The sequence below is a fragment of the Paenibacillus sp. FSL K6-0108 genome, from assembly GCF_045040695.1.
GTDB lineage: Bacteria > Bacillota > Bacilli > Paenibacillales > Paenibacillaceae > Paenibacillus > Paenibacillus pabuli_B.
In genome coordinates this window covers 1,268,770-1,326,440 of sequence record NZ_CP150288.1, presented here as the reverse complement: position 1 = coordinate 1,326,440, position 57,671 = coordinate 1,268,770, and the positions used below count along the sequence as shown (strand labels likewise).

Here is a 57,671-nt window from a genome sequence, read left to right as displayed (position 1 = left end):
GATTAACTGCAGCAACTGAAATTACTTCTAATCCGGAATCGTTAAGTTCCTTGACTCCCGATTCTTTTACATAACCGAGCAGAGGGAGTGGATCTTTCACGAAATCCTTCAATTGGTCTACATCCTTGTGCTCATTCAAACGTTTTCCCCACCAGCCCAATGTTTTGTCCTCATGTTTAACCAATAACTGAAACAGTTTATTCTGGGCAACCACATTGACCTGTTCCTGCACAATAAAATCAAAATGGTCACCCAGCCTCTCTTTCAAAGCCTCTATGGTGACGTCTTTTGTAGACTCTTTAATGCTGACAAGGACTTTGATTGGTCGTGTCTTAGATTGCGTTATGTTGGTAACCCCTATGGAGTAACCCGTTGCCATTCTGGCGATTCCGGTATTTTTGGCATTAAGATCATCAATACTCTTGGCCCATTCTATTAGCTGCTCTTCAGGTAAACTTGTACTCTTACACTCAATGACCATGGATACAGCCTCGATCGGAATAAGCTTCAAGCTGTGATACTGAAATATATAAGGCGTATATTGTTCATCAATTACAGCAATATCAACTTCATTCGATATCCCACCATCAGAATCAATAATCATAGCGCCATGTACGAAGGAAAATTTAAGTGGAATCATGCTGCGGAACAATTTCCTCCACATTTCCTCTCGATAGCTTCCCGTCAATCCAGGATGAGCAGTCGCCAACTCTATTTCCTTGACCATCATAGCGTTGAGATCATTATAATTGTCGGCAATAAGTTTAAGCGGATTGTTGTTCACATTATTGTCTCCTTGTCATTTCATCGATTGGGTCGAAACCAAAACAAATCCACATGACTAAATTCGGCAATAATTTACATAATCCTGCATCTTATTTTTTTACTAACACAAAAAAGCCTGCAATGTATCGCAGACTGTTCAGAACAAACTCCATTTTAAATAAATGGAAAAAGAAATGTCACACTCCATACGGCGTGCGACTATGGCCTGGAGAATACACAGCGTACCTCGAAGCATTTCAATCCACGCTTTCCGTATAGAGCTCAACCCAGTGTACAACATCCTTAAGATACATCCTAAGTTATTTCAATCCACACACTTCGTATTGAGTGCGACTTGTTACCTCACATGATAATACAATCATACAGCGATTTCAATCCACGCACTCCATACGGAGTGCGACTTGGCTGTACTGGACTTATAACATAGGAGGGATAATTTCAATCCACGCACTCTATACGGAGTGCGACTACATGCAATCACTTGAAGCTCGAATTCAAAAGATATTTCAATCCACGCACTCTATACGGAGTGCGACAAGCGGAGCGAAGACACACGACGGATTTTGCGAGATTTCAATCCACGCACTCTATACGGAGTGCGACGTGACCATATTGGAAAAAGCATCGGTCACTCCAATTTCAATCCACGCACTCTATACGGAGTGCGACGGTACGGAAGACTTCCCTTACGTATTTGATCCAGAATTTCAATCCACGCACTCTATACGGAGTGCGACTTCTAACTTGCCAATGACCGCGTTTAACGGAGAATTTCAATCCACGCACTCTATACGGAGTGCGACATGGGTGCGATGAATGAGACGGAGATTGTACGCGAGATTTCAATCCACGCACTCTATACGGAGTGCGACTAGATGCAATTTATAATAATGTGTATATTTCTGATATTTCAATCCACGCACTCTATACGGAGTGCGACTAGATGCAATTTATAATAATGTGTATATTTCTGATATTTCAATCCACGCACTCTATACGGAGTGCGACATTTTTATATGACCTCAATGCATTGGTGGAATTGATTTCAATCCACGCACTCTATACGGAGTGCGACTTTCAAGACGGACATGGAGGCGGTTATATGAGTAATTTCAATCCACGCACTCTATACGGAGTGCGACGGCTTTCTTTATTTGGATTCAATTTCTTCACCAGGATTTCAATCCACGCACTCTATACGGAGTGCGACGTCATGATCAAGGAATTCCTTGTCCCGTCCCTAAAATTTCAATCCACGCACTCTATACGGAGTGCGACAGCGAAAAAAGAACGTAATGATACTATTTTCAATAATATCATTACGTTCTTTCACTATTCCTTGCTAATCATACAACCATTTTAATATATAAAACTCAATATATTCAAGCATCTGTTGCCAAAAGGTCACAATATGGCGTTTTCGACAAATAGTGAGGTGCGAATCTCCCGGGGGTTTCATGGGAGCTTGGCATTCGCACCTGCCCATACTCCTGTTCAGTCCTCTACCTTTCCACCTCTACCCGCTGCAAAAACGTGCGTGTGCGCTCCAGCTTGGCATTGCCGAAGATCTGCTCCGGAGGACCAGCCTCGGCGATTTCTCCGTTATCCATGAAGAAGACGCGATCGGCGACATCGCGGGCAAAGCTCATCTCATGGGTGACGATCATCATCGTCATGTTCTCCTGGGCCAGCTGCTTGATGACACGCAGCACTTCTCCGGTCAGCTCGGGATCGAGTGCCGAGGTCGGCTCGTCGAACAGGAGAATGTCGGGCTGCATCATCAGCGCGCGAGCAATCGCTACGCGCTGTTTCTGTCCACCGGACAGGTTGGCGGGATACGCATCAGCCTTGTCGGACAGCCCTACTTTACCGAGCAATTCCAGACTGCGCTGCCGGATGATCGCCGAGCTTTCTTTTTTCAACGCCTTCGGTGCCAGTTCCAGATTCGCCTGTACCGTCAGATGCGGAAACAGGTTGAAATGCTGAAAGACCATGCCCATGCGATCCGTAATCTTCCGAATATTCGCGGCACCTGCATACGATCCGTTCTCAGCCAGCGCCTGGCCTTGAATGCGAATAGTGCCACCTGAAATATCCTCCAGATGAATGAGGCTGCGCAGCATTGTACTTTTACCCGAACCGGAAGGCCCGATTACGGCAATGACTTCACCAGGCTCCACGTGGAACGATACCTGCTTCAGCACATCAAGTGTACCGAATGATTTTCTTAACTGATTCACTTCTATAATATGTGTCATATGCAGACAGTCCTTTAATTGATGAGATTGGATAACTTCATAAACTTCTGTTCCGTGTGCGTTTACTCAAATGTATAACGTTTCTCCAGTGCCTTGAAGAACAAGGTAAGTACCATGGTCATTAGCAAATACATAATAGCTGCTATAACAAATGGCATCAATTTAAAATCCCGGTTTACTGCGGCCTGTGCGTAATGCAGCAGCTCAGGTACAGCAACAGCGTACAACAATGCTGTATCTTTAATAAGGCTTATGGATTCATTTGCAGTAGCAGGTAATGCTACCCGAAACATCTGCGGGATGATGACTTTCGTCATCGTCTGCCATTTGCTTAGACCCAGTACCTGTGCAGCTTCATGTTGTCCTTTATCAATCGAGAGCAATCCACCTCTGAAAATCTCAGCAAAATAGGCACCATAATTCAGAATAAAAGCCAGTGCTGCAGCCGTGAAGCGGTCAAATACAAGATATTCTCCTACGCCTGGAAGGAGCGGCAGACCGAAGCAGAAGAACAACAGCTGAAGCATCAGCGGCGTCCCCCGCATCACATATACGTACGTATGAGCAATCCATGCCAGTGGCTTGAATCGGCGGCTTTTCATCAATAAGGTTACTCCAAATCCAAGTGGTACAGATACTATAATTGCCAGCAAAAATAAAAAGATCGTAGTCTGTGCCCCTTCAAGCATGGGCTTCATGACGCCCAATAAATAATCCCAGCTCATCGCAATCGGCTCCTCTAATCTGTTAACCCCGCATTCCGCAGGAGACTTACTCCTTTTTGGAATCCGGGGTCATGTTGTTTACTACATATGTCAGGCAAGTGGCCTGATCCTATTTCAAAACTTCATCTTCACCAAACCATTTGGTGGAAATTTCGGCTGCTGTGCCATCGGCATTCAGCTCGTCCAGTGCTTTTTGAAGCTGGTTCAGCAGTTCTTCATTGCCTTTTTTCACACCAATGCCGTATTGTTCCGGAGCAAGGGATTCGTCCAGCAGTTTGAATGTTCCCTCTTCCTTGGACATGTAATATCTCGCGACCACTTCGTCGATGATGACAGCATCCAAACGTTTCGTCTTGAGATCAGTCAATGCCAGTACGTTGTCCGGGAATTCGGAAGCATTCACTTTATCCTTCAAAGGACTTGCCGCGAGTGCATCTGCCGCTGAGGACAGTGCCTGCAAGCCTACATTTTTGCCATCCAGTTCATCCAGCTTCGTAATCGGTGAGTCCGCGAGTGTGATTGCAACCTGACTGTTTTCCAGATACGGCTTCGTGAACAGCACTTTATCTTTCCGCTCATCCGTAATCGTGTACCCGTTCCAGATCAGATCGATGCGGCCGCTGTTGAGCTCCGATTCTTTGGAAGACCAGTCAATGGGCTGGAACGTAATTTCTTTTCCCATTTTCTCCGCTGCTGCTCTTGCGTAATCAATATCAAAACCAACAATTTCATTCTTGTCATCCCGGAAGCCCATTGGAGCAAATTTATCATCGATTCCCACAATAATGGCATTATCGTTCTTGCTTCCCGAGCTGGAACAACCTGCAACAACAATCATGCATATGCTGATCAATAATAGAAATATCGCTTGTTTTCTCATCTCTCTAACCCCTCCATGTCTATAACCAAAACCCAAACGCTTTAGTTCGTTACCACGTTATCAGAGTCTTATAATAACATAGCGTAGGAGAAGAGTCGAGCATGTTGCCAAGTTCATTCGTATCTATTCTGGTCAATTGTCAACAATTTGTGAAAAAGCTTCTTTCACTTGCGCGGGTTCCACCAGCTTCTTACGTACAGCTGAATCCCACTCCTCCGGTTCCTGAAGCGTCTTCATTTCCGTTCCGGCCCATTGCTGGGCAGCTTCACGGCTCAAAGTATATTGAACATCCTCAAATGAATAAAGAACATGCTCCAAATTATCAATCCATACAAAATTGGCAGCAGCGTTATATACAAGTATTTGTTCCAACTCTTCGGGCTTCATCTCGCTGGTATTCATCTTGTAGTTGATCTGAGCCGTAAATGTCTCTGGATACAACTGATACCCATACAATTGGTCGTTTAGAGGCAAGGCTTGATTCAAATGGCTGAGATTGGAGAAATCTCCCATGCTAATGCCGCAAAATCATGGGTCAACGGATCTTGCTGCTCTGCTTCATACTGTGTCTGCTTCGCCGCTATTCTTGGATTGACGACGCCCTCAACCACAACGACACCACAGATACCAAGAATGACTAATGCAATAATCCATTTATTCTTTCCTGTCATATGGCATCACCTACCTCATACTTGCCCATGATCCGATACGCCCTCCGGTTTTTAAGACGGGATATTTAGATATTTAACAGACTTCTCTTTTAATATGAAAGCAACGCTGAATTATGATATTCACTTCGAGCAAGATCTTGTTTACTCTATGGACTCTGAAACTATGAGAATTTCATAACTTCAGAAAATTTACAATATTCAACTCTCAGTAGGTTAGAATGATTTTATGAGCCTATTATAAAAATAAAGGAGTTTGCACGTTATCTAATCGAACTTAACCTCCATAATAAAATTCCCAACCTCGCTCTGTACTTTCTGATGAAATCCCAGTGCTATAGCGTTTCTCAAACATCGATGAATTAAGAATTTAAAAAAAGCACCATTCACGGTGCTTCTAACTGTACATCAGAATCCCCAAAACTACATTATTCTCCCATAGACAAGAGTCCTTAACATAAGAGAGTAGCCTGGAATTAATAAAACTCTTTTTCTACTTTCATCATTGTCACTGTTTCATTAATTATATTTTTAACGTCAACCCACAATTTAACGTTATTAAGATTAATATTAAATGTAGTCTGGGTTTTATAATAAGGGAATTGATTAAGAGTTTGAAGATTAATTAAAGCTGGATTAAATCCCGCGTATAAGATCTCTATAAAAATATTTTTGTATCTAGAACAGAATTCTTTTATATTGCGCTCGTCTGAATTTATTTCAAGCATTTTAATGTTAGAATCATGTTTGTTAGATTGTAGAAAAGAATATACAGTTCTTGACGCAGGATGAGTTAATTCGCAAAGCTCTTTATAACAATCGGTTATCTCTCTCTGAAGTGACTTATTTTTTAGCATCGGTTTGATACTGATATATTCCGTGTCATTTTTAGGTGAGAATTCTCCCCACTTCTTTGCTTCAGAAAAATGTAATAGATCCTTTTCAAGATCATCCGAAATAAGAATAGTCTCTGGTAATCTATTTTGAACAGCCAGTCTAATCATCTTGTAATTATCCGCTAAAGTTTTAGAAATGGCATGTAGGCTATGGTAGCTATCGCCTGCGGCTACAATTAGCCCTCTAAGGGAGGCAGCGAATGCTAAAAAATTTTTGTTTTCTACTGCTGAACTAACCCCCTGTAACCACTTGTAGTTTCTAATTATACTGATGCTGGAACACATATGTACACGTTGCAAAAGTTCTGTCCAATAAATATTATTTGTTAAATTATCCATATTTTTTATTTTTTCTTCTGTCACGAGTTCTTGATAAAAAGAATTATCAAGAAAAGAATATGATTTTTTTGCCTGATTAAAAGATTTGAATAAAGACTCGATACATTCTTGATATTGACTTACCTTACAATTGAGCAACAAATCCAGGTTTTTCATAGGGCCTCCTAAATTATAAAATGAGATCATTTATAGTAGCTATTAAACCACGATATAAAGCCCTTAAATTATTTACTGAGATATCATTTTGATGCTAAAATTTATGAATTTGGAATAGAGACGAAAAATGACCTAGGAATCCACTTATCAAAAAGAGGAATTATTGGAGAGAAGTAACTATCATTTTTACTCCAAGAAGTCAGTTACTTTTTCTGTTATTTTTATTGCATTGTCAACTATTTTCTCGCTATTCTCAGTCATTCCCCGTAGTGAATTCATAAAAGAAGACAAGTACTGTAAAAACCCTTTATTTTTTTCTTTGTCAATATTTTCTTTATTTTTATAAAGCCCACCTAATAACGAATCATAAACCGTCTCAAACTCATTAATTCCCCAACGCTTATAACGTTTAACTGCAACATCAATATCGTCCAACTTATGTAATATCACACGCACAACTTTTTTAGGTAAATGAGAATCTTCTAATTGTGTAATTAAATCCGCGATTTGTTTTTCTATTTCTTTTAATTGCTCTTCTGATATAGTTATAGTTTCTTCTTTTTCTTCAAGACTATCAGAACATATTTCGAGGGTGTTTATAGCCACACTAGTAATAAATTTTTGGAATTTCGTTATATCATTGTCTAACCCAACTGCAATAAAAGCGTATTGAATTTCATCCAATTGAACAAAATATCTATCTTTATTTTTAAAATTAGTTGCCACTTGTTTCTTTATCAAAGCAATCAACGACAGATATTCGTTTAAGGTACCATACAGATCGCTCTCTTCTATTTTTAAGATACTACAAAATACTGTTTTAACAGAAACGCCCATCTCCCCTGTAAAAATAACACCTTCACTTTTTTTATACGTTTTAACTGATTTCAAAAATGTTAGTAAAGCTAAAATAGGTGTATTAGTTTCCGTTCTTTCCATTGTTCAAACTCCCTCTATTAGTAATTTTTATATTATTATAAAGAGATTCTCCATAGTAGTATAGTATAAATAAACGGATTGGAACGAATTATTCTTTAGACATACGGGGACAGCGCCGAAAGTATGCTTGCAAGTAGGATCTATGTAATACTCGTATGACCAAATGCATGCTACTCCCTCCCTTTTATATTATATAATTCCAGGCAAATGCAATCCCATAGAATGCCTTTCTAACTCGAGCCACACCAAACTTATTATTCCTTGCCTGAAGTGATGAGTACCTTTCCTCAAATCTGAAAAGCTATGAACACTATCTAATAACTGGATTTAAGGAAAACGAATAGCCCACCGTATTGAATTTTCTATAGGAATGAGACAAATCAGTTCATATGGCTCTCTGTAAACTGCTTCATCCATGCATAGATAAAGTAATGGCCGCAATTGAAGCCGAACTACAATGGGGTTTACGAACATGCACAATAAATCAGGAATGACAGTGAACTTCTTATGTCTTACCGAGTGGATCTATAGGGACAATTATGTTAGAAATGACCAAAAGGCAAATTGAGTAATAATCAACGTTGGAATCCAATTTTGATTTTCAACAAAGAAAATATCAACAAGGAATGCTAAATTTTATTAAAATCGTTTCTCGAGAAGCTAATAAATTTAAATGTTTATTTAATGTTATTGACTTCCAAACCAAGGTTGATAAGCTGATTAATAAAATTGGATAAGATATTTCCCTATGAACAAGATCGTAAAGCCCCTTCATTGGGATCCGCTTACACTTTCACTTTGGCGATTATAGACCTCCCTATAAATGACTTAGAAAAAACTTAGACAAAGATTTTTTTAGAAATGTCTCCTGAAGTTCAAAAAGAAGAGATGATATTTTTTTGGATCTGTGGTGGGTGTGTATGCAAGTGTTTATTATAAGTAAAACAAAAGGACCATTTCTGAATTAAATATCAGATGGTCCTTATGAGTCTTTCCCTTACTAAATTTTATATTTCATTGTTGTACATCCTGCCTCTATCTATTGCTGTATTTTCTCGCGATCTTTCCCTTTATCCGATTCACCCGCATTTTTGTTGGCGGCATCGCGATCCTGCTGCATCTCCTCAACGGTTTTCACTTTGAGACGTGCAGCACCTTCATATTCCTTCGTAGGAATCAGGTTGCCCGCAGCGAGTCTTGCTTCTGCCGCGGCAATGGCATCGCCATATTGCGGCAACCACTGCGCTTGAGCGACCAACATTTCGTCGACCATTTGCCAGATCTCTTTTGGATTACATACTGCACCCACGAGTGGGTCCATCATGAACGCCTGACGCAATAGTTGGTCGTCACCATGTACAGCAGCTTCAACCGCAAGCCTCTGTACGGAAATGCTTACGTTACATACGGCAGCCGGACCGAGCGGAAGATCGCCTACATGCGGCATCGAAATGCCGTTACGGTCCACATATCCCGGTGCTTCGATGATGGCATCATCCGGCAGGTTCGATATTATACCATTATTGACGGTATTGAAGTGTCCGCGGTATACACGTCCCGTTTCCAATCCTTCTATAATGTAGGAACCATGTTCCCCGCCTCGTTTTTCGGCAACAAATTGCATCGGCTCATCCTTCATCCAGTTCGGGAAATCAGTTTCAAACCAATTTCTGCCCTCTGTACACACACGCAAATATCCGCCCGTCTCGCCGTTAATCCAGCTATCCAGATCAATCCAATCCTTGATCTCTTCCGGACGTTTGCGGTACCAAGGCACATATTCGCTAAGGTGACCATTCGATTCCGTACTGTAATAACCAAATCGGCGCAGCATATCGATCCGCACTTTCTCGGTACGGCTATACTCCGGATGTTTCTCGAAGGCTTCGAGCAAATCACCTGTAAGGTCTTTACCTTCATGGGATGCCTTGATGTACCAGGTCTGATGATTAATTCCGGCACATACGATATCCACTTCATTCATTTTCAGTCCAAACGCTTCCGCGATCTGGTGATGCCCATGCTGTACCCCGTGACAGAGTCCAATCGTGCGAACACCGCCGTACTTGTTGCAGGCCCATGTCAGCATGGCCATCGGGTTGGAATAATTGAGGAGCAGCACATCCGGTGCGCTTTGCTCACGAATATCTTTACAGATGTCAAGCATCTCGGCAATGCCGCGCTGTCCGTACATGATCCCACCTGCACACAACGTATCACCGACACATTGATCCACCCCATATTTGAGCGGAATATCCACATCGGTTGCAAAAGCTTCCAACCCACCCACACGGATTGTACACAGTACATACTTCGCGTCCTTGAGCGCTTCTCTGCGATCCGTTGTCGGCTGAATCTGAATATTCAGTCCATTCTCGCGGATATCCCGCTGACACAGCTCGGTAACCATGTCCAGATTGTGCTGATTAATATCGCAGAACGCAATTTCAATATTGTTAAACTCCGGTACCGCGAGCAAATCCCGCAGCAATCCCCGTGTAAATCCGATACTGCCTGCCCCGATAAATGCCACTTTAAACGACATGCATAGTTCCTCCCGTAGTCCGAGTTTATTCGCCCCGGTTAATGATCTCACTTCATGAAATCATTGTAGCAACGGGTTGTAAGGAAGCGTTATCAAAATCATGACCTCTTCACAACAAGGTTGTCAAAAATCCTCACTTTTAAATCTATTTCACCTTTTGGTTCCATCGCGCCGTACTTTCCAGATAAACTCCACGATTTATTCTTCAGCGGGATAATGACTGACATGTCGTTCCATCAAGGAACGGAATTCAACCGGAGTTCGGCCTGTATATTTCTTGAATAACATATGAAAATATTGCCTGCTGCCCACGCCTACGTAATCGGAAATTTCGGAGATTGGAATATTGGTCTGCTGCAGCAGCATCTTGGCCTTTTCCATTCGCAGCATCGTGAGATAATCGGTAGGTGTGCGCTCCGTGTTCTGGCGAAAAATACGGTGCAAATAGCCCGGATGCAGATTCACCGCTGCCGCGATATCCTTCATCTGAATATTGCGATCCATATTGTGATGCATGAATTCAATCGTCCGTTTCACGTAGAGCTCCGTCTGATCCAGCGCACTTCGGTTGATTTCCCCGCGAAGTCGTGCGACCCGAACCAGCAGTTGGATAAATAACGTGCGTACCAGCGTCCCTTGTTCAGGCGACTTCAAATCACGGGCTTCACGATGATGCGAGCGTTCCTCTGGTGGAATAATCCGCATGGGTGCAGAAGATCGTCCCTGCTCCATTAGTCCACGCTGATCCAGCTCCAGCACCAGGCTTTTCATAATGTGGTACACTTCTTCCGGATCAGGCAAAACCAGATAAGGCGTGTCTTGTGTTAGAAAAGCATGGACTTCATCCTCTTCCAGCGCGAGCTGGCGAATGGAAGGCTGGCCTGGCTCTGATCTGGCAACTCCAAATTCAACATTCAACATGCGGCACGGGACCCCATCCTCTACCAGCAGGCGGTGCGGAACCCCCGCGTCCAGCAGAATGAACTGCCCCTTTTTCAATACTGCCTGTTCTGAGCTGCCATCCGGCATCTGTACATCGACCCTGCACATTCCCGAAATAATGTACATGATCTCCGTGGAATCATGATCGTGATAAGACATCTGGTAGTTGTCCCATTGCTTGTAGTAGTACGCGTAGAAACGCGGTCCATAGTCCTCCATACGCAGCTTCTCTTGAAACAGACTGCCTGTCCCATGTTTTGCTTCCAATGCCTGCACCTCCTATACTGCAACGATCCTCACTTTTCTCCATTGTAACAACTCTCGGCAGAATATTTCATTATGAAAATGAAAAACCATTGCGATTATAAATTAGATAATTATATAATTAGTTATAAATCTAATTTCTTTATTTTTTATCTACTCTATATTTCAATTTATATTCAATTTATAAGCAGGAGGTATTGAGGCATGAGGACAACATTTTTCCTGGTGAGGCATGGGGTGAAAGAAAAACGTATCGGGGATGTTTCCATCACATCCGAAGGAGCAGCACAAGCTAAGTCAACAGCACTTCATTTGGCCAACGTACCTGTCACCAAAATCATTGCAAGCCCACTTCGAAGAGCGATCGACACTGCGGCGCATATTTCTCTCCAAACAAACGTTACAGTGATGGAAGACCTGCGTCTGCGAGAACGCGCCAACTGGGGGGACTTGCCTGAACAAACCTTTGAAGAATTCATCGAGATGTGGGACCGATGCACAAATGATCCAGACTACCTCCCACCTGTAGGCGACTCCTCTAAGCAGGCAGGCGAACGTTTGGCCTCTTCCCTAACGGAATTGACGAATGTAGAGCCACCAGATAGCCATATTGTTATCGTTACTCATGGCGGGTTAATTACGGATTTTCTGGTAAACACATTCCCAGCGAATGAACTTAACGTCTGGCATCCTGATTTTATAGCCATGCAAAGTCAGCTGATTCCCGAATGCTCCATCACCACATTGATTCATGAAAACGGCAAATACACCATTCAAGATTTTGCGTCCGTAGCACATTTGAAATAATGATGTCGTCTTTTTTTCAGTTAGCCATATCAAAAAAACTCCGGGTAACCTCCTCTCCCGTACGTCTAAACGTACTGAGGTTACTCCAGAGTTCCGCTGTAACACCCTTGCTAACATGATCGAGAACAAATGAATACTGTTGAAATAGGTATGATTTCGGTTAATCACCCTTTGGAACGAAGTCTTCCACCAGGCATTCACCGATATCACCATGCTGGTAGTGCGGTTTCAACCAATCTAAGAAGCGCTGCATTTAGGGCAAACTTCTTACTTCTACTTATCGCCTATTACTTCTCAATTTCCACCTTTGCCCGACTTGGGCGTATGGAACTTGGGCAGTGTAACCTTCGACCAGTCGATATCCGATGCCATGTAGAAGGATGGGTAGGACGGTTGATTGTATCCACTGTTCTGTCCGGCAATGCCGACACGATACATCGCGTCATGCATCAGCGTGTACAGTTTGCGATCCGTCTTCTCGGTGCTCAGGTAGATGCGAATTGCCGAGCTGTCCTCGGTTCTCACCAGCATTTCTTCCCGCCAGTCCCCGAAGATATCCGCTACGAGAGATGGCGTACCCTTGGTATAATTGTTGGTCAATGTTCCGGTGGCGGTCAGCAGCGTGCCCCGATTCCAATCCTTGATCGTAGGCGTGACATTGATGGCCCCGTCCACAATTTGAGTTGTCATATCGGCGGCCCAGCGAATGTTCATATTGGTGCCAGGGGCTTTATCGCTTATTTTCTCACCGCTGGCTGTCCACAATCCCACGGCCCATGTCTCCAACCCACGGCGGGCCGGGTCCACATCACCAACCATGCCGCGTCCGGTATCTTTGCCCGTGTATCCGCCATAGATCACTTCCCCGGTCTTCGCATCCCGCAGGGAATATCCGTATGGCGCCCAAGGACCACCCTCATGCACCATAAAGATCTCCAGTCCCGGACGATCCGGATCAATATCCGCTACATGAAGCGCATCCCCATGACCCAGACGCGCAATCGTTCCCGGTGCAGCACTCTCCGCAGGCATCAGGTCCTTGGAGCTGTACAGCACACTGCCATCATGATCAATGGTGGCAGAGCCGTACACAATCTCCTGTTTACCGTCTCCATCCACATCAGCGACACTGAAATAGTGCGCGCCTTGCGTTGTGATGGAACCATACACCGGGTCAGTACCATCCACCCCATGCGGACCGTCATTGAATGGGTTCTTCATCGGTGTCCAGCCACTGTCCACTTTCCATTCACGCTTAAGCTTTTTGCCATCCCAGTTGTAGGCGACCATGGTGGAACGTGTATAGTACCCACGAGCAAAGATTGCTGATGGTTGCTTCCCGTCCAGATATGCCACGCCTGCCAGGAAACGATCTACCCGGTTCGCCGGTTCAATACGAGCCATTGCGTAATCGCCCCACATCAGACCGTCATCCTGCCGTTCCGGCTCATACGGAATGGTCTCCAGCTCTTTGCCTGACTCTCCTTCGAACACCGTTACATACTCAGGCCCATCCACGATAAAACCTTCGAACTTCCGCAGCTCATTCTTGTCACTCCGGCTCGGTGCATACACATCGATAAAGTAATCGGCCAAGCTCTCAGCATCCTGCTGAGACAATGGATAACTATACTTTTTCTCGATTCCAAAAGCTTCCTCCAACGTAGCAGGCCAGTTGCCCTTCACGACCTCTTCATGTTTATGCCAATTCTTGAACATATCCACGACATGATCATAGTAGCCATCTGCACTCAAACGGTAATCATCTTCATTAGAGTAACCTGCCTTGCGATCCTGCTTCGGAAGGGTGATGTACTTCTCGGAAGTGATCTTTCCTTTTTTGTTATATTTGATAATCTTGGTGCCTGGAGCGGTCTTGAACATCATCTCGGCCTTGCCATCCCCGTCAAAATCATAAACGAGCATCTGTGTATAATGAGCACCCGAACGGATGTTGACCCCGAGATCGATCCGGTACAACAATTGTCCGTCCAGTGTGTAACAGTCCACGTACGTTTTACCGGTGTAGCCTTTTTGCGAGACATCTTTGGAGTTCGAAGGGTCCCATTTTACAAAAAACTCATACTGACCGTCCCCATCTACATCCCCAACACTCATGTCATTCGCAGAATATGTGTACGCTTCTCCCACTGGCGTCACACCATCGGCAGGTTTTTGCAAAGGAATATCAACATAGCCGTTCGCCCAAGGTTTAACAGACGCACTGCGTTTACTCTCCTTGCCCTTCTTGCTTACCGCTGCCACTTCATAACGGGAGGACGATTTGCCTGCGGTATCCACATAGTTGGTGCTGTCCGTGACCGTAGCAATCTTCTTGCCATCTCGATATACATTGAAGTCCGTACCTGTCAGACCTTTATCGCTATACCCTGTGGCCTCGTCACCAAGCAATCTCCAACTGAGAAAAACCCCCTCGGAAGTAGACGCCGCGACCAGACCACGATCCAGATACTCCAGCTGAATGTCTTTCAAAGGACCGCCTCCCTTATGTGACTGCAAGCTGGCCTCAGCCGCACTGTTCCCATTGGAAGCTGCTGCCCCGCTCGCACCCGCTGTTCCTGCAACGAGCAAAGCAACGCTAAGTGCCGAAGACAGCATTTTGGCTGCAAGTGGCAAACGTACCTTCCCGCGATTGGATTGCATACCTGAAACCGATCCTTTATGTATCGGCGTTGTTGTTTTGGATTTCATCGACCTTCACTCTCCTTGAGACAGAATGGGTGATGCTTATTGCTACGTTTGATCGTTACAACGTTCGTCCATCAATGTACAGAGCATATCCTTCGAATCAAACTGAATGCGCTTACAAAAATATAAAAGAAAATTCTACCGCCACAACTGAGTTCCCCTGACTCCGTCCCCCTTCCATCCTCTCTCCGTGAGAGCAGCTTCAACCTGCCCATCGGGTATTATTATAGACATCCTGCCTGCTGCGACATAGGCAAATATCCGTCCAAAACGATCAATATTCAGTGTTTATAAAGGCTCATTCCGAAATAAGTGCTTGCGGTTTTGCGAAGTAACCGTTCCGATTACGAATCGTTCTTCCGATCGTTGTTATCCCCGGATTTCCTTCCATTCACCTTTTCCAAGGGAAAAATCCGGTGATAAAGGTGAACGCTGCGCTTCTTCAGAATCGATTTCGTTCCCTTCACTACTTTCCGCATTTGATCAAGACCTGATTTTAAGATTGAGCCTTTATTATGGATAAAAAAACCGCCATTCTCTCCTCGGAGAATGGCGGATACTTTATGTTAATGGCCTGCAATCCATCAAATGATCCTACTTGTCTTGATCACCATCTACTTACGACCCATTTTAAGGCTCAATGCCCCAGACCAGGGTATCGCCTTTGTAAAGGGTCACCTTGTTCCAGTCCTGATAGGATGTTTTGGTTGGATCGTAGGAATAATCATTGGTTTCATCAAAGTTGCTCCAGTCCGTTTTGTACATGCGGAGCTGGATATCCCCGGATTGTCCACCTGCCTGGATCGCGCCTGCTCCAGCAGTGAAGCTCAGCTCTACATAGGAATCGGTGAACGTGCGCTGGATGTTATCACCACCAACCTGAGCCCAGTCAATGGCGGAGTCCATCGCTGCGGTACCTTCTTTGGAAAAGTAATACCGGATTTTCAGATCACTCAGGTTTACAGCCGTGTTACCTACGTTTTTGATATTGAAATACGGTTTGATTTGGTTATCTGCCGCGTTCGTATCTCCCGCACGATATTGCAGAACCAGATCACTGGTCGGAACAACTACACTTTGCGGCGTTGCGAAAGCTGCGGCAGAATGGGCACTTTCCCCAGCAGCGTTCACGGCACTAACCACATAATGATAGGTCGTTCCATTGGTCAGACCTGTATTGGTGTAGGATGTGCCATTCACACCCGCAGCAACCGTCGTGAATGGACCCGATGCACTCAACGCCCGTTTCACGTTATAACCTGTCGCTCCTGCTGAATCCGCCCAGGACAAACTGATTTGAGCATTGCCTGCCGTAGCTGTCAGCGCTGTTGGTGCGGCAGGAGCTGTCACACCTGCTACCGGCACAGCACTTTTTACAGCCGAATTTGCACTTTCACCTGCGGCATTTACGGCACTAACCACATAATAGTAGGTTGTTCCATTGATCAGACCTGTATTGGCATACGATGTGCCGGTCACGCCCGCAGCAACCGTCGTGAATGGACCTGATGCACTCAACGCCCGTTTCACGTTATAACTGGTCGCTCCTGTAGAGGCTGTCCAGCTCAGGGAAACCTGTGCGTTACCTGCTGTCGCAGACAGTGTCGCCGGAGCTGCTGGAGCTGTCGTTCCACCCCCTTCACCATTGCTGGCAGGAAGAACAGGGAATGCATTTTGTACCAGCATGACGAATTGGTCATGGAACCAGTGACCTGACACTGGTGCGTTAGGCAGTGCACCCGTCAATACACCATCACGAGTTGTAAACGTTGGATCACACATCCGGTCGAAGCCTTTTCCTTCGTTGTTCGGAATCTCCGAGCTGGAGCCATCAGACTCCCCTGGAGGTTTGACCCATACATATGCATCCAGATGGGCTGGTCCTGGTGCTGCTTTAGGTGCTTCTCCTATGCCAGCCCCACTGGCATTACACCAGTTCCCCCGATGCTCCCGGCGATCTACACGTCCGGAATTCACATAATCGTTGATGTTGCTGCCCGTAGCCGATGCTGGACGGTCTACCCCGCCCCAACCATTCCGGCTGGTATCAATCAGGAAACCTGTGCTGCTTGGCCAGCCGGCTTGTACGAAATCGGCATACAACGCAGCGGTGAAATCGGTTTCGTCAAAATAAGGATTCCACTCATAAAACTTGGCGGATTTAATCGGTTGTCCACCAATATTGAGATCCGGGTTGGACAGGTTCGGCTCTCCCAGCGGTGTCGTGTTCGCTGTATTCGTAATGAAACCATCCGCACTGTTCAGACCCGCGGCTGTCCCTTGCACAACACTGGTATACAGCGCGACTGCTCCAGAACGGTTGTTATCCCATCCAAGCCAACCGGAGTGGCCGATATCCAGATAGTTGTACACATTCGGAATGGCGTGCAGCTTGTCCAGTGCATACTTCACACCCGCCTCATAGATACCTGTTGAACTGGCTTGACCACAAGCTGGTGTACTCAGGTTGGTCACAAGGTTAGGCAGACTGTCCGGCTCAATGACTGCAATAATGCGAATATCTTGATACTTCGGATCTGCGAAGATATCTGCGATCACATCAATATAATCCGTTTTATACGTCTGCAGTGCTGCCTGTGTTAGTGGAAGTTCACCATTGGACGCAAGCGCATGACAATCCCGCCCAGGCAAGTTGTAGATAACGAATGAAGCGGTAATTGGCGTACCTGCTTTCTTTTGTGCCAAGGCGGCATCCAGATGCTGCTCCACACTTTTGCGTCCGGCATTGTCTGTTCCACCATTAATGGCGGCAATTCGGTCGATCCAGACTGCCGTTGGATAGGATTTGACCGTTTCCATCTTGGCTTTTAACGATGCATCACTGGTGAGAGCGATGGACGTATCCACGAGAGCAGAATAATCCTGGTTTAAATACGACGTAGCTCCGACAAACGGATTATCCACATGCGCTTCAGCCGCCTGAGTTACTCCTGGGGCCATACCCGGGAAGATTCCCGCCGCGAGCAGCGCTGCTGCCAGCATTTGTTTTACACTTCTGCGAAGAACCTTTCCGCCTCTCGATAAGGTTTTCGATTTAGTCATTAGGGTTCCACCTTTCCTGTAATTGGATTGGGCATATACTCATGTCTGATCCTCTGTGTCGGCAAGATGTTATGCACGGTAGAGAATGTAATGATGAGCTGTAGGAACTTCACCTCCATAATGTAATTCAATTGGGACAAACGCAGGTCGACAACAATAAGGTGAGAAACAAGAAACAGGAATGGTGTCTTACACTGGGGTTAAGTGACAAAGCAAGGGGGATAACATCTGTAGGTGTGTGCGGGTGATCTTTGGTGAACGGCTTTCAAGACTTTGCTCCGACTTCAATTAAGTAAGCGCTTACTTTTAAAGGTTTTAAAAAAAGGCTTACCCTCGATACAAATCTCACATCGCGTGTCCACCTCCTTATGAATCTGATTATACTCCATGTAAATATTACTGTAAATTGAATTTATTAAATATTATTATATTTAATTCCATATAACAGGCAGGAATTCTGAGATGTGCCTGCCCAAGCCATAAGAAAGGCTCATCAAGGGCTTATCCCCCTTAATGAGCTATTTCAACACTAGGCATATTCTCATGCTTTTTTTATGGGAGCACTACAATATCTCCCGGTTTCAAACCGTTCAATACTTCAGCATTTATGCTCCAGGATTGAACAGATATTCACGGGAAATGTTACAACTCGGATACAAGTCTGGCGTCTTTGGAAACATCATCCCGATATACTATGGAACATAGAGAACAAACCAGACCGGAACAGGTTAGATTGGTATCCAAAGGGGAAAACATCACGTGAACAAAACAGCCATTCATGATGCTTATGTAAACTATAAATCAGAAGTGACACGGTATCTATCTCAGATTGTCAAAAATCCACAGGATGCGGAAGATCTGACGCAGGAGTGCTTCATACGAATGATGAATGTAACGGCAGACATTCCGGAAGAACGGCTGCTCTACTACCTCAAAAGAATTGCAAGTAACCTCGCCATGGATACGTTCCGCAAGCGAACCCGTACACTGAAGCGGGACAGCAGGTTGGAGATGCAGACGTATCATTGTGATACATCCGAGTTGGAGATCTCCGAAGGTGTTAACGATCTGGTATCGATTATTAACAATACGGAGCATCGCAAAATTCTTGAATTACGGGTGATTCATGGGTACAGCATCAAGGAAACCGCCCAGATCGTCAGCCGGAGTGAAGGCATGATCAAATCCTCGGTATTCCATGCCGTCAATCGCATTCGAGCCAAAGTCATCTCATAAGAGATGGCTTTTTTCATGAGCAGAAATGACGTGAAATCAACATCTAATGTTAGAAAGTATCAAAATTTGCTCTATGGGCCATGACAATGGACTCATTTTTACAAAAGTCGAGTTCGTTTTTACAAATTGTTATGACTATGTGAGATTTTGGTGTGTTAGAATATGGACGAACTCATGTTTCAACTAATATTTGGGAGGGATTTGGTTGGGTAAATTGACACGTATGCGAGGAGTATGGGTAAAATCACTCCTGGCATTGTCCATGGCATTGCCGCTTCAGATCGGATTGTGGAACGGAGATGCAGCGGTTCAAGCCGAATGGGCAACAGACCCTGCACCGTTCATTCAGGCAAAGGTTGTTAATGGAAATGCAGGCAAGAAAGTATTGTTCGACAATACTCATGCACAGACAGCCGGAGCGGCTGACTGGGTCATTGACGGAGGTTTCTCTGACTTCGGCAATGCACTTGCGAACGATGGATATTATGTAAAGGAACTGCGCAAGACGACTCCTTTTACCTATGACGATCTGAAAGAATATAACGTGTTTGTCATCGCTGAACCCAATGTTCCCTTCAAAACGACAGAACAGGCAGCCATGAAAGAGTATGTGGAAAAAGGCGGCAGCATCTTCTTCATTGGAGATCACTACAATGCTGACCGTAACAAAAACCGCTGGGACGGTTCCGAAGCGATTAACGGCTATCGTCGTGGCGCATTCGAAGATCCAGCCAAAGGCATGAGCACAGAGGAGCGTAACTCTGAGGCTATGCAAAACGTAACTAGCAGCGACTGGCTGTCCGATAATTTCGGAGTACGCTTCCGTTACAATGCATTAGGCGATATCAACGCAACTAACATTGTGCCTGCTGGACAGGCATTTGGCATTACAGAAGGTGTATCTGCTGTAGCGATGCACGCAGGATCTACACTTGCGATCACTGATCCTACCAAAGCGAAAGGTATTGTATACCTGCCGAAAACGAATGCGGCTTGGCCGAACGCCGTTGACCAGGGCGTATACAACGGCGGTGGCGTTGAGGAAGGTCCTTACGTAGCCGTTTCCAAGCTGGGTGCAGGTAAAGCAGCGTTTATCGGGGACTCTTCTCCAGTTGAGGATGCTTCACCGAAGTACCTGCGCGAAGAGACTGGCGCTCGCAAAACAACCTATGACGGCTTCAAAGAAGTGGATGACGGCAAATTGCTGGTCAATACCGTTAACTGGCTTGCTAATCAAGAAAATTACACTAGCTTGACTCAAGTAAACGGACTTCAACTGGACAATGTAACTGCATTGCTTCCGTTCGAACAACCTGCGGCTTCCACAGAACCACAGGCTGAACCTTGGGCCGCACCTGCTGCCGGATACAAATGGTATGATCGTTCCACGTTCAAAGCGGGTTCTTATGGTGGACCAGCTTCAAGCGCGAACGCTTCCTACAGCTTCGTGAAGCAGGACACCCTGCCTAATGCGGAGGATTTCCAAATCCGCGTAGTTGTAGAGAACATGCCTGCTAACACAACCGTTTCCGGTTACAGTGCAGGAATTTACCTGACTGGCGGAACGCAAGTGGCCATGATTCAAAATGAAAGTGGCACATGGCCGACTTCGTACGGCTACAGCTCCAACTTTAGCGTTACTTCCGACAGTAAGGGTCGCGCAATTAAGGACCTGAATGTTCGTATCAAACCAGGTACTACGGGCGCTGCCAGCCTGCGTCTGCGTCTGAACGGCAGCAACCTGATTACCAATGCAGTTACAATCGGCAATGTTCCGGCTGAACAGCTTCCGGAAGAAGAAGGACCAATCCCGGCAACAATCAGCATTGCTGATGCTCGCACCAAAGCAGCTGGTTCAACGGTTACGGTTGAAGGCGTAGTTACTACAGAGCCAGGTGCTTTTGGTGGACAATCCTTCTATCTTCAAGACACAACTGGCGGCCTTTATGTTTTCCAAAGTACTGGCGGCTTCCACGCTGGAGATGTGGTTAAAGTAACCGCAGCAACAGCGCTGTACAACAGTGAATTTGAGCTTACAGATATCGTAGCGATCGAGAAAACGGGTACAGCCTCCCTCCCTGCTGCCATTGAGGTTCCAGCGGTAACGGCTGCAAACCAGGGTCAACTCGTTCAATTGAAAGAAGTAACTGTTGAGAACATCATTAGTGCAACACCAGTAGGTTCATTTGAATTCGATGCAGTTGCAGCGGATGGAACAAGCACGCATGTACGAGTGGATACACGCACAGGTGTAACCCAAACGACCTTCCCTTATGCAGCAGGCGATAAAATCAGCGTGACTGGTGTTGCCGCTATTTTCAAAGATGTATTTCAACTGAAGCCTAGAAGCCTGAACGATTTCGTAAAAGTTGAAGAAGGCGGCGAAGAAGGGCCTTCGACGCCAGCTGTTGGCGCACCAGGTAAACCGGCGCTGACATCCAACAATGGTTACAGCAACGGTCTGTCTGAAGGATCTTATACGGTTACGATGAACCTCTGGTGGGGTGACAATGGCACAAGTTATAAGCTGTATGAAGATGGCGTGCTGATTGACACACAAAAGCTGACAGACGCTACACCAGCGGCGCAATCGGCCCAAACAACGATCAATGGCAAAGCTAACGGTACTTATACCTATGTAGCTGAACTGACGAACTCCAAGGGTACAACTCGCAGTGAAGTACTCACAGTACAAGTTGCGAATGCTGCACCTGGCAAAGCCGTTCTCTCCCAAGACAATTGGGATGGGGACGGCAACTACAAAGTGACGATGAATCTGTGGTGGGGAACAAATGCAACAGAATACCGTCTCTATGAGAATGGTCAACTGATCGATACCAAAACACTGAACGCAGTAACTCCTAATGCACAAAGCGCTGTGACAGATGTATCCGGTCACGCGAATGGAACGTACACGTATCGCGCCGAGCTGATCAATGCAGCGGGTGTGACAAGCACGGAAACGATTACGGTACAAGTAACGAAATCTGCTGTATCTCTGCCAGCAGCAAGCTAAGTCTCACTAAGGAATGCATAACGTTTAACCAGGCATAGAAAAACCGAAGTAAGATCGCCGGAATTCCAGGCACCTTGCTTCGGTTTTTTCTGTTATTTTTCTCTTAGGATTACACTTGAACCATGAGTTCGCATTATAGGTCCCATGAGATTAATTTTTGTTTGCAATTTCGAACACCCCGTAAGAGACACGGCGACTATTAGATGAAGTATAGATATAGACAGCAATAATACGTTATTGTTTTTCTCATATTTTACGTCTACTTCTAAAACAGTAATTTCATATAAACTCAACATTTTCCTAATATTAACTTCCTATAAAATACAAAAAGCAGCACCTGCTAATGCATGGGCTGCTCTTCCGATAGATCAACAATGGATTAAGTCATATCTATCATATTTTTTTATTTTATTCATCTTGATTAGCAAACAAACTTTAATCTTTTCTTCTCTACACCAGCTTCTTGCGGATGTATCCCGAGATCAGATCAATGATCGTAATCATCACGATAATACCCAGCAAGATGATCCCTACTCGCGGCCAGTTCCGTGTGCTGAGTGCGAAGATCAGCGGTGTACCGATCCCTCCTGCCCCGATTACCCCCAGAATGGTTGCGGAACGCACATTAATCTCGAACCGATACAACGTGTAGTTAAGAAATCCAGGCAGAACCTGTGGCAGTACAGCAAACCATAGCTGCTGCATGCGAGTCGCTCCGGAAGCGAGCAAAGCTTCAGAAGGACCATAATCAATATTTTCCACTTCATCAGCGAACAGTTTACCTAACATCCCGATGGAATGCAGGCCAAGGGCGAGTACACCCGCAAAAGAACCCGGTCCTACCGCCTTGATGAACAGCAAAGCCATGATGATCTCCGGGAACGTACGGATAAAGCTGAGCACCATTTTGCCCGTACCCGATACAGGACGGAAGCTGCTCATATTTCGGGCAGACCAGAACGCAAACGGAATACACAGTACAGCAGAGATGACGGTACCCAGCACGGAGATCGCCAGCGTATCCAGCAATCCCCGCAGCAAATCTTCACCCTCAGGCAGATAAACAAAATCCCAATCCGGGGAGAAAATCCCGGCGATAATGGCCTTCATGATCTGACCAGCGGTTTCCTTCAAACCGGTAAACGGTACGCCGGCAAGTGCCCAAGCGTACACTAGGATAAGCATGATTACAATGACCCAGCGAAGCGGGTTCTTCCGTGGTTTGCGCCGGATGACGCTTGTTTCATTTTTCATCATAACAATTTCTCCCGCAGCTTAGTACTTACATAATCAATGATTAGAACAATGACAAGGGTAAACAGAATGATTACACTTGTTTTGTCATATTCCAGGAATCCAAGTGTTGCTTCATAATACAGTCCGATACCCCCAGCTCCAACCAATCCGAGAATCGCAGCGGCACGTACATTAATCTCAAAGGCATACAGTACATAGGATGTAAACTGGGCGGCCAGTTGTGGCACCACGCCATAAACAATGAGTTGAATCCGGTTCATGCCGACAGCCGTCATCGCCTCAAGCGGTCCCTGATCAATCGTTTCCAGCGTTTCGTAGGTCAGCTTGGCAATCAGTCCCACCGAGAAGACGGCGAGTGCCAATATACCAGGAATCGGTCCCAGTCCAAACACAGCTACGAACAGCGCCGCCAGCAGCAGGTCAGGCACGGTACGAATCAGGTTCAGTACAAAACGGGCCGGATAGTAAATCCAGCGGCTAGGCATTAGGTTGCCTGCACAGATAATGGAGACCGGAATTGCGATGATCGCACCGATCGTTGTACCGATCAGAGCCATACGGATCGTCTCCAGCATGCCCTGAACGATGTTGTCAAAGTAGCTCCAGCGCGGCGGGAACATCTCACGCAGCAAATCCAGCATGTTGGGGAAACCTTCGATCAGTTCGCTGAAGCTGGCATCCGTCTGTTTGGCACTTGCCCACAAAAGCAGCAGAATAATGACCAAGGTGAGCAGATGTTTGGTGCGCCCTGGTGGTTTGGGACGGCGGACAGTCGAACCTGTGCCTGGTCCCTGCCCCTTCCCTGACTCGTTCTGTAATGATCCATCTATCGATACGTTTACGGGTTGCTTCATACCAGAACTTCTCCCCGCTGTTCCTGTACAGCCTGTTTATCCAGCAGCTCGTCTGCCAGAATAGGTCTGCCATAAATTTCTGCAAAACGCTCATCCGTTGCTTCGGATACCGGACCATCAAACACCACTTCGCCGGCACGCAATCCCACAATACGGGTCGCATATTCTCTGGCAAGGTCGATAAAGTGAAGGTTAACGATCGTTGTAATCCCGAGATCCTGGTTGATGCGTTTCAGATCATCCATGACCTGTTTCGTTGTTAGTGGATCGAGTGAAGCGACAGGCTCGTCTGCCAGAATGATTTTGGCTTCCTGTGCAAGTACGCGAGCTATGGCTACCCGTTGTTGTTGACCACCGGACAATTGATCCGCGCGAGAATAGGCTTTCTCGGCAATATTCACCCGCTCCAATGCGTCAAATGCAAGTTCCGTGTCCTCTTTTGGAAAACGGCCCAAAATGGTACGAAGTGTGGAATGGTATCCCACCCGTCCAGCAAGCACGTTACGAAGCACACTGGAACGTTTCACGAGGTTGAAGCTCTGGAAGATCATGCCGATATCCCGGCGAATCATGCGAAGTGACTTACCATGGGCTTTTGTAATTGACTTGCCATTAATCAAAATCTCACCGTCACTGATATCATGAAGTCGGTTAATGGAACGCAGAAGCGTTGATTTTCCCGCACCTGACAAACCAACGACGGCAATGAATTCCCCTTGTTTAAATTTCAGATTAATATTATTCAGGCCCTTGGTGCCGTTAGCGTATGTTTTCGTTACATTATGAAGCTCAATCATGGCAGTAATCCTTCTTTCATTAATATGGTATTTCGCAGGGTCACGCTGTAATGGGACAAGCCAGCGCAGCGTATGTCACGCTGAACTGGCCTGCCCGCTGAACCAATGAAGTTATCCAATGAAAAGATAATCAATGCAATGCGATCATTAACGATCTTTCTTTTGACAGAAAACTACTCGGTTTTTACTTTTTCGTTGTATTGACGAACGATATCAAACTTGCTGTCATCAGACTCTACATAACCTTCGTGAGTGTAGATTTCTTTGATGATTTCGTGACCTTGTGGATCTTTACCGATGTCGATGAACGCTTGTTTGATTTTTGCTGTCCAATCTGCATTCATGTCTGTACGTACTGCGATCGTATCGTTAGGAATTGGCTCAGTGAATGCCAGTACACGAGTATCTTCAAATACAGTTGGATAGTCTTTCGCTACAGTGTTACGAGCATCCTGGAAAATCGCTGCGGCATCAACATCACCGTTCAGTACTGCCAGTACGCCTTGGTCATGGCCTTTAACCGTGATTGGCTGTACATCTTTCAAAGGATCAAGACCTCTGTCGAGCAACAATGCAGCCGGCCATACATAACCAGCGGAAGATGTTACGTTCTGGTAAGCGATTTTTTTGCCTTTCAGGTCTTCAACGGATTGGATCGGTGAATCTTTCTTCACAATAATCATGGATTTATATGAATCTGCCAGTTCCTCAGTTGGAGCGCCAGTTTCATCATTTACACCAAAACGTTGTGCCTGAAGAATAACTTCAGCTGCGCCTTTTTCTTTGGCAAGTACATAAGCCGTCGGAGGCAGGAAACCTACGTCCACTTTGTTGGAAGCCATTGCTTCAATAATTGTGTTGTAGTCTGTGGATACGCTGACCTTCACCGGGATACCCAATTTGTCACCCAGCAGCTTCTCGAGCGGTTTTGCTTTGGCTTCGAGTGTATCTGCATTTTGGGATGGAACGAATTGTACAGTCAACTCAGTCGGCACATAACCTTCAGCGGCTTTGTCTGTCTCTGCCGTGTCAGTACTGGATGCATTCGAGCTCGTATCAGCCCCGTTAGCCGAACCAGTTGTACTAGCGTTAGACCCACAAGCACTTAGAAACAGAACCAAAATCAACAATGGTAAAAATAAAGCAGACTTCTTCAAGCGAACACCCTCCAAAGAGTTTCTATTTTTCATTACTTGTCTACTATAGTCGTCAATTATTTGCGCGATGTGAAACGAAATTTGGAGTTTTGTAAAGTTTCCTGTCAGGCTGTCAGAGCGGCTTTGATCTGTTAGAATAGCCTCATTACGGTTGATAATCCAAGTAGAAATGGTGATTCCCTTGTACTATGCCGCTAGAATGACCTGTGATTTGATATGTTTAAACTTATATATTTAGAGGAGATTGTAAAATGACATCCATAACAACAACGGCAAACTTCGACATCATGGTAACCAGTGACCTTCATGGAGCCATTCGCCCCATACATTACAACACCAATGCTTATCGCCCAGCCGGACTTGCTTTGCTGGCTTCGCTGATCCGGCGTGAACGGGAGCGTTCACCCGAACTGCTGCTCGTGGATAACGGTGATCTGTTGCAGGGCTCTCCTTTGGCCTCGTATGCTGCTTCCTTTGTTTCAGATCACGAAGTGCATCCCTTCATTCATGTTCTGAATGAATTGGGCTATGATGCTGCCGTAATGGGCAATCATGAATTCAACTACGGCCAGGATCTGCTGCGTAAAGCCGTTGAAGATTCCCATTTCCCTTGGCTATCCGCCAATATTGTTACGAATCGTCACAAAGAAGACTACGAAAGTTTAATTGAACAACACAGCGTCGACGATCATCCATCGTATAGAACTTATCAGGACGACACGGTCGTGATCCATTCATATGAAGGGAATCCTGAAAAAGAAACATTGGTCATTGCACCTATTGGAGCAGGCATACCCGCCTTCGGTCCTCCCTATCTGATTAAAACCTTGTCTTCAGGCGTTAAAATTGCTTTGCTGGGTGCAACGACGCACTATATTCCGAATTGGGAGCATCCGAAAAATATAGAAGGTTTACAGTTCCTTGATGCTATGGAGACTATTCGTGCGTGGGTTGGCTATATTCGTGAACATGAACAGCCGGATGTGCTCGTGGTCAGTTATCATGGTGGCTTTGAGAGCGATCTGGATACGGGCGAACCTGCCGAGCGGTTAACCGGGGAGAATCAGGCGTACGCCATCTGCCGTGACATTGATGGGATTGATGTTCTGCTCACCGGGCATCAACATCGTCAGCTTACCGCTGACATTCATGGAGTGACCGTAATCCAACCTGGATTTAGTGGGAATGGTGCGGGTCATGTATCCATTGAGTTGGACCGGTTATCAAATGGAAAGTGGCAGATTGCAGACAAACAGGCTCGCTTGTTGCTCTTGGATGAAAATAGTGATGTACAGCCCGATGCGGCTGTTATGAAACTGACGGACGAGTTGGAAGCAAAAGCACAGGCATGGTTGGACCAGCCGATTGGCGAGGTGGCCGGAGACTTGTCCATCACCGATCCTGCCGCACTGCGGCTCGCGGCACATCCCTTCATTGCTTTTGTACATCAGGTGCAGATGGAAGCAACGGGGGCGCAAATCTCCAATACCGCATTACTCAGTGAAGAGGCCCGTGGTTTCGGTTCCCTCATCACCGTCCGGGATGTGTTATCTAACTTTATCTATCCCAATACACTAACGGTACTGGAGCTTCGTGGTCAGGATATTCGGGATGCGTTGGAGCAAACGGCGCGTTACTTTGAAGTGGATGCTTCAGGCGAAGTTGTCGTTAATCCCGCATATATGCAGCCCAAACCACAGCATTATAATTACGACATGTGGGCAGGCGTTGAATATGAGCTGAATATCTCCAAACCTGTGGGCAGTCGTGTGGTGAAGCTGGAACGTGAGGGCTTACCTGTTGCAATGGATGCGACGTACTCTGTAGTGATGAACAGTTATCGCGCAGCAGGTGGCGGTGATTATGCGATGTATCCAGGCAAAAAGGTACTTCACGAAGGCGCCACGGATATGGCGGCACTGGTGGAGGATTATATTCGCAGACATCAACCACTAACAGTGGAGCAGGCGAATAACTGGCGGGTTGTTGGGTCGTGCTGAATAATTACTGCTTATGTCGGTGGACTCGGCAGGAGTTTAGGAGGCGTTAGCATACAACAAGCGCAATCATGTAGGTATGCCTGCGCTTGTTGTATGCTTGCTTCTTATTTCTAAGGAACCTAGGACGTCTTACATGTCCCCCCGCCCCTCTTTCATAATTGTAAGGAACACCAGACACGCTATTTCCTAAATATGTGACAATTAACGCTATTAACGGCCCAAAATCTTAAAGTAGCGTGTCTCAGGTTCCTTAGATTTCCGTAGCTGCTTTAAACTCCTGAATAACGTGTCTCCGATTCGTTAGCGCTCTACCCTCTGCTCAAACCGGAATCGTAAGCGAGTGGGACGAGCCATTACATTGATGCTCAAAAGGGACGTCCCGTCATATTTCATGACCACGGGACAGCCCCTTTTCATTTTTCAATCCATATTCCCCTGTACGGTAAAGTTGTTACATTCCGTCGAACCTGCTCCTACTTTACTGTAACTAATGCGCCACGCTCATCCGCCGAACGCATCTCCGCTTCGATGATTTCAAGCGTGCCTGTTGCACTTTCCGGTGTACATACAGATACAGGCGTACCTGCTTGAACAGATTGAATGAAATATTTCAGTTGGTGATAATATCCCGAGTCGGGTGACAGCTCAGCGACGAAACCGGGAGCATCATTCGGATTTACTTTCAGCTCACCATTCTCAAAGACCAGATTGCCCTGCTCCAAATTTACGCGATACGTCATCGAGAAACCGTAGTCTCCCCCCAGCGTCCAATCGGCTTGGGCATTCAGCACTTTTCCATCAGGGTATACATAGTTGGTGGAGACCGTATCATAGCCGCTTCCCGGAATGACGTTGCGAGCCAGCGTAGATACGTGATCCGGTTTGCCAAACAGCCAGTGAATAATATCCGCATCATGAATGTGCATATCTAATATGCAGCCACCACTTTTCTCGCCATCCAGGAACCACTCCTGTGGCAGACCTGAACCCCGGAAGAAATAACCTGCGTTGACCGCTCCATAGCGGCCGTCTTCTACAACGGATTTCAGATAAGTATAGGCCGGCCAGAAGCGCAAACATTGACCAATCATCAGTGTTTTTCCGGTTGCTTTGGCGGCCTCTGCCATCTTCCAGCCTTCCGCCGAATGGCGCGCAACCGGCTTCTCACACAGCACATGATAGCCTTTCTCCAGCAAAGAACACGTTAGTTCAGCATGCAGTGGCGTAGGCAGCGTAATATCAATGATATCCAGTTTCTGTTGCTCCAGCATCGCATCGATGTTGTCGTACAAATGATAAGGTGTGAGATCATATACCTCTTGCTCTGTCGCCATATTACCAGCTGCTTTACCGTTCTTCAGTTCCTCTATTCTCAGATCGCAGATGGCTACCAATTCCACGGGTTCCCCTTCTGAGGCAAGGCGTACATAGTTATCAAAATGCATACGTCCCATAAACCCAAAACCGATCAATCCCACTTTCAACATGCTTCTACCTCCCACAAAAAATAGATTTTATATCCCCATAAACGTTGTTATCTGAATTTAGTCCTGAGAACGTCCAAGAATGGCATCCATCGCTCTGGATGTATTGAATATGATTTGCTTCGAATGATGAGTGTATGGTGGAATCATCTCAGCAGTCACATAGTTGTCGTAACCAATGGCCTGTAATGCCTCCATCACCGCCGGATAATTCACATCTCCAGCCAGCAGATCCACAAATCCGTGAAGGCCTCCCGCTTGACGACGGTAATCCTTGAAGTGTACCTTTTTGATCCGATGGCCTAGAATGCGAACCCACTGCTCCGGGTAACCGTTCTGCACCACATTGCCTACATCGAAATATGAACCTATATAATTGGAATTAAAAGAATCAATAAAGGTACGCAGCTCTAGCGGTGACACCAGAAATTTGTTCCATACGTTCTCAATACCAATGGATACTCCGGCACTTTCCGCATACGGCAGCAGGTGTGCAATGGCTTCTTGTGCCCGTTCATAGGCAACTTCATAATCCGTAACTTCGCTGTCTGGAATAAAATCGACACCCACAGCACCAGGAATGACCAGAATGGTATCCACACCAAATGCCGCGGCAAGCTCCAACTGTTTTTTACACACATCCAGTGCTTTCGTGCGGATCTCTGGACGAGCACTCGTCATCGGGTAGTCCCAATACAGTCCGGTTGCAAGTCCCGCAATCTCAAGCCCAGCTTCTTCGAGGCGTCCCTGAATATCACGAACCTCCTGATCCGTGGCAGACAGGCTCAGCTCGCCTTCTCCATTAAGGGAAAGTTCAATCCCCTCAAAACCTGCTTGCTTCGCTGTCTGAATACAATCCGCAATAGAGGCATCCCCTGGAAACGACCATATGTTAATCCCTTTTTTCATGCCAATACCCTCCTTCAAAATATACAAGCCTGTTCTTCAGCAGTGCATGACTAACCCAATCGAAAATAACCAAACCGGGCAGGCAAATGAAAGTTTACAGCGCCCGTAGGCTGCCATGCCTGATACTCCCGATCTCCCTGCACATTCTCATCAATACGATAAACGTTGACCCTCCAGCATACGCCTTTAGTCAGGGGCGACTTGAAGTTACTCGCTGGAATATGGATCACATACACCCGATGGCCCTGACGATCCACTTCTACAGCCGTTTGCAAACCGTCCAACTCCCAGGTTACGTCGGCTTTCAATTCCGAACCGTCGCCGTTATTGTGGATGAATGCATCAAAAACCACGTTGTGCGGGCTTACCTCCAACTCGATGTAGCTCCTGCCATCACCCTGTTCATCAATGAACAGTTCAACCACATCCTGCTCATACAATGGCTGATCCTTTTCCGTGAAATCAGATACGACGTAATCATCCTGGCATACAAAGCGAATATGCAAGTACTCGGGACTCCAGCCAAAACGGACTTCCGTGGATTGATGGGGCGCTCTGCCTGTTACCGTGTCCACCAGTTCCACTGGAACACATCGTTCCCAATCCGCAGCCGAGGGGAATCCACACTGTGCAACTGACCTGAGGGGTTCGCAGCAATAACTCGTGCTCCGTTCAACAGGGAGAGAGTGCATCCTAATCCTCTCCTTTTTAGCATAATCCGTGATGTTGTCTCTCTCGTAAGAACATGTGATAATACATATATTATAAATAATTTACGTGAACATTGATTTAGGAGATAAAGAGATTATTTGCACAATTCCGTTCAGTTTCAGCTGATCTATTTTGATAAATTACAACCTATATTCTTAGAAAAGGAGATGATTTGGAATGTCTCTCCAACAAGCGGTATATCCTCTGCAGCGAACCGCCAATTACAAGGAATGGTCTCCCAACGTGCATTACGCTCAGTTTCAGAGCCTTCCTCCCGGCAAACTGGCCAAGCGGCGTCTATATGATTTTGAACTTCTGTACGTCTCTCAAGGTGAAGCTGCCACTTATATGAACGATAAACACCATATTTTGAAGGCAGGTCAGCTCATTATGCTACCTGCCGGGGTCTATCATCAGAATGAAGTGGTCTCCAGCCCGGAAGCACGTTTTATTGGCATTCACTTTGATTTTTTCAACGAATTGACCATTCAGACCGAGGCAGACATGGTTGTGAACGAGGAGACAGTTCAGCATCATAAATTCGGTGTGGAAGCTTGCGCAGAGGGCATGACGCCGCTATCTTCCAACCCGGTATATACCCCTTCTCCAGCTGCCGTGCAGCTTATGGAGCAACTAGTTCATGAATTTACGATGCGCCCACCGGGATATGAACTGGTATGCAAAGCCTTGATGCTGCAAATATTAACTCATCTGCTGCGTTCATCCTGGCGAAGTTCGACGCGTCATGATTCGGTACACGGAGAGAAGCTGCTTGAACTTATGAAACGTATAGAGGTCGCCCCATCCGACCCGTGGACCAATTCGAGCATTGCCAAACAAATGAACCTGAGTGTGGATCACATGGCCAAATTGTTCAAACAGATGGCGGGCATGCCGCCCAACGAATATATTCAATCCATCCGCCTGAGCGAGGCACGCAAACTGCTGCGGGAAACGGATTATTCCATCGAGGCTGTGGGTGTACAAAGCGGTTACCCTGACATTCATTATTTCAGCCGTATGTTCCGCAAATATGAGGGCATTTCACCCCGGGAATACCGGAAGTTGTCCAGAATGCTATAAAAAAAAGAGCAGCCTGCCAATGTGCAGTCTGGACTGACCCCATAACGTGAGACAAATCAAAACACCTTCAAGAGAATGAAACCTTGTCGTAAGATAAGGAGACCATCTTGGAGGTGTTTTTGTAATGGCAACAAGAGTGAGTTATCCCGTGGAATTAAAGATGAAAGCCATAGAAATGAGATTGGCAGAGATACCCGTGAAAGAAGTTATGGATCAGCTTGGAATACGAAATAAGACACAGATAGAAACGTGGATGAGATGGTATCGAAAAGGAGAATTAAATCGCTTAGAGCAACCGGTTGGTAAGCAATATAGCTATGGAAGAGGTCCAGAACACACGACAGAACTGGAAAAAGTGAAGGCAGAAAACCGATTCTTAAAGCAACAACTCGATCTACTAAAAAAGTACAAGGAACTGGAAAAGAGGTGGAAGCAGAAGTCGTCATCGCTTGGGTCGAGTCCATTCGTAAAGAAGTGACCATATCTGAAGCTTGTGCATGGCTTGGAATTGCTCGAGCGACCTACTATCGCTGGAAGACAACCTGTGAGAGCAAGCATCCAGATCCGATGGTCGAGAAAGTAGCTCAGCTTTGTACTCAGCACAAGTTCCGGTATGGATATCGAAAAATTACTGCCTTGCTTCGGATTGAAGGTCCCATAAATCATAAACGAGTACAGCGTATTATGCAGTGCGAGGATTTACAATGCCGAGTGAGAATGAAAAAACGAAAGAACACGGGGCAACCTGCAAAACCTGCAGAACATCTACTCAAGCGCAAATTTTATGCAGAAGCTCCTTTTCAAAAACTGGTGACCGACATTACTTATTTGCCTTTCGGTAATAAAATGTTATACCTTTCAAGCATTTTGGATCTGTACAACGGAGAGATTGTCGCTTACAGTATAGCGGACAAGCAGGACACATCCTTGGTTTTGGATACGCTAGACCAACTTCCAGAGCGGACAAATATGCTGCTCCACAGCGACCAGGGTAGCGTGTATACTTCTCAAGTTTACCAAACCGTAATAAAGGGAAAAGGCATTACCATGAGCATGTCCCGTAAAGGAACGCCCGCTGATAATGCCCCCATTGAGTCGTTTCATTCCACACTAAAGTCTGAAACGTTTTACCTCGAAGATCTCAGGTGCACAACGACAGCCATCGTTGAACAGACCGTTCGAGACTACATCACCTACTATAACTTAATTCGGATTCAAGCGAAACTAAATAACCAGTCTCCGATAAATTTCCGAAGACTGGCTGCTTAAACTTGCAAGGTGTTTTGATCTCTGTCTCATAAAAGGGGTGCAGTCCCGTCTGCCCCATGCTTTTTTGAAATAACGTCTCCAACGATTCTTATATTATTTTCAGTTCATTTTTCCGTGCCAAATCATAACCTTTCATTCAGCTTATATAGATAATTTCCGCTCAATATCGTTCCCTCTACTTAGATTATACCGTTATTTATATGTTTTTTATATGTTTTTTATAGACTGTTTTTTTTGCAATTCCTACACTATACTGCTAAATACAAATCTAAAAAGAAGAGGTGCATCGGTATGGATGACCAAAAAAATGTCTTAGATAATGGACCTTTTTTTCATGGTACTAAAGCAGAACTGAAAATTGGAGATTTGTTAGAACCGCAATACTTATCCAATTACCAAGACAAAAAATCTAACCACATTTACTTTACGGGAACATTAAATGCTGCCAAGTGGGGTGCTGAATTAGCAAAAACGAATGCAAAAGAAAGAATCTACATTGTAGAGCCATTAGGAGATTTTGAAAATGATCCTAACTTAACGGATAAAAGATTTCCCGGAAATCCAACACGCTCATACAGATCTAAATCACCTCTAAAAATAGTAGCTGAATTAGCTTCATGGGAAAGACACTCCGATGAAGAGATAAATCACATGCTTACATCTTTAAAAAAATTAAGTGAAGAAGGGAAAAATGTGATTTACGATTAATTCCTAACCAAAGAGTTCCCTTCGTCCTAAATCTGGACAAGGGAACTCTTTGGTTGAAAGCTATTCTTTTTTGCCATTGGAAGACTGGCGGAATATACAGCGGTACGGAACGATCATTTTGACAGCTACTTCATATGAATGATCCAGATAATCGAGCAGCTGTTTAACTGCGAACATGCCCATCTCCAGCTTGGGAACATGAATGGTCGATAACGGCGGAGAGGTGAATTCGGATATTTCAATATTATCTACCCCAAAAAAGGCGATATCCTCCGGAATGCGGAGTCCTTGTTCCGTTGCAGCACGCATGGCCGCAATCGCCATCATATCACTGGCCGCAAAAATGGCAGTAGGTCTGTTCGCATTGTTGGTAAATGCACGCTTGGTCAATTCATAACTCAGTGAAACATCCCATTTCACATCGATCACCCAATCATTATCAATAGATAATCCCGCATCAGTCATGGCACGCCGATAACCAAGAAACCGTTTTTCCTCCAGGAAATCATTCTTGAATTCTGCTCCACCAATGTAGGCAATGATCCGATGACCTTGGGCAATCAGATGATTCGTTGCTTCCCTCGCTGCCTCTTCACGATCATAACCAACGACCGGAATGTCCGGGTCCGTAATATCCACACCCACAACAGTTCGTACATTGGCCTTGAGCCAGCGATAGGCTTCCGGATCAATCCGTTCCACCACAATCATGCCATCAATCTGATGTTCCTTTACCAGAGACTGCAGCTGCACGATATCCCCATCGTTTTCGATGCTGTACACAAATTCCAGACGCATGCCCGCTTCAGCAAGCTGCTTTTCAATGCCTTCCATAATGACTGAAAAATAAGGGCTGTTGTATTTATTTTGGGGAATGGCAACCACACAGCCGATCGCATATGCCGTTTTGGGCTGGACCTTTTTCTTCTTGATTGGACGCTGTGAACGATAGCCCAGCTCCTCAGCGGTGTCCCATATTTTTTTGCGGGTTTCATCGCTGACCGATCGATTGACATCGTTCTTCATCACACGTGAAACGGTAGAGATCGATACACCAACGCGGTCTGCAATATCCTTCAATTTTGCCATGTGAAGTCCCCACCTTTCCTCTAACTTATGTATTTAAACCCCATTCGTATTGGGGCAATTTCATCTCTTCAAACACAAATTTGCGGCAAATATAATTCTATATTTCTACTGGCCAGAAGTCAATGAAATGGTGCGTGGGCACAGTCTTCTATAAAATAATAGCGGCAGTCAGGGAGCTTGCTATCCCCCATAACTGCCGCAAATTTAATCCTTTTTAAGAATACGTATGAAGCCTTCCCATCTCTTTATCTGCTTATTGCATCTTAGAGGTCAAATCCTTAAGCGCTGCGTTCAGATCACCATCTCCGGCAAGTGGAAGTTTGAGTGACTGCTCACCATACGTCCAGACCAGATCAGTTTTCTTGGTTGTAAAGGGAGATACAATGCCATACTGCTGCGCATCCAGGAAGATTTTATTATCTTCACCTACAGTGGCAATATAGGCATCCGCTGCAGCCTTGTTCGCCGGAATCGAGTATCCCTGTTTCGCCAGTTCTGTCTGTCCTTCCGGACCTGCCAGCCAAGCGAGCAGCTTGTATGCCGCCTCTTCATGCTTGGTATTAGAGCTGATGGCAAGACCTGCTGGCTGAACAACGGTTTGGTTGGTTTTGAATTTTGGCAAATAGGAGATACCGTAATCCACCCCAGCCTCCTGGTAGTTGGTTGTATTCCAGCTGCCACCCGGATTCATTGCTACTTTGGATGTCGTAATCGCAAGGTTCACCTGTCCACCCAAACCTTCAATCTGAGCAGGTGTGGTGTTGATCTTTTTGTTTTTGGTCAAATCGATAAAATAGTTCAGCACTTCCATCGCTTCAGGCGTTTCAAGCGCAAGGGAACCATCGTCATTCACCAGCTTCGCACCGTTGGACCACAGCTCCGGCTCCAGGAACCAATCCATCGTTGATCCCGGTGAAATGGACAAGCCCCACTGCACAATGTTTGCGGCATCAAAACCCGCTTCGTCTGCGCTTTTTCCGTTCTTATCCAGCGTCAGCTTGGTTGCAATGTCGGTAATTTCATCCCACGTTGGCTCAAGCGATGGAACGGGAGCTTTATGAGGATTGGTGGCTTCATTCTCAAAGATCGCTTTGTTGTAATACCAGACGATGACGTTGGCATCAATCGGCAAGGATACTTGTTTGCCCTGATACTGGTGAAGTCCCAGCAGACTTTTGTCCACATTGTTCAGATCAAACTGATTTTCCGCCAGCAAGCCGTCCAATTCCTTGAAGATGCCAAGCTCGGCGTATTTCTCCACGTATGCATAACTTGTTTTGAACACGTCCGGAAGTGTGCCCCCAGCTGCATTCGCTGTCAGTCCGTCCCAATAGCTGCCCCAATCCTTGCCTTCGAGTTTGACCTTAATATCGGTATTGGCCTTCATGAACTGATCCAGCAGTTCCTGTGTACGATGAAGCTCTTCTGCCGTCCCCCACTGGGAGTATGTGATCGTTACAGGTTCGCTTTGACTGCTGCCGGAACCAGAAGAGTCGGCATTCTCGGACGATCCCCCGTTTCCACATCCACTAATTACTACCATTGTCGCAAGTACAAGTGCCCATACATTGAATAGCCGTTTACTCTTCGCTCTCATATACACAGCTCCCCTTTAAGTCATGTCATATCAAAAAGTCAAAAAAGTTCTATCCACCCGAAAACCGGAAAGCGAGGCAGCCATTCTACCCTTTGGTGCCCGTAAGCACCACCCCCTCGACAATATAACGTTGTGCAAACAGATACAGCAGACCGATAGGTACAATACTGATAAATGCACCCGCAGCGAGCGCCGGCAAATCCTGGCTCGTCTGTCCAATCAGCAGCTGCAAGCCCACGCTCAGCGTGAACATTTCTGCATTTTTGATATACAGGAACGGCCCAAGAAAATCGAGCCAGGAGTTCACAAAGGCAAAAATAATGGTTGTCATAATAATGGGTTTGGACAGCGGCATAATGACCCGTGCATATACCGTCCAGCGATTGCCGCCGTCGAGATATGTAGCCTCGTCCAGCTCCTGGGGAATGGTCATGAAAAACTGTCGGAACAGGAAGATATAATAGGCGCCTCCGAGCCAGGCTGGCACAATGAGCGGCAACCAGGTATCAATCCAGTTCAGCTTGGAAAAAAGGACGTACGAGGGAATCATCATAATGGATGGAGGAATCATTAAGGTAACAAGCACTACCGGGAACAGAATATTCCGATACTTGGTTGCAAAACGGGAGAAACCGTAAGCGACAAGTGAACTGGACACCACCGCTCCCGCTGCAACAAAGAAGGAAATGATAAACGAATTTTGAATCCACTGCCACATCATCGGCTGGACAGCGAACAACCGTTCAAAAGCTTCCAGACTGAATGTGTCCGGCAGAATGGTTGGAGGTACCTTGTAGGTTTCCGCTTTGGTTTTCAGCATGGTCGAGAGCATCCATACCAGAGGCCCTGCGAACAGCATTAATGCTACAATCAGCATGGTATATTGAGACGCTTTTACCGCTATTTTTCGGCTGTTCATGTAACTCTCCTCCTATCGTTCTCCCTCGTAATACACAAAGCGGTTCGATACTTTCATCAGGATCAGGGTGACAAGCGAGATCACGGCGAACAGGAAAATCGACTGCGTCATCGCCATGCTGAATTTCAGATCGGTAAAGGCCGATTTATAAATATTGTAGACAAACGTATAAGCCGAGTAGTTCGGCCCACCCTTAGATAGCAGCAGTGCTTCCGTAAACATCTGAAAGTTATACATCGTCTGAATAATGATGACAAACAGGATGGAAGGACTGATCATCGGCAGCGTAATCTGGAAAAATCGGCGTATCCCGCTCGCCCCGTCAATGGCAGCAGCTTCGTACAGATGTCTGGGTACATTTTTCAGTGCAGCCAGGAAGATCAGTACGCCACTGCCGGAGATCCAGACCTGAAGCATGATGATGACCGGCTTGATCGTATGCTCCCCGCCAATCCAGTCCACTTTGCCTATCCCCAGCGCGCCAAGTCCGGCGTTCAGAATGCCAAATTCGGAGTTGAATACCAGCCGCCAAATAATGACCGTTGCCACAATAGGCACCAGGGTTGGTAAATAGAAGAAGGTGCGGAACAAGGCAATGCCTTTGACATTAAAATTAAGCAGCATCGCCAGACCGAGCATGCCCGCCGTAACGATCGGAACACCGAATACAACGAAAAACATCGTGTTCATCAAGCTTTTCAAAAAGATGGGATCATCCATCATGTGCGTAAAATTATCAATGCCGACAAAGTTGAAATTGGTTGCTCCCGGAAGTCTCGCATCCGTAAAGGCGTAGAAAACCGAGGTTCCGAAAGGAAACAGGAAAAAGGTAATAAATCCGATGATCCAAGGCAAAATGAAGAGAAAAAACAGCAGTGTGTCATATTTTCTCAACCTGTTCATGATGACACCCCTCAGCCTGAAATTTCTTCTAAATAGACGTACCGTTCTTCCAAAATGGATTTCTCTGCCGCCAGAGCAATAAGCAGCGCGTTACGACCAACCTGCGCACTAGCAAAAGGCTGTCTGCCTTCCTGTACACATTTCAAAAAATCAATGCGCTGGGTCTGTCCACCCGTGTGTCCACCCATAATGGAATCCGACGTCACATCAATCTCGAGATGGTCCTTCGTCCAGTCCTGCCCGCCAACGATATCAATTGTTTTGTCATTACGGGCAACCATCTGGCCGCCGTTCTCTCCGATCAGGCCAATCTCAAGCCCTTCTCCCATCAGATTTCGCGGTTTCAGATACATGCACAGGCCCAGATTGGCCTTGCTGCCGTTGTCATAATCAATGGTGATGAAGGCATGGTCAACGATGGAGGTATCCGAAATTTCTTTCGTCGGATAGTGACTGTATGAATTCTGAATCCGATTAGGCTCTCCTTGCTTCATGACATGCTGGCCTCCAGAGGCAAACACGCGGACAGGCTTCGCCTGGATCATCCAGTTGAAAATATCGAAGTGATGACAATCCTTCTCTACAATCGCTCCCCCAGACTTGGTCTTGTCATAGAACCAATCCGCAGGCGGAAACGGATCACGGAATTCCTTGCACCACATCAATTTCACATCACCAAGACGTCCGTTCTCCAATTCCTTCTCCATTCTGCGATACAGATTCGAATACCGATATACCAATCCGATCTGCAAAACCCGTCCCGAGGCTTCCGCCGCTTCTATAATGGCATCACAGTCCTCAATGGTATGGGCGACCGGTTTCTCCAGAAATACATGCTTGCCAGCTTCCAGAAAAGCGACTGCCACTTCACGATGCAAATAGTTCGGTACACTGATGACCACCGCATCCAAATCTTCCTTGGCAAGCAGCTCACGATAATCGCTAACGATGGTAGGATTACTGTTCTTAAGTTCAGCCAGCGTACGTGCCACATTGGCTTCATTCATATCACAGATATAACGAACCTCACTATCCTCAAGCAAATCAAAACCAATGCAATGATGTGACCCCATGTCTCCTACACCGATAAAAGCCATTTTTATCTTCCCCATGCTTACACTCTCCGTTGCTCGTTAATTTGCGGCAAATGCCATGAAGCCAACTCAATGTCAATAAATCTAACAAGACTGTGACTATGTAACGATAGTAAAATAGTTTTAATTCCTTGTCAATTGATTTTGGCTAAATTTTAAATTATTTTGCGGCAACATATTTAGAGTTTGTTTTATATACTACTAAACATTATAACTCTTTATTTATCTTAAATTAAGCGTTTACATTTTTATTATATTATCATATACTTTAATTTGTATTCATTTTTATTTGCGGCAAATATTATATTAAAGTTATAAATAATCATGTTCAAAATCCAATGAAATACGCTTATTTTCAATAGAAAATACAATAAATTCTGGAAAAATATCTGTTGAATCTCCTGTAATCATCCCCTATAATGCAATTTAGACACGGAATCTAAGAACTAAAAACACATTTTATATTTGCCGCAAACCAAAATCACACCTTTTTAATTGTTTATTTCCCGATTACTACCATGATTCTTACATAAAACGTTACTATTCTGCTACTTCATGCGGATCAGAAAGGAGTTGACCTCTCCTAACTCTCCCCTCATAACGAAATTCGGGGTGGGCAGAACGAGTTATCATTTTTATCATTCAAAATCCATTATTCAGGAGGTAGACCATGACAAGATTATTTGAACAAAGCAAGCGGAGCTTTGGACTGTTTTTGGCTTTTGTCCTCATGATTACCCTGCTATTGCCTGCGGGAGCCTTACCCAAAGCCTCTGCTGCAACCATCACCATTGATGGCAATGTCAGCGACTGGAGCAGCGTTAGCTCTCTCACCACCAATAGTGGCATTGCCCAGACGCTCAAAGTAACCAATGATGGGACCAACCTCTATCTGCTTATTCAAGGCTCAGGCCTAAGTACAACGATGGGAAACTTCTGGATCAATACCGATAACAATACGTCAACCGGTTATCAGGCTGCGGGATGGGGGGCTACAGGTGTGGAGTGGCTGCTTGAAAATACAGGGTTATACCGGTATGGCGGCAGCGGAACGGACTGGGTCTGGAATTTCAACAGCACATTGACCAGCTCCCAATTCTACCGCAGTTCTACCGTCATTGAGGTCGCTATTCCTCTCTCCACACTGCAAATCAGTGCAGGCAGCACGGTGCGAGTCGGGTATATCGACAACAGCTCAGATACGTCGAGACTGCCTGCGGCTGGACAAACATTGCCCGCTTATCTTCTGACCTCAGCTGGATCGGGTGGTGGTACGGGGAACAATACCGTAGTGAATCCCGTAGAGCTGGACAGCCCTCTCAACAATCCATTCAAAGGCTGGGCGCCTTCGTCTAAGAGCATGACGTATGCGCAGCCGCACAGGCTCGTATATACCGGAGTGACCTGGAAGGAACTTGAGTCCACCAAAGGCACGTATGATTTCAGTGCGATTGAAGCCTCCAACAATTTTGCCTATTGGAAAAGCAAAGGCGTCAAAGTGGTGTTTCGCTTCATTCTGGACAGCCCGACTGGACAGGCTCACCGGGATATTCCGGACTGGCTCTACAATGACATGATTGCCCGTGGAGAATCGCCTGGAACCGTATACAACGATACAACCGGAGGCATGGGTACGGGAAACAACATGGGCTTCTCCCCCAACTACAACTCTACCTATTTGCAAGAACGACACAAATTAGCCATTGAGGCCATTGCGGCAAGGTACAATACCAACGATCGCCCGGTCGCTTTTATCCAGATCGGTTCCCTTGGACACTGGGGCGAGTTCCATACCTGGCCTTATGTCGGACCAAATGGCGAGACCAATTATACAGGCACTTTCCCTACGAATGACATTTCGAACAAGTATGTTCAGCATTATATTGATGCCTTTGCCGGCAAAGAGGACAAAATGCAGGTTCTGATCCGGCGCAGTATCGCCCTCGCCAAAACCAATAATAAAGGCATGGTCATGGGCATGTTCAACGATGTGTTTGGACATAAAGACAGCTTTGATGCCGATTGGGGCTGGTACACAGGTACCCAGAACGGTTATTGGGATGATATCGGCCAGCAGCAGCCAGGACATCCGAACTTCTGGGAGACACGTATCTCAGGAGGCGAATTTTACGGGGGAGCTTCCGGCATGCTTGCGGCATTAACTACCGGTAGCGGATTCACGGAAACGTTGCGTCAAACGGAACTTAGCAAACCAAGCTGGCTGGGGCCGAATTCCCCTGCCTCGCTTCCTCTGAATCATGCATTACAGGCTAACATTGATGCACTCAAGAAACGGATGGGTTACCACTTTGTCGTGAAGGAGATCTCGCACCCATCCACCATTAGCGGAAGCGCATTTACAACAACCATTAAAGTGGAAAACAAAGGCGTACAGCACTTCCCATTTGCCTGGCCGGTTGAAATTCAACTGCGCAGCGGCAATACCGTGGTCGCCAAGAAAACAACAACTGTTAATCTGACCACATGGAAAACGGGCACCTATACCCTGACTGATTCCATTCCGGTCTCCGGTCTGGCTGCCGGAACCTATGATATCGCGATTGCGATCATTGATCCGGAAACAAATAAACCTGGCGTGGACTTTGCCAATACAAACAAGCTGACCGACGGCTCGTTCAAACTGAGCAGTGTAACGAAGTAAACGGAGTTCACATGAAAAGAGCAGGAATGGGGGGCAGCGCCCTTCGTCCTGCTCTTTCTTTTTTGGATGATAACTATCCATCAACCGAACACAACAATCAGTAAGCCCCCAGCAACTTTCCCCCTATACATTAGGCACAGGTATCATTTGATTGCGTTCCATCAGAATCCATAATTCATCAACCAATTCTTCTGCGGAGTACGGTTCGGCTGAGGTAATCCACCATTCAATCATGCCAGCCAGCGCGGAAGCAAGGAATTGAAGCATAATCTCCTTGTTCCTTCCCTGATTGATGCCACTCATGTCGATTTGTTTATCCAGTCCTCTCAACAGAGCAGCCTGCAAGCGAGTTCGAAATTTCGGGACACTTTGATCGGCCAACACTGCACCATAGAATAGGGCATGTTCTCTCAGATACCGAAAACTGTGCAGCAGAGCTCCTTTGGAAGGAAATATGCCAGTGACTCCGCAGAAGAAACTGCTCTCGATCAGTTCCACCAAATGGGATTTTATACACTGATCCAACAAATCAAACTTGTCCATAAAATGTAAATAAACCGTTCCACGACTTACATTGGCTCGTTCTGCGATTTGATTAATCGTGATTTGCTCGAAATTTTTCTCGGACAGTAGTTTAATAAAAGCCTCTATAATCGATTCACGTGATTTTAGTATTCTTCTATCCATGCCTACTCCTTTTTGATATCAGGATCTGAGATCGAACAAAACAGTGGAATGTGTTCAATATTGTACACATTCCACTGTTTTAACAATTGTCGTCCAATCCCTTTATAAGTACGATCATTATATTGAACGGCTGAGAACAAATCAACTGACAGCTAGCAATACCGAATGGAGGACTATAATGATGAAAGTAATAGTGATAGAGAACTATGGAGGCTCGGAGATTTTTGTGGAGCAAGAGCGCGATATACCACATATTACCGATACACAGGTGCTCGTGGAGATGAGGGCGACCACAGTATCCTCAGCGGATCAACTGATCAGGACCGGAACATTCCGGCATTTCATGCCCACCCAATTCCCTTATGTTCTTGGAGTCGACATAGCTGGAATCGTCGTGGCCACAGGGAAAAAGGTTACTCGTGTAAAAATCGGGGATCGCGTCATTGCGGTGTCTCGTACAGGAGGTGGTTACGCTGAACATGTCGCTGTGGAAGAATGTGATCTTTCTGTGACCCCGCAGTCCCTTTCCGATGCAGAAGCCGCTTCGGTCTCTGCGTCCGGCATGACGGCCTGGCAAGCCTTATTTCACTATGGCAAGCTGCAGCCGGGACAGCGTATTCTGATCCACGCCGGTGCAGGTGGCGTAGGACACATCGCCATACAATTAGCCAAACAGCATGGCGCTTATGTGATAACCACGGCTCGGGCCCATAATCATCCATTTGTTCTTCAGCTCGGTGCCGACGAAGTGATTGATTATACAACAACCGACTTTGCGGAGTCTTTGAGTCCTGTTGATGTCGTGCTGGATATGGTTCGTGACCCGGTTGTCGATAAAGTCACTGGAATCGGAGCCACAGAAATGAAAAATTACAGCATATTAAAGGATAACGGGACACTCGTTTCTCTTGTTAATCCGGTTATTGCGAAGCAACCTCTCATTCGTAGGATTGATGCCCAGTTTGCTTTGATCACCCCCACTGCCAACGACTGGGAAGCGTTTATCTATTGGATTCAGACCAATAAGCTCGATATACATGTGGACAACGTATTTCCCTTTACCCGCCAAGGTGTAGCCGAAGCTTACGAATATGATGACACACGGAACAAGAGAGGCAAATTAGTCATTCAGAGGGATTCTATTAACAGATGACCTTCCTTCAAGCAGCAAAAAGAGCAAGTACTCGAACGCTTCCAAGGTTCAGGTACTTGCTCTTTTTTTACTACTGCGCCCTGTTCCGCAACTGGCTGTAATACAGCTCGCTGTAGAAGCCGCCTTGTTCCAGCAATGCGTCATGGGAACCCTGCTCCATGAGCTGACCATCCTTCAATACGAGAATTCGATCGGCTTGACGAATCGTGTTCAGCCTGTGGGCGATGACAAAGCTGGTGCGGCCTTGCATCAGACGTTGTAACCCTTCCTGGATTTTGATCTCCGTGACGGTATCGATACTGCTTGTTGCTTCATCCAACACGAGAATGGACGGGTCAGCCAAAATTGCCCGGGCAATCGCAAGCAGCTGCTTCTGCCCTTGACTGATACCACTTCCGTCAGCCTGAAGCACTTTGTCGTATCCGTCCTTCATCCGCACGATGAACGAATGCGCATTCGCCAGCCTTGAAGCAGCCTCCACCTCTTCATTGGTCGCATCCAGACGACCGAAACGGATATTTTCCCGAATCGTGCCCTGGAACAGGAATGAATCCTGAAGGACAAATGCCATATGCGAGCGCAAATTTTCGCGCCGAATGGTCGTAATGTCACGTCCATCCACTGTAAGCGTACCGGCTGTAGCATCATAGAAACGGGATAACAGCTGTATTAATGTCGTTTTCCCTGCCCCAGTCGGGCCTACCAAAGCAATCATCTCACCCGGTTTCGCTTCAAAGTTGATCTCATGCAAAATATTACGCCCTTCATCGTATCCAAAGGATACCTTGTCAAAGCGAACGGCTCCCTCCACTTTGTCCATAGACACCGCTGCGCCTTCATCCTTCGCTTCCTCATCCTCATCCAGGACTTCGAACACCCGCTCTGCCCCGGCAATTGCAGACAGCAGCGTATTCCACTGGTTTGCCAGATCGTTAAGCGGACGTGTGAACTGACGAGCGTATTCCACAAAGATGATAATCACCCCGACTGTAACCGAACCCTGAATCGCCAGAATTCCACCGATGCCTGCAACAATTGCAAAGCTCAGGTTGTTCAGACCATTCATCAACTTGGGAATAAAGCCGGAGATCGTCTGCGCCCAGAAACCGGACAACCGGATGTTTGTATTTCGTTCCTCAAACCCGCGAATGACCCGCTCTTCCTGGGAGAATGCCTTGATAATCTTCTGCCCGGACAATGTTTCCTCAATGTACCCATTAAGTTCGCCCAGATTGCGCTGACGCTGCTTGAACAACGGCCCGGTTCTGCGTGTAATCCAGCGCATGCCAATAGCCATCAGCGGTACTACGATAAATGTAAGTAAGGTGAGCAATGGACTTAGCCAGAGCATCACGCCAAACGTGCCAAGCAAGGTTAATATACTGGAAAAAATCTGTATGGCTGAGCTGTTCAGCGTACCGCTGACATTCTCGATGTCATTCGTAACCCGGCTCATAATCTCACCCTGCTGACGCTTGCCGAAGAATGGAATCGGCAGTTTGTGCAGATGAGCGAACAGATCATACCGCATGCGGAACACGGTCTCCTGTGCAATTTCGATCATCCATATATTTTGCAGCCATGATGTCAGGGAGAACAGAACATAGACTGCCACCAGACCCAATAAAAATGTCGTCCAGCTGGAACTCGTTGCTTCTCCATCAATGAATTTATCCACAGCCACACCGACCATATAAGGTCCAAGCAAAGCGAGTGCAGAACTGGCAAATACCATTAGCAGCACCATAGCCAGCTTGACCTTGCGACGTGCCAGATACGTCCAGATCCGGCCTAACGTACCAGACCAATTCTTCGCCCGTGCCTTAGGCTTGCGTCCTCCACCCGCCTTCAGCGTCTCGGGATCAATCAACGGTGGGGGCTGACGGAAAGGTTCAGTGAATGCTTTGAACATGTGGTGTACCCTCCCCGTATTGTGATTCATAGATTCGGCGATACAGCTCGGAGGAATCCATCAAATCCTCATGTTTCCCCTGACCAATCAGACGCCCATCGTCCAACAACAGAATCAGATCCGCAGAGGTGGTTGAACTGATTTTCTGCGTAATAATGAACGTTGTACATGACAGCTCTTCCAGCGCATCCAGCAGCCTTGCTTCTGTCGCTACGTCGAGTGCACTTGTACTGTCATCCAGAATCAAAATACTCGGACGACGTATCAATGCACGGGCAATCGAGAGCCGCTGCTTCTGTCCACCCGACAGATTGACTCCCCGCTGACCCAGCTGTGTATCGTAGCCATTTGGCAACTTCTCAATGGTCTCGTGAATCTGGGCACGCCGCGCTGCTTCCTTAATCTCTTCGAGCGTTGCGTCCTCCCGCCCCCAGGCGATGTTATCTCTTACCGATCCGGTAAAGAGAACCACTTCCTGCGGTACATAACCGATAGCTCCACGCAGTGAAGCAATATCCAGGCGAGCTGCGTCTTTGCCATCAATACGAACCTTGCCCTGATCTTCGGTATAAAGTCTTGGAATGAGCTGAACCAGTGAGGATTTCCCCGAACCCGTCGCTCCCAAGATGGCGATACGCTCACCTCGGTTCGCTGAGAACGTAATATCTTCCAATACGGTAATCTCACTGCCCGGGTAGCTGAATCCCACACCCCGAAAATCAACTGCACCCTGGATAACAGGATTTCCTTTCCCAGCTTGTACGGAACGATCTTGTTTTAAAGAAAGACTTGGCTGCTCTGTTGATTGCTTTGTTTTTTGTCCTGTGTGTACGGCTTTCCCTCCCCCTTCACCTTGTGCCATTTCCGATACATCCTCTGTATCAAAAACTTCGTTAAGCCGCTGTGCCGAAGCACTCGCTCTGGAGAAGGTCACCAGAATCCAGGAAAGTGCAGACATTGCGCCAATGGTGCGGAGCAGATAGTTAATGACGGCGACGACTTCACCCACGGTTGCACTCCCGGTAATGATGTCACGACGTCCAAACCATAACACGGCGATGATACAACCATTCATCATGAGCAGCATGAATGGCATCGTTGTCTCCGTCAGGCGCAGCGCGGAGATCGTGCCTTTCATCAGCTTGCCGCTGTATGTGGCGAAGCGTTCAATCTCGTGGCCCATCCGGACGAAGACACGGATCAGCCGAATGCCTGTCAGATTTTCCTGGATGACTCCGTTCACGGCATCCAGTCTGCGCTGCACATTGCGGAACAGCAGCGCCGCCTTTTTGATCATCCAGACGACAACCACAAGTAATACAGGCACCATCACCACGAGCAGCAGACCCAGCTTCGGATTCACCACAACCGCCATGATCATGCTGCCAATCACTACGAGCGGCACACGCGTCATGAATCGCAGACTCATAAAGATCGTATCCTGCACCTGTGTAACGTCCCCGGTCAATCGGGTAATCAGGGATGATGTAGAAAAACGGTTAAAGACGGCATAAGAGAGCGCTTGCACTTTGTCATACAGCTTCTCCCGCAGATCATAACCGAAGCCGAGACTCGCATGTGACGCAAAAAACGAACTCGCAATACCCGCGGCAAACGCCACGACGGCACTACCCACGAGCACCCCACCCCATAGCCAAACTACGGCCAGATCTCCTTGCTGGATACCGTTATCAATGATCTTCGAGATCAGATAGGGTTGAGCCAATTCGACCGTCAATTCAATCAGCATCATGACCAGTGCTGCGATGGCGGCGACTCGATACTTCTTCAAGTAGTACAACAGCTTGATCATTTACCATTCCTCCGGCCCGGAGCGCTTGTTACCGTGACTCATTTTTTGTGTCCACGCAGCCAGCTCCGTTAGTCACTTTCCATAACTCTATGTAAAATTTCACGTATCCAATACGCTTATTATATCGCATTTTGAACGACCAAATCGCTAATATCTTACTTTCCTTCTTAATTATTAACCTAAAATGGACATGGGAACATCGATCTATGATAAAAAAACAGAGCAGCGTGCCTAAATCAGGAATGCAAATGGGTACAATACGTATTGCCCCTTAGTAATGCATTATTTTGTTATCTTTGGCAACTCTATTAACCAACGTGGATATTCTGGAAATGGAGGCCTTGTGATGCCACAATTCATCCTGAACCATTTACCCAAATGGGGAGTGCTAATGGAAGTCTTTTTTCTTTCGGCTGTTCCACTGCTCATTCTACTCACCATCAGACAGATTAAAATATTTGATGGGGCTTACAGCCAAAGAAAACAAAAATTAGAGGAAATACAACGGGAAGACCAACGAGGACTCGACTCGGGCGATACGCGAACAGCATCAGATGAGGAAATACTTTCTTATACGGATGACTATCAACTTAACCTGGACAAATTCAGGAAAGCTGCTCTGGATATGGATGATGTCAACGAGAGAACGATCTTTCTCCAAAATTTGAAAGCCAGAGGCATCTTGTTTTTTGTGGACGGCCTTACCGACAAACCGGGACTCGACCAGAATATATTAAAGCCGCTTCTGGACTGGGCAAGTAAGCCCTTAACGGATGAACATATTAGAAATGAAAAGCTAGAGGATTACCTTGTACAACAAGTCTTGTTAATTTCGGAGACCGAATGGATCGTCGATGTCCATCAAGCATTACGAAAAGTCCTGTTCGGTTCCACCATGCTGTTAGTTGAAGGCATGCCAGGTGCCCTGCTGTTGGGAAGCTCTCGCGGCCAGACCCGTTCCGTAGAGGAACCCATCTCAGAAGCCGTTCTTCGCGGACCAAGAATCGGCTTCACCGAAACGTTAAGCGACAATACGGCCATGTTGCGCAGACACGGAGAAAATAAAAGCCTTGCCATGACGTCCTATCAAGTCGGTAAGCGGGTGCAAAAAAAGTTGATGGTTATATATTTCAAGGATATTGCCAATGAAGAGTTGGTGGCAGAGGTCAAACGGCGCATAAGAACCATTGACGTGGATGAAGTATTGGAGAACGGTTATGTGGAACAGCTCATCGAAGACAATTTTTTGAGTCCATTTGCCCAAATACAAAATACAGAACGCCCTGACCGGGTTATGAGTTCCTTGCTGGAAGGTCGAGTAGCCATATTGTTGGATGGTTCTTCCTATGCGCTGTTAATGCCCGTCACCTATGCCATGATGTTACAATCCCCGGAGGATTATTATGAACGCTGGCTTCCTGGCTCGCTGATCCGCATTCTTCGTTTTGTCTGCACGTTCATTTCCCTTTTCGCTCCTGCCCTGTACATTTCATTTATTTCGTTTCATCCCGGCCTGATTCCAACCAAATTGGTTGTTTCCATCATCGCCACAAGGAAAGGCGTTCCCTTTTCGACACTCATTGAGGCACTGATCATGGAAATCGCTATTGAAGTATTGCGCGAAGCAGGACTGCGACTTCCTAAACCTATCGGTCCCGCCATGGGAATCGTAGGTGGACTGATCATTGGACAGGCTGCGGTAAATGCAGGAATCGTCAGTCCCATTTTGGTCATTGTCGTTGCCGTGACAGCCATCTGTTCCTTTGCGACGCCAATGTACAGCGCAGGGTTATCCATGCGCCTGCTGCGTTTTCCAATTATGTTTAGCGCTGCGATGTTCGGATTGTATGGTGTAATCATGTCTTTTCTCTTCCTGACCATCCATATGCTCAAGCTGAAAAGCTTCGGCATTTCTTATGTCAATCTGGCCGTCCCCCAGTCCTTGAAAGACTGGAAAGACTATGTGATCCGTGTACCTCTGCAATTCATGAAATATCGTCCCGAGGTGCTCAAGCCCAAGGAATCCAAACGCAAAGATTAGATGGAAAGGAGCATTCCTGATGTCAGCCGGAATTCCTGAAACGAAACAGTTAACCACGTTACAGACGCTAGCGCTTATTCTTTGTTTCATGATTGGAGCGGAATTGTTTACCCTGCCAAGGGAGATAATTAGCAAAGTAAGCACTGTCGACGCTTGGATATCGGTTGTTCTGGGGGGCATATTCAGCTTCTGCACAGCCTGGATCATTATCTTGCTCGGCCAGCGATATCCGCATTTCACCTTTTATGAATACGTACAAGAAATTACTGGCAAGCTTATCGGAAAATGCATCGGGCTTGTTGTCGTTCTATATTACATTCATCTTGCCAGTTATGAGTTAAGGTCTATGGAAGAAATGGCTTCCTTCTATCTTCTGGAGGGGACACCAGGATGGGCGATATTGGCTTGCTTTGTCTGGATATCTCTATACTTGTGCATGGAGGGTATCAGCACAATCGGGAGATTATGCCAGATTATTATTCCCATATCCATAACCGTGCTTATTCTTATCTATTCTTTAGGATTTACCGCTTTCGATATGAATAATCTTCGTCCCCTCGTTGCCAAGGGATGGACACCGATCATGAAGGGCATTCCATCCACTACACTCGCCTTCAGCGGAAGCGAATGTTTCCTGTTTGTATTGAGTCGGATGCAGGCTCCCAAGAAAGCAGCTAAAGTCATGGGCTTGGGGATCGGCCTTGCCGTTATCTTTTATACGTCAGCCGTAATCATCTGTATTGGGGTCTTTTCCCTGGACGGGGTGTTGACGCGCACCTGGCCTTTCTTCGATCTTGCCCGCAGCGTGGAATTCGAAGACCTCCTGCTGGAACGATTCGAATCCCTGCTCTTGGCTATCTGGATACTTCAGATTTTCTCCATTTTTTCTATTATTTTTTATTGTGCAGCTCTGGGCGTTTCCCAAATTTTCAATTTATCCTACAGGATAAGCATGTTCCTGATTTTGCCGTTCATTTGCCTCATTTCCCAGTTACCTAAAGACATCAACGAAGTTTTTGCTCTGGGAGCATACATAGGTAAGGCCAATCTGGTCTTGTTCTCATGCTTGCCTGTACTGTTGCTTCTCATTTCACGTTGGCGGGTGAATTCTCCATGAAGAGTTGGAAGCGTCGCTTGAGATACACCTGCTTGATTACATGTTGCTTCCTGCTTGCTGGCTGCTGGAGCAGTTCCCCCATTGAGGAGAGGAATTTGGAAGCAGGCATTGCGTTGGATGCCGAACCTCAGAAAACGGAGACGTCGGTCCGAGAAACCCAGCAACAACATCCGAAATATCAGATTCGAAGAACTGTTCAGTTCGTTCTTCCGGAAGAGGCAAGCAGTTCAGGCTCTCCTTCACAGGGAAACAAGTTTTATAATGAAGAAGAGCTTGGCGATTCAATCATGGAAATGACAAGAGAATCCTATCTCAGCAATCAGTCTCCGGCAGGATTTCATCTTAAAACCATTGTTATTAGTTCGGAATTACTTCAAAAAGTTCCCCTTCAGGAACTATTGGATTTTTATTTGGCGGATAACGACATTCGACTGAGTATTCTGCTCTTAACAAGCACCGGTACAGCAAGCGATGTGTTCAAGGAAATGATATCGGGGAAAACGCCAGCCTTCATGCTGAAAGATCTTTTTGACAACCGCAGCCACACCAATCGCCTCGTCAAGCCCGTAACTCTCGCCAAAGTGATCGGACCGCTAAAATCGAGGTCCAGCTTTGTGTTACCCAACGTCATCAGGATTAGGGATGGAATCACACTGTCTGGTGCAGGGGTTATCAGGGGGAACACACAAAAATATGCAGGATATCTGAATAAAATGGATGTAGAAGGACTGCAATGGATTACAGGAGATTTGACAGGTGGGATTGTAAAAGGTACCGATTCCCGTTCGCAACGGAATTTCGTCTATGAGATCAAATCGGCAAAAAGCAATATTCAGGCTCACGTTAATAAAAACGACATTTCGTTCCATGTGAAAATTTCATCGGTGGGTCGCCTTTCTGAAAGCTTTGTTTCTGATGCAAATAAAATGAAGGATCAGAAACTGCGCGAAGAAGCAGGTGTTGTTCAGGACAAGATCAAGGAGCTGGCACAGCAAACGGTATCCAAGATGAAAAAAATGCGGGTGGAGGTAGCACATATGGGCCAAGCCTTGCGAATTCAACACCCCGATATGTGGGAGCAAGTGAAGGACCATTGGGATCAAGTCTTTGCAACCGTACCCGTGACCTTTGAGGTGAAGGTGGACATTGAAGATTTCGGAGCCTCTACGATAACCACGAATTGATAATGCCCTCCAAAATCAAGGGGGTATATGAAGCAGTGCCCGGCGTTCGCCAGGCGCTGCTCGATCAGATCTTATCTTTAGCGGCTGCGCCGGGAGACATTCACCCATTCCGGCGTTCAGCAGATCGGGGCTAAGCGTTAAATCCGCTCCGGGTAACCACGCACGCCTGATACACTTTCAAACCTCAAGTGCAAATATAAAAAACGCACACTGCAAAAGTGTGCGCTTAATTTCTCCTCCTCCTACTGCAGCATCGTATCCCGTTCAATATACACGTGATATCGTTCGTGAAACACATTCGCAAGTGGAATGAACAACAAATCATCCTCGGCATAGCGAAAAGCGAACCCATGCGGCCCGGTTTCCTTGGTGAAACTTTCCTGAAGGGCATCTTCGCTCAGCTGAAGCCGCAAATAGTCACTTTCTTCAGAGAGCGCAGCCAAAATGTACGGCCCATACGCAAGAGACACCAGTTCCTTCCGGTCCGGCGCCGTTTCCACGCGGAGCCTGCAGTCGAAGAAAAGCTTGATCTCGTCTCCATCCTGCCAATCCCGGCTGATGCATATATACCCTTCAGGGTCGTCAGCCATGTCGGCTGGCTGGCCGTTGATTTCCATGCCGCAATCCGGCCCGGCCCAGTAAGGACGACGAATCTTCAATGTAAAAGCCCCTGTCCCCTCCACCCGCAGCGTCACTTTACCTGGATCGTATCGCTCCGCGTCCAGTGTCAGCTTCACCTGCCGTTCCCGCCAATGGAGGGTTGAAGGGATCAACAAATTAACATATAGCGCGGAGTCATCGTAATGATAAATCGCCTCCGGATATTTAAAATGGTTCTCCAATCCGGTGCCATGGCAGCAGGTATTCCCCGCTACGTCAAAAGACTTTGTCCTGCCGGGTGCCAGCGGCATGAAATACGTGCTGCCTCCCGTCGGTTGATGATCGCAGGAGGCCAAAATGTGATTAAACATCGTACGCTCGTAATAATCCATATATTCCGTTGCCGGATGATAAACAAACAATTCCTTCGTCAATTTCAGCATGTTGTACGAGGCGCAAGTTTCCGCGGTTCTATCGCTGAGACACTCTCCAATTCTGTCTGGCTGCCGGAACATTTCGCCTTCTCCCGTGCCGCCGATCGAATAGATATGCGAACCCGTAACGGCCTGCCAAAAAAAACGGGACATGTCGTAATACACCTTCTCCCCGGTAGCCTGGAATATTTTCAGGGCGCCGATGACCTGAGGGATATGCTGGTTGGCATGGAGGCCGCCAAGGGCATCAATACCCGCGCGCAGCGGCACAAACAGACGATCGTTTTCAAACAGGTTGGCCGCCCCCAGATGTTCGGGCTTATGCGTCATGGAGTATAACTCGGCAAGCGATTCGTTCATGCCGCCAAATTCGCCGGCGATGTACATGCTCCACATGGTTTTGAGCACGCGGTTAGGGAGCCTGTTCAAACGGTGATACACCCAGTCGCCGAGCTGATCAGCGATCGTCAGCGCCGTACGAATTCCCAAATGGCGGTAGCAGTCCAGCAACCCGGCAAAGATCTTGTGCAGGGTGTAGTAAGGAGCCCATATTTCCGGATAGCGGGTAAACTTCTCCAACTGGTCAAATTGTTCCTCTGTGTAACCGCTGAGGAAGCCGGCATGAATTCCGGCTTGGCCCGCAAAAGCCTGCTGGCATTCTTCCAGCGAAGCGATCATGTACTCTGCCTTCCGCTTGATGTCCTCATCCCCCGAAGTCGCATAGCACAATGCCAGCGCGGACAGATAGTGCCCGGTCGTATGCCCCCTCAGCAAGCAGTCGGGCGAATCCCAACCGGTCATTTCCGGAGCTCCGCGCGTATCCAGTCCGGCGGCAGCTCGGAAATTATATAACATCTGGTCGTCATTGACATTTCTCAAAAAGACCAGACTTCTGTCCTGAGCCGCTTTAAAGACGGTACCGTCCTTCAGCACCACCGCATCAGCGGGAAAGCCGTGCACGGCAGGAGTGGTGTCCATCGTTTCCCGTTCAAGCTGCCCGGCTGCCATCCAAACTTCCGCACTTACCGGAAACGCCGTGTCTTTCAGGACCCCTTTAAACATGATAGGACCGGGCTCATCAACAATGCATGCCTCCCCCTGTTCCCAATCCACCGCATGGGAAATGATCTCTCCCTCGGTCGTTTCGACCACGGCGACCGTCGGCAAATAAAACGGCCTCCCCTTTTCCTCTTTCAGCAGTATCGGATAAATCCGTGACACTCCAATTTGATTCTTTTCTTCCAAAATGGTCACTTCAAAGACTTTTTCCTTGATGCAATCGCCATATCGAAACGTTGCGCGCAGCGGAACCGTGCGTTTGCCAATGCCGTATTTCGGCCGGGTTACCGTGCCGTCGTCATGGAGAAAGCGGGAATCCCCTGATGTCCAGTTGATTTTTGAGCCGTATTTCCCTTCCAGGGGCAAGCGGAGATCGAATTCCACCGTGGCCAGATTGCCTAAATACAGCGTCTCCATATCCTTGATTACGATGCTTTCATCCTCTTTAACCAAACCCATGTCATGCCCCCCCCTATTCGCTTGTGGATGTTCCAATCACCTTCCACTGTTGAATGCCTGTGGATGTCGTTGCCTTGGCCTTCATGGTTAGGCGGATTTTCGTCGTTGTTACCGGATCGAAGGTGGTCACATTATACTTATCCGGAAGAACGCCATATTCGGAAGGATCAGGCACCTTCACCCAATCGGTCCCCGTCCAATACTGGATGTAAAACGACGCTGGCAGATCGATCCCGTCATGATCGGCAAACCAGTATACCTCACTTGACGAGAGGGTAAACGGCCGGTCAAAGTCATACTGCACCCACTGCTCGGTCCCACGAGTATCCCAGTTCCCGTAAATCTGGTGTCCCCTGTCCGCCGAGCTTGTCGGCTCGTATTCGTCATTTAGTCCCACCAGGCTTTCCCAAGGCGAGACGTAGGAGGCCGTAATGTTCCCTTCAACCGCTACGTTTGGATTTACCGGTCCCGGCGGTTCGACAACGGGCGGAGATGGTTTATCGGCGGCAAGAGCTGCGATATCGGCCGCAAGCAGCCCACGCGAATAGAGCTTGATTTCATCGAGACTTCCGGCAAAATAATGTTCGTTCGTCCCAGACTTTCCGATATACTTGTTCGCTCCATTCAGAAGGGATCGGATGCTGCCTGGATTCACATCCGAGGTCCTGGCCAGCTCAGCCCCATCCAGGTAAAGGATTGCCGTGCTTCCGGATAGGGTGACCGCCGCATGATGCCATTGTCCGGATGTTACGCCGCTGCCAGCAATGTTCACGGCTCCGGTCCCCTGCGGGCCCGGTGCCGTCAAGCGTAACGTTCCGCCAGCTTCGATGGATAACGCCATGGATTTGCCTGGGGGTGAGCCAAAATCGAAAATGCGTACGTTGGCTGCGTTTATATCAGAGCTGCCGGGGGATGAGGCATCCGGACTCCCGGCCACGTTTACCCATGCGGAGAATGTGAAGTCCTGGGCTCCTTTCAGCATCCGATCTGGAAGCTTCATGTAGCTTGACGACCCGTTCAAGCCCAATCCTCCGCCTCTTGCGCCGTCCGTCCGAGAAGCATGATAAACGGCAGCATCATGGCCCGCACCGGAATAATCCAGGGCGATACCGGAATCCTCAGCCTGTTTTTCATCAAACAAGTAATCTCCCGCCAGTTCTCCCTGGCCGACATTTAATGTGAATTCCTTTTGAACCGGGGCACTCTTTTCGTCATAATCCCGGAGTTGTACCGTAAACCTGTAGCTGCCTTTGGCCCCACCGGATACTTTTCCCGCGATCTTGCCCGTAAAACGGTCCAGCGTCAATCCCTCCGGCAGTGTTCCCCCTGCAATATTCCAATCATAGAAAGGGACTCCGCCTTCCGCCTGAAGCTTCAGCTCATAATTCTGTCCTGGCTTAGCATTGGGAACCGGGGTGTTTTTAATGGCAGGGCTAAGGAAAGGCGTCAGTGAACGATTCAATGTCCAGCCCGCTTTTTCCGCAATCAACAGCGTCAGTTTGGTCAGCATCCAGCGCTTGTTGTGAAAGAGATGTGTACGGCCGCCGTTCTGCCCGCTGATTCGGTCCCAGTATTGCGGTTCTCCAGGAATATGGTAGGTGTCATCCAACGGAACCGGGACCCCTTGGTACGCGACGATATTGTCCGCCATTCCCCCGCTGCGTTTATAGGCAGCCATCCCTCTCCAGCTGTGGGAAAACGCAAGCGCATGCCCGAATTCGTGCATGATGAGTCCGTATACGTCCGTAGAGGTGTCTGACATCTCCGTCAGGTACCATTTCTCATCATCCAGCGAGCTAAACGGCGTCGCAGTATCGTAAAAGTCCAAAATGGTGAGAAGCGAACGATGGATTCTGTCGGGAACCGTCACTCCGTTACGTTTATGATATTTCCCGTTGTCGGACGCTCCGCCAGTGGAATAAGGCTCGTTAAGCCCTCTGAGGTAGACCCACATTCCGTTGTAAGGCTCATTATTGGTCACCGAGATATGCCCGTCAAAATTATCCTGCGGCAGCCGGGTGACTTCCGAGTTCACCGGGACGGTATCGAAGGGCTCCATATCAAAGAAATAGAACCAATCCTTGATTGCCTGCTCGCTGGCGTTTCGGATCGCGGGATCGCTGAAATAAGGCTGGATCGTGTCATATCTATAATCAAATTTCAGCGGCAGGCTCGGCTCTCTGTCATCATCCTGGTCCCATACACGAATCGGGGTGGTTTGTTTTTGGACATTGCCATTGGCATCCGTGACCGTGAGCTCCAACGTATAATGTTCGATTTCACCGTTGCCTCCAATTCGGTCGGGATGAATTTCGAGCAGAAAGTGCTTGCTTTCACCGGTATTTTGAAACGTCAGCGTCTTTGCCGCCCCTGTCTCGCTCAAGGTGCTCGGCCGGTCCATCATCAGGCGAGAAGTACCTTTGGCCTTGATGTCAATCGTCAATGGATAGGCGGCGTCTTTCGGCGGAACAACGTTCAGTTTCACATACG

41 protein-coding genes and 1 CRISPR repeat array (2 of these 42 only partly in view) are annotated in these 57,671 nt (G+C 46.9%); of the genes, 12 read left to right on the top strand and 29 right to left on the bottom strand.

Going from position 1 to position 57,671, the window contains the following annotated elements; genetic code table 11:
• From MHB49_RS06115 to MHB49_RS06070, 10 genes are all read right to left on the bottom strand, one after another.
• On the bottom strand, window positions 1-784 hold the 5' portion of the coding sequence (locus MHB49_RS06115) for a DUF6602 domain-containing protein (protein WP_405155446.1). It extends 197 nt beyond the left edge of the window; only the first 784 of its 981 coding nucleotides appear in the window; it begins with the start codon at window positions 782-784; its stop codon lies off the left edge, out of view.
• A 303-nt stretch (window positions 785-1,087) separates the two neighbouring features.
• A CRISPR array of direct repeats spans window positions 1,088-2,064; the repeat unit is 33 nt; unit sequence ATTTCAATCCACGCACTCTATACGGAGTGCGAC.
• Window positions 2,065-2,288: 224 nt separating this feature from the next.
• Window positions 2,289-3,044: an amino acid ABC transporter ATP-binding protein gene (locus tag MHB49_RS06110; RefSeq protein ID WP_405155445.1), complete on the bottom strand. Its 756-nt coding sequence runs from the start codon at window positions 3,042-3,044 to the stop codon at window positions 2,289-2,291.
• A gap of 62 nt (window positions 3,045-3,106) precedes the next feature.
• Window positions 3,107-3,769 (bottom strand): amino acid ABC transporter permease, encoded by a 663-nt coding sequence (locus tag MHB49_RS06105; protein WP_405155444.1) that lies wholly within the window; start codon window positions 3,767-3,769, stop codon window positions 3,107-3,109.
• A 109-nt stretch (window positions 3,770-3,878) separates the two neighbouring features.
• Window positions 3,879-4,649 (bottom strand): amino acid ABC transporter substrate-binding protein, encoded by a 771-nt coding sequence (locus tag MHB49_RS06100; RefSeq protein ID WP_405155443.1) that lies wholly within the window; start codon window positions 4,647-4,649, stop codon window positions 3,879-3,881.
• Window positions 4,650-4,781: 132 nt separating this feature from the next.
• Entirely contained in the window at window positions 4,782-5,135 is a 354-nt protein-coding gene (locus MHB49_RS06095; RefSeq protein WP_405155442.1) for a DUF4825 domain-containing protein, read from the bottom strand.
• On the bottom strand, window positions 5,132-5,320 hold the full coding sequence (locus MHB49_RS06090) for a hypothetical protein (protein WP_405155441.1): 189 nt from the start codon (window positions 5,318-5,320) through the stop codon (window positions 5,132-5,134). The genes MHB49_RS06095 and MHB49_RS06090 overlap by 4 nt, the downstream gene beginning before the upstream one ends.
• Before the next feature lie 473 nt (window positions 5,321-5,793).
• Window positions 5,794-6,708: a hypothetical protein gene (locus tag MHB49_RS06085; RefSeq protein WP_405155440.1), complete on the bottom strand. Its 915-nt coding sequence runs from the start codon at window positions 6,706-6,708 to the stop codon at window positions 5,794-5,796.
• A gap of 186 nt (window positions 6,709-6,894) precedes the next feature.
• Window positions 6,895-7,647: a hypothetical protein gene (locus MHB49_RS06080; protein ID WP_405155439.1), complete on the bottom strand. Its 753-nt coding sequence runs from the start codon at window positions 7,645-7,647 to the stop codon at window positions 6,895-6,897.
• A 1,039-nt stretch (window positions 7,648-8,686) separates the two neighbouring features.
• Entirely contained in the window at window positions 8,687-10,192 is a 1,506-nt protein-coding gene (locus tag MHB49_RS06075; protein WP_405155438.1) for an alpha-glucosidase/alpha-galactosidase, read from the bottom strand.
• A gap of 198 nt (window positions 10,193-10,390) precedes the next feature.
• Complete coding sequence (locus MHB49_RS06070) at window positions 10,391-11,353, bottom strand: AraC family transcriptional regulator (RefSeq protein WP_405157054.1); 963 nt, start codon at window positions 11,351-11,353, stop codon at window positions 10,391-10,393.
• Between the two features lie 249 nt (window positions 11,354-11,602).
• On the opposite strand from MHB49_RS06070, the gene MHB49_RS06065 reads away from it, so the two are divergent.
• Window positions 11,603-12,205 carry a histidine phosphatase family protein gene (locus MHB49_RS06065; protein WP_405155437.1) on the top strand — a complete coding sequence of 201 codons (603 nt, stop codon included), beginning with the start codon at window positions 11,603-11,605 and terminating at the stop codon, window positions 12,203-12,205.
• A gap of 294 nt (window positions 12,206-12,499) precedes the next feature.
• Here the strand turns inward: MHB49_RS06065 and MHB49_RS06060 are convergent, their stop codons facing one another.
• The gene (locus MHB49_RS06060) at window positions 12,500-14,917 is read right to left on the bottom strand and encodes a rhamnogalacturonan lyase (protein ID WP_405155436.1); all 2,418 of its coding nucleotides are present in this window, start codon (window positions 14,915-14,917) and stop codon (window positions 12,500-12,502) included.
• A gap of 627 nt (window positions 14,918-15,544) precedes the next feature.
• On the bottom strand, window positions 15,545-17,977 hold the full coding sequence (locus MHB49_RS06055) for a glycoside hydrolase family 6 protein (RefSeq protein WP_405155435.1): 2,433 nt from the start codon (window positions 17,975-17,977) through the stop codon (window positions 15,545-15,547).
• 759 nt (window positions 17,978-18,736) lie between these two features.
• Between MHB49_RS06055 and MHB49_RS06050 the strand changes: the two genes are divergently transcribed.
• Window positions 18,737-19,213 (top strand): RNA polymerase sigma factor, encoded by a 477-nt coding sequence (locus tag MHB49_RS06050; RefSeq protein ID WP_405155434.1) that lies wholly within the window; start codon window positions 18,737-18,739, stop codon window positions 19,211-19,213.
• Between the two features lie 205 nt (window positions 19,214-19,418).
• Window positions 19,419-22,229 carry a chitinase N-terminal domain-containing protein gene (locus MHB49_RS06045; protein ID WP_405155433.1) on the top strand — a complete coding sequence of 937 codons (2,811 nt, stop codon included), beginning with the start codon at window positions 19,419-19,421 and terminating at the stop codon, window positions 22,227-22,229.
• Between the two features lie 450 nt (window positions 22,230-22,679).
• Here the strand turns inward: MHB49_RS06045 and phnE (MHB49_RS06040) are convergent, their stop codons facing one another.
• The 4 genes from phnE (MHB49_RS06040) to MHB49_RS06025 form a co-directional block, all read right to left on the bottom strand.
• Window positions 22,680-23,486, bottom strand: coding sequence for a phosphonate ABC transporter, permease protein PhnE (gene phnE, locus MHB49_RS06040; protein WP_405155432.1), 807 nt, complete (start codon window positions 23,484-23,486; stop codon window positions 22,680-22,682).
• On the bottom strand, window positions 23,483-24,340 hold the full coding sequence (phnE, locus tag MHB49_RS06035) for a phosphonate ABC transporter, permease protein PhnE (RefSeq protein ID WP_405155431.1): 858 nt from the start codon (window positions 24,338-24,340) through the stop codon (window positions 23,483-23,485). Before phnE (MHB49_RS06035) ends, phnE (MHB49_RS06040) begins: the two co-directional genes overlap by 4 nt.
• On the bottom strand, window positions 24,337-25,137 hold the full coding sequence (gene phnC, locus MHB49_RS06030; protein WP_405155430.1) for a phosphonate ABC transporter ATP-binding protein: 801 nt from the start codon (window positions 25,135-25,137) through the stop codon (window positions 24,337-24,339). Before phnC ends, phnE (MHB49_RS06035) begins: the two co-directional genes overlap by 4 nt.
• A 173-nt stretch (window positions 25,138-25,310) precedes the next feature.
• Complete coding sequence (locus tag MHB49_RS06025; protein ID WP_405155429.1) at window positions 25,311-26,294, bottom strand: phosphate/phosphite/phosphonate ABC transporter substrate-binding protein; 984 nt, start codon at window positions 26,292-26,294, stop codon at window positions 25,311-25,313.
• 251 nt (window positions 26,295-26,545) lie between these two features.
• On the opposite strand from MHB49_RS06025, the gene MHB49_RS06020 reads away from it, so the two are divergent.
• A complete protein-coding gene (locus MHB49_RS06020) occupies window positions 26,546-28,294 on the top strand; it encodes a bifunctional metallophosphatase/5'-nucleotidase (RefSeq protein ID WP_405155428.1) in 1,749 nt (582 codons plus the stop codon).
• Between the two features lie 473 nt (window positions 28,295-28,767).
• Here MHB49_RS06020 and MHB49_RS06015 read toward each other — a convergent pair whose 3' ends face one another.
• Genes MHB49_RS06015 through MHB49_RS06005 form a run of 3 tightly spaced genes read right to left on the bottom strand, consistent with a single transcriptional unit; the run spans window position 28,768 to window position 31,379 of the window.
• On the bottom strand, window positions 28,768-29,781 hold the full coding sequence (locus MHB49_RS06015) for a Gfo/Idh/MocA family protein (RefSeq protein WP_405155427.1): 1,014 nt from the start codon (window positions 29,779-29,781) through the stop codon (window positions 28,768-28,770).
• 57 nt (window positions 29,782-29,838) lie between these two features.
• Entirely contained in the window at window positions 29,839-30,687 is an 849-nt protein-coding gene (locus MHB49_RS06010) for a sugar phosphate isomerase/epimerase family protein (RefSeq protein WP_405155426.1), read from the bottom strand.
• Window positions 30,688-30,737: 50 nt separating this feature from the next.
• A complete protein-coding gene (locus tag MHB49_RS06005) occupies window positions 30,738-31,379 on the bottom strand; it encodes a carbohydrate-binding family 9-like protein (protein ID WP_405155425.1) in 642 nt (213 codons plus the stop codon).
• A gap of 196 nt (window positions 31,380-31,575) precedes the next feature.
• Here MHB49_RS06005 and MHB49_RS06000 point away from each other — a divergent pair, with 196 nt between their 5' ends.
• From MHB49_RS06000 to arr, 3 genes are all read left to right on the top strand, one after another.
• On the top strand, window positions 31,576-32,481 hold the full coding sequence (locus tag MHB49_RS06000) for an AraC family transcriptional regulator (protein WP_405155424.1): 906 nt from the start codon (window positions 31,576-31,578) through the stop codon (window positions 32,479-32,481).
• Between the two features lie 124 nt (window positions 32,482-32,605).
• Window positions 32,606-33,750, top strand: a protein-coding gene (locus MHB49_RS05995; RefSeq protein WP_111620854.1) for an IS3 family transposase whose coding sequence is annotated in 2 segments (ribosomal slippage) — window positions 32,606-32,879 and window positions 32,879-33,750 — 1,146 coding nt in all. Because the reading frame shifts where the segments join, the coding sequence is not laid out codon by codon here.
• 291 nt (window positions 33,751-34,041) lie between these two features.
• Window positions 34,042-34,458, top strand: coding sequence for an NAD(+)--rifampin ADP-ribosyltransferase (arr, locus tag MHB49_RS05990; RefSeq protein ID WP_192263961.1), 417 nt, complete (start codon window positions 34,042-34,044; stop codon window positions 34,456-34,458).
• A 60-nt stretch (window positions 34,459-34,518) separates the two neighbouring features.
• On the opposite strand, the gene MHB49_RS05985 is transcribed toward arr, so the two are convergent.
• The 5 genes from MHB49_RS05985 to MHB49_RS05965 form a co-directional block, all read right to left on the bottom strand.
• The gene (locus MHB49_RS05985) at window positions 34,519-35,547 is read right to left on the bottom strand and encodes a LacI family DNA-binding transcriptional regulator (protein WP_405155423.1); all 1,029 of its coding nucleotides are present in this window, start codon (window positions 35,545-35,547) and stop codon (window positions 34,519-34,521) included.
• 253 nt (window positions 35,548-35,800) lie between these two features.
• A complete protein-coding gene (locus MHB49_RS05980) occupies window positions 35,801-37,144 on the bottom strand; it encodes an ABC transporter substrate-binding protein (RefSeq protein ID WP_405155422.1) in 1,344 nt (447 codons plus the stop codon).
• A gap of 85 nt (window positions 37,145-37,229) precedes the next feature.
• Complete coding sequence (locus MHB49_RS05975) at window positions 37,230-38,063, bottom strand: carbohydrate ABC transporter permease (protein ID WP_099855528.1); 834 nt, start codon at window positions 38,061-38,063, stop codon at window positions 37,230-37,232.
• A 12-nt stretch (window positions 38,064-38,075) separates the two neighbouring features.
• The gene (locus MHB49_RS05970; protein WP_072735121.1) at window positions 38,076-38,966 is read right to left on the bottom strand and encodes a carbohydrate ABC transporter permease; all 891 of its coding nucleotides are present in this window, start codon (window positions 38,964-38,966) and stop codon (window positions 38,076-38,078) included.
• Between the two features lie 11 nt (window positions 38,967-38,977).
• On the bottom strand, window positions 38,978-40,078 hold the full coding sequence (locus MHB49_RS05965) for a Gfo/Idh/MocA family oxidoreductase (protein WP_315794662.1): 1,101 nt from the start codon (window positions 40,076-40,078) through the stop codon (window positions 38,978-38,980).
• Window positions 40,079-40,730: 652 nt separating this feature from the next.
• On the opposite strand from MHB49_RS05965, the gene MHB49_RS05960 reads away from it, so the two are divergent.
• Entirely contained in the window at window positions 40,731-42,722 is a 1,992-nt protein-coding gene (locus tag MHB49_RS05960; protein ID WP_405155421.1) for a DUF4832 domain-containing protein, read from the top strand.
• 123 nt (window positions 42,723-42,845) lie between these two features.
• On the opposite strand, the gene MHB49_RS05955 is transcribed toward MHB49_RS05960, so the two are convergent.
• Window positions 42,846-43,409 carry a TetR/AcrR family transcriptional regulator gene (locus MHB49_RS05955; RefSeq protein WP_405155420.1) on the bottom strand — a complete coding sequence of 188 codons (564 nt, stop codon included), beginning with the start codon at window positions 43,407-43,409 and terminating at the stop codon, window positions 42,846-42,848.
• A 178-nt stretch (window positions 43,410-43,587) separates the two neighbouring features.
• On the opposite strand from MHB49_RS05955, the gene MHB49_RS05950 reads away from it, so the two are divergent.
• The gene (locus tag MHB49_RS05950; RefSeq protein ID WP_405155419.1) at window positions 43,588-44,562 is read left to right on the top strand and encodes an NADP-dependent oxidoreductase; all 975 of its coding nucleotides are present in this window, start codon (window positions 43,588-43,590) and stop codon (window positions 44,560-44,562) included.
• Window positions 44,563-44,632: 70 nt separating this feature from the next.
• On the opposite strand, the gene MHB49_RS05945 is transcribed toward MHB49_RS05950, so the two are convergent.
• Window positions 44,633-46,474: an ABC transporter ATP-binding protein gene (locus MHB49_RS05945; RefSeq protein ID WP_405155418.1), complete on the bottom strand. Its 1,842-nt coding sequence runs from the start codon at window positions 46,472-46,474 to the stop codon at window positions 44,633-44,635.
• Window positions 46,455-48,287 carry an ABC transporter ATP-binding protein gene (locus MHB49_RS05940; RefSeq protein WP_405155417.1) on the bottom strand — a complete coding sequence of 611 codons (1,833 nt, stop codon included), beginning with the start codon at window positions 48,285-48,287 and terminating at the stop codon, window positions 46,455-46,457. The genes MHB49_RS05945 and MHB49_RS05940 overlap by 20 nt, the downstream gene beginning before the upstream one ends.
• Window positions 48,288-48,633: 346 nt before the next feature.
• Between MHB49_RS05940 and MHB49_RS05935 the strand changes: the two genes are divergently transcribed.
• From MHB49_RS05935 to MHB49_RS05925, 3 genes are read left to right on the top strand one after another with little or no spacing between them, the layout of a single operon-like run.
• Complete coding sequence (locus MHB49_RS05935; RefSeq protein WP_405155416.1) at window positions 48,634-50,328, top strand: spore germination protein; 1,695 nt, start codon at window positions 48,634-48,636, stop codon at window positions 50,326-50,328.
• A gap of 19 nt (window positions 50,329-50,347) precedes the next feature.
• Entirely contained in the window at window positions 50,348-51,445 is a 1,098-nt protein-coding gene (locus MHB49_RS05930; protein WP_405155415.1) for a GerAB/ArcD/ProY family transporter, read from the top strand.
• On the top strand, window positions 51,442-52,629 hold the full coding sequence (locus tag MHB49_RS05925; RefSeq protein ID WP_405155414.1) for a Ger(x)C family spore germination protein: 1,188 nt from the start codon (window positions 51,442-51,444) through the stop codon (window positions 52,627-52,629). The genes MHB49_RS05930 and MHB49_RS05925 overlap by 4 nt, the downstream gene beginning before the upstream one ends.
• Window positions 52,630-52,871: 242 nt before the next feature.
• Here MHB49_RS05925 and MHB49_RS05920 read toward each other — a convergent pair whose 3' ends face one another.
• Both MHB49_RS05920 and MHB49_RS05915 read right to left on the bottom strand, forming a co-directional pair.
• Complete coding sequence (locus MHB49_RS05920; RefSeq protein ID WP_405155413.1) at window positions 52,872-55,181, bottom strand: beta-L-arabinofuranosidase domain-containing protein; 2,310 nt, start codon at window positions 55,179-55,181, stop codon at window positions 52,872-52,874.
• Window positions 55,182-55,194: 13 nt separating this feature from the next.
• Window positions 55,195-57,671: the 3' portion of a LamG-like jellyroll fold domain-containing protein gene (locus MHB49_RS05915; RefSeq protein WP_405155412.1), read on the bottom strand. It continues 187 nt past the right edge of the window; only the last 2,477 of its 2,664 coding nucleotides appear in the window; its start codon lies off the right edge, out of view — the gene reads right to left on this strand; it ends in the stop codon at window positions 55,195-55,197.

Excerpts from the sequence above, each read along its gene's own strand:
- MHB49_RS06020 (WP_405155428.1), top strand. The coding sequence starts at position 26,546 with ATGACATCCATAACAACAACGGCAAACTTCGACATCATGGTAACCAGT.
- MHB49_RS06085 (WP_405155440.1), bottom strand. The coding sequence starts at position 6,708 with ATGAAAAACCTGGATTTGTTGCTCAATTGTAAGGTAAGTCAATATCAA.
- MHB49_RS05950 (WP_405155419.1), top strand. The coding sequence starts at position 43,588 with ATGATGAAAGTAATAGTGATAGAGAACTATGGAGGCTCGGAGATTTTT.
- MHB49_RS06080 (WP_405155439.1), bottom strand. The coding sequence starts at position 7,647 with ATGGAAAGAACGGAAACTAATACACCTATTTTAGCTTTACTAACATTT.
- MHB49_RS06070 (WP_405157054.1), bottom strand. The coding sequence starts at position 11,353 with ATGGAGGACTATGGACCGCGTTTCTACGCGTACTACTACAAGCAATGG.
- MHB49_RS05955 (WP_405155420.1), bottom strand. The coding sequence starts at position 43,409 with ATGGATAGAAGAATACTAAAATCACGTGAATCGATTATAGAGGCTTTT.
- MHB49_RS06105 (WP_405155444.1), bottom strand. The coding sequence starts at position 3,769 with ATGAGCTGGGATTATTTATTGGGCGTCATGAAGCCCATGCTTGAAGGG.
- arr (WP_192263961.1), top strand. The coding sequence starts at position 34,042 with ATGGATGACCAAAAAAATGTCTTAGATAATGGACCTTTTTTTCATGGT.
- MHB49_RS06055 (WP_405155435.1), bottom strand. The coding sequence starts at position 17,977 with ATGACTAAATCGAAAACCTTATCGAGAGGCGGAAAGGTTCTTCGCAGA.
- MHB49_RS06060 (WP_405155436.1), bottom strand. The coding sequence starts at position 14,917 with ATGAAATCCAAAACAACAACGCCGATACATAAAGGATCGGTTTCAGGT.
- MHB49_RS05965 (WP_315794662.1), bottom strand. The coding sequence starts at position 40,078 with ATGGGGAAGATAAAAATGGCTTTTATCGGTGTAGGAGACATGGGGTCA.
- MHB49_RS06000 (WP_405155424.1), top strand. The coding sequence starts at position 31,576 with ATGTCTCTCCAACAAGCGGTATATCCTCTGCAGCGAACCGCCAATTAC.
- MHB49_RS05940 (WP_405155417.1), bottom strand. The coding sequence starts at position 48,287 with ATGATCAAGCTGTTGTACTACTTGAAGAAGTATCGAGTCGCCGCCATC.
- MHB49_RS05920 (WP_405155413.1), bottom strand. The coding sequence starts at position 55,181 with ATGGGTTTGGTTAAAGAGGATGAAAGCATCGTAATCAAGGATATGGAG.
- MHB49_RS06005 (WP_405155425.1), bottom strand. The coding sequence starts at position 31,379 with ATGCACTCTCTCCCTGTTGAACGGAGCACGAGTTATTGCTGCGAACCC.
- MHB49_RS06100 (WP_405155443.1), bottom strand. The coding sequence starts at position 4,649 with ATGAGAAAACAAGCGATATTTCTATTATTGATCAGCATATGCATGATT.
- MHB49_RS05935 (WP_405155416.1), top strand. The coding sequence starts at position 48,634 with ATGCCACAATTCATCCTGAACCATTTACCCAAATGGGGAGTGCTAATG.
- MHB49_RS06075 (WP_405155438.1), bottom strand. The coding sequence starts at position 10,192 with ATGTCGTTTAAAGTGGCATTTATCGGGGCAGGCAGTATCGGATTTACA.
- MHB49_RS05945 (WP_405155418.1), bottom strand. The coding sequence starts at position 46,474 with ATGTTCAAAGCATTCACTGAACCTTTCCGTCAGCCCCCACCGTTGATT.
- MHB49_RS06110 (WP_405155445.1), bottom strand. The coding sequence starts at position 3,044 with ATGACACATATTATAGAAGTGAATCAGTTAAGAAAATCATTCGGTACA.
- MHB49_RS06010 (WP_405155426.1), bottom strand. The coding sequence starts at position 30,687 with ATGAAAAAAGGGATTAACATATGGTCGTTTCCAGGGGATGCCTCTATT.
- MHB49_RS05975 (WP_099855528.1), bottom strand. The coding sequence starts at position 38,063 with ATGAACAGCCGAAAAATAGCGGTAAAAGCGTCTCAATATACCATGCTG.
- phnE (WP_405155432.1), bottom strand. The coding sequence starts at position 23,486 with ATGATGAAAAATGAAACAAGCGTCATCCGGCGCAAACCACGGAAGAAC.
- MHB49_RS05985 (WP_405155423.1), bottom strand. The coding sequence starts at position 35,547 with ATGGCAAAATTGAAGGATATTGCAGACCGCGTTGGTGTATCGATCTCT.
- MHB49_RS05930 (WP_405155415.1), top strand. The coding sequence starts at position 50,348 with ATGTCAGCCGGAATTCCTGAAACGAAACAGTTAACCACGTTACAGACG.
- MHB49_RS06090 (WP_405155441.1), bottom strand. The coding sequence starts at position 5,320 with ATGACAGGAAAGAATAAATGGATTATTGCATTAGTCATTCTTGGTATC.
- phnE (WP_405155431.1), bottom strand. The coding sequence starts at position 24,340 with ATGAAGCAACCCGTAAACGTATCGATAGATGGATCATTACAGAACGAG.
- MHB49_RS05960 (WP_405155421.1), top strand. The coding sequence starts at position 40,731 with ATGACAAGATTATTTGAACAAAGCAAGCGGAGCTTTGGACTGTTTTTG.
- MHB49_RS06015 (WP_405155427.1), bottom strand. The coding sequence starts at position 29,781 with ATGTTGAAAGTGGGATTGATCGGTTTTGGGTTTATGGGACGTATGCAT.
- MHB49_RS05980 (WP_405155422.1), bottom strand. The coding sequence starts at position 37,144 with ATGAGAGCGAAGAGTAAACGGCTATTCAATGTATGGGCACTTGTACTT.
- phnC (WP_405155430.1), bottom strand. The coding sequence starts at position 25,137 with ATGATTGAGCTTCATAATGTAACGAAAACATACGCTAACGGCACCAAG.
- MHB49_RS06065 (WP_405155437.1), top strand. The coding sequence starts at position 11,603 with ATGAGGACAACATTTTTCCTGGTGAGGCATGGGGTGAAAGAAAAACGT.
- MHB49_RS05925 (WP_405155414.1), top strand. The coding sequence starts at position 51,442 with ATGAAGAGTTGGAAGCGTCGCTTGAGATACACCTGCTTGATTACATGT.
- MHB49_RS05970 (WP_072735121.1), bottom strand. The coding sequence starts at position 38,966 with ATGAACAGGTTGAGAAAATATGACACACTGCTGTTTTTTCTCTTCATT.